59 protein-coding genes (2 of these 59 cut by a window edge) are annotated in these 53,383 nt (G+C 69.5%); 33 read left to right on the top strand and 26 right to left on the bottom strand.

Annotated elements, in window-relative coordinates:
- Window positions 1-658: the final stretch of a flavin-containing monooxygenase gene (locus tag Ahu01nite_RS03100; RefSeq protein WP_203834816.1), read on the top strand. Its footprint begins 677 nt before the window's first position; 658 of the gene's 1,335 nt are visible here — the last part of the coding sequence; its start codon lies off the left edge, out of view; the stop codon is at window positions 656-658.
- A complete protein-coding gene (locus tag Ahu01nite_RS03095) occupies window positions 655-1,419 on the top strand; it encodes an alpha/beta hydrolase (protein WP_203834815.1) in 765 nt (254 codons plus the stop codon). The genes Ahu01nite_RS03100 and Ahu01nite_RS03095 overlap by 4 nt, the downstream gene beginning before the upstream one ends.
- 9 nt (window positions 1,420-1,428) lie before the next feature.
- On the opposite strand, the gene Ahu01nite_RS03090 is transcribed toward Ahu01nite_RS03095, so the two are convergent.
- On the bottom strand, window positions 1,429-2,844 hold the full coding sequence (locus tag Ahu01nite_RS03090) for an alpha,alpha-trehalose-phosphate synthase (UDP-forming) (RefSeq protein ID WP_203834814.1): 1,416 nt from the start codon (window positions 2,842-2,844) through the stop codon (window positions 1,429-1,431).
- Between the two features lie 101 nt (window positions 2,845-2,945).
- Entirely contained in the window at window positions 2,946-3,803 is an 858-nt protein-coding gene (locus Ahu01nite_RS03085) for a DUF308 domain-containing protein (RefSeq protein ID WP_203834813.1), read from the bottom strand.
- A 149-nt stretch (window positions 3,804-3,952) separates the two neighbouring features.
- Here Ahu01nite_RS03085 and Ahu01nite_RS03080 point away from each other — a divergent pair, with 149 nt between their 5' ends.
- The 3 genes from Ahu01nite_RS03080 to Ahu01nite_RS03070 are packed head-to-tail and all read left to right on the top strand — an operon-like array spanning window position 3,953 to window position 5,912.
- On the top strand, window positions 3,953-4,642 hold the full coding sequence (locus Ahu01nite_RS03080) for a lysophospholipid acyltransferase family protein (RefSeq protein ID WP_203834812.1): 690 nt from the start codon (window positions 3,953-3,955) through the stop codon (window positions 4,640-4,642).
- Window positions 4,639-5,469, top strand: coding sequence for an oxygenase MpaB family protein (locus Ahu01nite_RS03075; protein WP_203834811.1), 831 nt, complete (start codon window positions 4,639-4,641; stop codon window positions 5,467-5,469). Before Ahu01nite_RS03080 ends, Ahu01nite_RS03075 begins: the two co-directional genes overlap by 4 nt.
- 5 nt (window positions 5,470-5,474) lie before the next feature.
- Window positions 5,475-5,912, top strand: a complete 438-nt coding sequence (locus Ahu01nite_RS03070; protein ID WP_239158599.1) for a MaoC/PaaZ C-terminal domain-containing protein — start codon at window positions 5,475-5,477, stop codon at window positions 5,910-5,912.
- Here Ahu01nite_RS03070 and Ahu01nite_RS03065 read toward each other — a convergent pair.
- From Ahu01nite_RS03065 to Ahu01nite_RS03050, 4 genes are read right to left on the bottom strand one after another with little or no spacing between them, the layout of a single operon-like run.
- On the bottom strand, window positions 5,909-6,469 hold the full coding sequence (locus tag Ahu01nite_RS03065; protein WP_203834809.1) for a DUF2087 domain-containing protein: 561 nt from the start codon (window positions 6,467-6,469) through the stop codon (window positions 5,909-5,911). The genes Ahu01nite_RS03070 and Ahu01nite_RS03065 overlap by 4 nt on opposite strands.
- Window positions 6,470-6,510: 41 nt before the next feature.
- Window positions 6,511-7,014, bottom strand: coding sequence for a hypothetical protein (locus Ahu01nite_RS03060; RefSeq protein WP_203834808.1), 504 nt, complete (start codon window positions 7,012-7,014; stop codon window positions 6,511-6,513).
- A 32-nt stretch (window positions 7,015-7,046) separates the two neighbouring features.
- On the bottom strand, window positions 7,047-7,535 hold the full coding sequence (locus tag Ahu01nite_RS03055; protein WP_203834807.1) for a polyadenylate-specific 3'-exoribonuclease AS: 489 nt from the start codon (window positions 7,533-7,535) through the stop codon (window positions 7,047-7,049).
- A 16-nt stretch (window positions 7,536-7,551) separates the two neighbouring features.
- Window positions 7,552-8,454 (bottom strand): phosphotransferase enzyme family protein, encoded by a 903-nt coding sequence (locus Ahu01nite_RS03050; RefSeq protein ID WP_203834806.1) that lies wholly within the window; start codon window positions 8,452-8,454, stop codon window positions 7,552-7,554.
- 192 nt (window positions 8,455-8,646) lie between these two features.
- On the opposite strand from Ahu01nite_RS03050, the gene Ahu01nite_RS03045 reads away from it, so the two are divergent.
- From Ahu01nite_RS03045 to proC, 4 genes are all read left to right on the top strand, one after another.
- The gene (locus Ahu01nite_RS03045) at window positions 8,647-9,339 is read left to right on the top strand and encodes a Crp/Fnr family transcriptional regulator (protein WP_203834805.1); all 693 of its coding nucleotides are present in this window, start codon (window positions 8,647-8,649) and stop codon (window positions 9,337-9,339) included.
- A gap of 62 nt (window positions 9,340-9,401) precedes the next feature.
- Entirely contained in the window at window positions 9,402-9,905 is a 504-nt protein-coding gene (locus Ahu01nite_RS03040; protein WP_203834804.1) for a pyridoxamine 5'-phosphate oxidase family protein, read from the top strand.
- 73 nt (window positions 9,906-9,978) lie between these two features.
- A complete protein-coding gene (locus Ahu01nite_RS03035; protein WP_203834803.1) occupies window positions 9,979-11,007 on the top strand; it encodes a 6-phosphofructokinase in 1,029 nt (342 codons plus the stop codon).
- A gap of 63 nt (window positions 11,008-11,070) precedes the next feature.
- Window positions 11,071-11,877, top strand: a complete 807-nt coding sequence (proC, locus tag Ahu01nite_RS03030; protein WP_203834802.1) for a pyrroline-5-carboxylate reductase — start codon at window positions 11,071-11,073, stop codon at window positions 11,875-11,877.
- Between the two features lie 55 nt (window positions 11,878-11,932).
- On the opposite strand, the gene Ahu01nite_RS03025 is transcribed toward proC, so the two are convergent.
- Both Ahu01nite_RS03025 and Ahu01nite_RS03020 read right to left on the bottom strand, forming a co-directional pair.
- Window positions 11,933-12,610: a DUF429 domain-containing protein gene (locus Ahu01nite_RS03025; RefSeq protein ID WP_203834801.1), complete on the bottom strand. Its 678-nt coding sequence runs from the start codon at window positions 12,608-12,610 to the stop codon at window positions 11,933-11,935.
- 10 nt (window positions 12,611-12,620) lie between these two features.
- Complete coding sequence (locus Ahu01nite_RS03020; RefSeq protein WP_203834800.1) at window positions 12,621-13,091, bottom strand: glutathione peroxidase; 471 nt, start codon at window positions 13,089-13,091, stop codon at window positions 12,621-12,623.
- A 198-nt stretch (window positions 13,092-13,289) separates the two neighbouring features.
- Here Ahu01nite_RS03020 and Ahu01nite_RS03015 point away from each other — a divergent pair, with 198 nt between their 5' ends.
- From Ahu01nite_RS03015 to Ahu01nite_RS03005, 3 genes are all read left to right on the top strand, one after another.
- Window positions 13,290-14,777, top strand: coding sequence for a glycosyl hydrolase family 18 protein (locus tag Ahu01nite_RS03015; protein ID WP_203834799.1), 1,488 nt, complete (start codon window positions 13,290-13,292; stop codon window positions 14,775-14,777).
- 113 nt (window positions 14,778-14,890) lie between these two features.
- The gene (locus tag Ahu01nite_RS03010) at window positions 14,891-16,297 is read left to right on the top strand and encodes a class II 3-deoxy-7-phosphoheptulonate synthase (protein WP_203834798.1); all 1,407 of its coding nucleotides are present in this window, start codon (window positions 14,891-14,893) and stop codon (window positions 16,295-16,297) included.
- On the top strand, window positions 16,290-17,306 hold the full coding sequence (locus Ahu01nite_RS03005) for a threonine aldolase family protein (protein ID WP_203834797.1): 1,017 nt from the start codon (window positions 16,290-16,292) through the stop codon (window positions 17,304-17,306). Before Ahu01nite_RS03010 ends, Ahu01nite_RS03005 begins: the two co-directional genes overlap by 8 nt.
- Here the strand turns inward: Ahu01nite_RS03005 and Ahu01nite_RS03000 are convergent.
- A complete protein-coding gene (locus Ahu01nite_RS03000) occupies window positions 17,303-17,926 on the bottom strand; it encodes a hypothetical protein (RefSeq protein ID WP_203834796.1) in 624 nt (207 codons plus the stop codon). The two genes, Ahu01nite_RS03005 and Ahu01nite_RS03000, sit on opposite strands and share 4 nt — an antisense overlap.
- Window positions 17,927-17,959: 33 nt before the next feature.
- Complete coding sequence (locus Ahu01nite_RS02995) at window positions 17,960-18,625, bottom strand: Panacea domain-containing protein (RefSeq protein ID WP_203834795.1); 666 nt, start codon at window positions 18,623-18,625, stop codon at window positions 17,960-17,962.
- A gap of 202 nt (window positions 18,626-18,827) precedes the next feature.
- Between Ahu01nite_RS02995 and Ahu01nite_RS02990 the strand changes: the two genes are divergently transcribed.
- From Ahu01nite_RS02990 to Ahu01nite_RS02980, 3 genes are read left to right on the top strand one after another with little or no spacing between them, the layout of a single operon-like run.
- Entirely contained in the window at window positions 18,828-19,424 is a 597-nt protein-coding gene (locus Ahu01nite_RS02990) for a hypothetical protein (RefSeq protein ID WP_203834794.1), read from the top strand.
- Window positions 19,417-19,965 carry a TetR/AcrR family transcriptional regulator gene (locus tag Ahu01nite_RS02985; RefSeq protein WP_203834793.1) on the top strand — a complete coding sequence of 183 codons (549 nt, stop codon included), beginning with the start codon at window positions 19,417-19,419 and terminating at the stop codon, window positions 19,963-19,965. The genes Ahu01nite_RS02990 and Ahu01nite_RS02985 overlap by 8 nt, the downstream gene beginning before the upstream one ends.
- Window positions 19,966-19,986: 21 nt before the next feature.
- Window positions 19,987-20,379, top strand: a complete 393-nt coding sequence (locus Ahu01nite_RS02980) for a DUF3224 domain-containing protein (RefSeq protein ID WP_203834792.1) — start codon at window positions 19,987-19,989, stop codon at window positions 20,377-20,379.
- Here the strand turns inward: Ahu01nite_RS02980 and Ahu01nite_RS02975 are convergent.
- Window positions 20,355-21,041, bottom strand: coding sequence for a nucleoside/nucleotide kinase family protein (locus Ahu01nite_RS02975; protein WP_203834791.1), 687 nt, complete (start codon window positions 21,039-21,041; stop codon window positions 20,355-20,357). The two genes, Ahu01nite_RS02980 and Ahu01nite_RS02975, sit on opposite strands and share 25 nt — an antisense overlap.
- A 56-nt stretch (window positions 21,042-21,097) precedes the next feature.
- Between Ahu01nite_RS02975 and Ahu01nite_RS02970 the strand changes: the two genes are divergently transcribed.
- Entirely contained in the window at window positions 21,098-22,306 is a 1,209-nt protein-coding gene (locus tag Ahu01nite_RS02970; RefSeq protein WP_203834790.1) for an NAD(P)H-binding protein, read from the top strand.
- Between the two features lie 189 nt (window positions 22,307-22,495).
- Here the strand turns inward: Ahu01nite_RS02970 and Ahu01nite_RS02965 are convergent, their stop codons facing one another.
- From Ahu01nite_RS02965 to Ahu01nite_RS02955, 3 genes are all read right to left on the bottom strand, one after another.
- The gene (locus Ahu01nite_RS02965) at window positions 22,496-23,356 is read right to left on the bottom strand and encodes a deoxyribonuclease IV (RefSeq protein WP_203834789.1); all 861 of its coding nucleotides are present in this window, start codon (window positions 23,354-23,356) and stop codon (window positions 22,496-22,498) included.
- The gene (gene pknB / locus Ahu01nite_RS02960) at window positions 23,347-25,329 is read right to left on the bottom strand and encodes a Stk1 family PASTA domain-containing Ser/Thr kinase (RefSeq protein WP_203834788.1); all 1,983 of its coding nucleotides are present in this window, start codon (window positions 25,327-25,329) and stop codon (window positions 23,347-23,349) included. The genes Ahu01nite_RS02965 and pknB overlap by 10 nt, the downstream gene beginning before the upstream one ends.
- Before the next feature lie 154 nt (window positions 25,330-25,483).
- The gene (locus tag Ahu01nite_RS02955) at window positions 25,484-26,125 is read right to left on the bottom strand and encodes a hypothetical protein (RefSeq protein ID WP_203834787.1); all 642 of its coding nucleotides are present in this window, start codon (window positions 26,123-26,125) and stop codon (window positions 25,484-25,486) included.
- A gap of 72 nt (window positions 26,126-26,197) precedes the next feature.
- On the opposite strand from Ahu01nite_RS02955, the gene Ahu01nite_RS02950 reads away from it, so the two are divergent.
- The 3 genes from Ahu01nite_RS02950 to Ahu01nite_RS02940 are packed head-to-tail and all read left to right on the top strand — an operon-like array spanning window position 26,198 to window position 27,184.
- Window positions 26,198-26,563, top strand: coding sequence for an Rv2175c family DNA-binding protein (locus Ahu01nite_RS02950; RefSeq protein WP_203834786.1), 366 nt, complete (start codon window positions 26,198-26,200; stop codon window positions 26,561-26,563).
- 7 nt (window positions 26,564-26,570) lie between these two features.
- Window positions 26,571-26,882: a lycopene cyclase domain-containing protein gene (locus Ahu01nite_RS02945; RefSeq protein WP_203834785.1), complete on the top strand. Its 312-nt coding sequence runs from the start codon at window positions 26,571-26,573 to the stop codon at window positions 26,880-26,882.
- A complete protein-coding gene (locus Ahu01nite_RS02940; RefSeq protein ID WP_203834784.1) occupies window positions 26,879-27,184 on the top strand; it encodes a lycopene cyclase domain-containing protein in 306 nt (101 codons plus the stop codon). Before Ahu01nite_RS02945 ends, Ahu01nite_RS02940 begins: the two co-directional genes overlap by 4 nt.
- Here Ahu01nite_RS02940 and Ahu01nite_RS02935 read toward each other — a convergent pair.
- Window positions 27,165-28,220 (bottom strand): polyprenyl synthetase family protein, encoded by a 1,056-nt coding sequence (locus tag Ahu01nite_RS02935; protein ID WP_203834944.1) that lies wholly within the window; start codon window positions 28,218-28,220, stop codon window positions 27,165-27,167. The two genes, Ahu01nite_RS02940 and Ahu01nite_RS02935, sit on opposite strands and share 20 nt — an antisense overlap.
- Window positions 28,221-28,270: 50 nt before the next feature.
- On the opposite strand from Ahu01nite_RS02935, the gene metF reads away from it, so the two are divergent.
- The 9 genes from metF to Ahu01nite_RS02890 all read left to right on the top strand — a co-directional run bounded on the left by metF (window position 28,271) and on the right by Ahu01nite_RS02890 (window position 37,287).
- Window positions 28,271-29,191, top strand: a complete 921-nt coding sequence (gene metF, locus Ahu01nite_RS02930) for a methylenetetrahydrofolate reductase [NAD(P)H] (RefSeq protein ID WP_203834783.1) — start codon at window positions 28,271-28,273, stop codon at window positions 29,189-29,191.
- A 9-nt stretch (window positions 29,192-29,200) separates the two neighbouring features.
- Window positions 29,201-29,839, top strand: coding sequence for a CDP-alcohol phosphatidyltransferase family protein (locus Ahu01nite_RS02925; protein WP_203834782.1), 639 nt, complete (start codon window positions 29,201-29,203; stop codon window positions 29,837-29,839).
- 980 nt (window positions 29,840-30,819) lie between these two features.
- Window positions 30,820-31,263, top strand: a complete 444-nt coding sequence (locus tag Ahu01nite_RS02920) for an HNH endonuclease (RefSeq protein WP_203834781.1) — start codon at window positions 30,820-30,822, stop codon at window positions 31,261-31,263.
- A gap of 247 nt (window positions 31,264-31,510) precedes the next feature.
- Window positions 31,511-31,981, top strand: a complete 471-nt coding sequence (locus tag Ahu01nite_RS02915; RefSeq protein WP_203834780.1) for a MarR family winged helix-turn-helix transcriptional regulator — start codon at window positions 31,511-31,513, stop codon at window positions 31,979-31,981.
- 48 nt (window positions 31,982-32,029) lie between these two features.
- The gene (locus tag Ahu01nite_RS02910) at window positions 32,030-33,457 is read left to right on the top strand and encodes an MFS transporter (RefSeq protein ID WP_203834779.1); all 1,428 of its coding nucleotides are present in this window, start codon (window positions 32,030-32,032) and stop codon (window positions 33,455-33,457) included.
- A gap of 146 nt (window positions 33,458-33,603) precedes the next feature.
- Window positions 33,604-34,206 (top strand): hypothetical protein, encoded by a 603-nt coding sequence (locus Ahu01nite_RS02905; RefSeq protein ID WP_239158580.1) that lies wholly within the window; start codon window positions 33,604-33,606, stop codon window positions 34,204-34,206.
- A gap of 45 nt (window positions 34,207-34,251) precedes the next feature.
- Entirely contained in the window at window positions 34,252-34,998 is a 747-nt protein-coding gene (locus Ahu01nite_RS02900) for a hypothetical protein (RefSeq protein ID WP_203834778.1), read from the top strand.
- A gap of 614 nt (window positions 34,999-35,612) precedes the next feature.
- Entirely contained in the window at window positions 35,613-36,083 is a 471-nt protein-coding gene (locus Ahu01nite_RS02895; protein ID WP_203834777.1) for a hypothetical protein, read from the top strand.
- 91 nt (window positions 36,084-36,174) lie between these two features.
- Window positions 36,175-37,287, top strand: coding sequence for an MFS transporter (locus Ahu01nite_RS02890; RefSeq protein ID WP_307794508.1), 1,113 nt, complete (start codon window positions 36,175-36,177; stop codon window positions 37,285-37,287).
- 129 nt (window positions 37,288-37,416) lie between these two features.
- Here Ahu01nite_RS02890 and Ahu01nite_RS02885 read toward each other — a convergent pair whose 3' ends face one another.
- Window positions 37,417-38,796, bottom strand: coding sequence for an FAD-dependent monooxygenase (locus Ahu01nite_RS02885; RefSeq protein ID WP_203834775.1), 1,380 nt, complete (start codon window positions 38,794-38,796; stop codon window positions 37,417-37,419).
- A gap of 105 nt (window positions 38,797-38,901) precedes the next feature.
- Between Ahu01nite_RS02885 and Ahu01nite_RS02880 the strand changes: the two genes are divergently transcribed.
- Both Ahu01nite_RS02880 and Ahu01nite_RS02875 read left to right on the top strand, forming a co-directional pair.
- Window positions 38,902-39,525 carry a TetR/AcrR family transcriptional regulator gene (locus Ahu01nite_RS02880; protein WP_203834774.1) on the top strand — a complete coding sequence of 208 codons (624 nt, stop codon included), beginning with the start codon at window positions 38,902-38,904 and terminating at the stop codon, window positions 39,523-39,525.
- 48 nt (window positions 39,526-39,573) lie between these two features.
- Window positions 39,574-40,323: a class I SAM-dependent methyltransferase gene (locus tag Ahu01nite_RS02875; RefSeq protein ID WP_203834773.1), complete on the top strand. Its 750-nt coding sequence runs from the start codon at window positions 39,574-39,576 to the stop codon at window positions 40,321-40,323.
- Here Ahu01nite_RS02875 and Ahu01nite_RS02870 read toward each other — a convergent pair.
- Together Ahu01nite_RS02870 and Ahu01nite_RS02865 are read right to left on the bottom strand one after the other, a co-directional pair.
- Window positions 40,266-40,853, bottom strand: coding sequence for a nucleoside/nucleotide kinase family protein (locus tag Ahu01nite_RS02870; protein ID WP_203834772.1), 588 nt, complete (start codon window positions 40,851-40,853; stop codon window positions 40,266-40,268). The genes Ahu01nite_RS02875 and Ahu01nite_RS02870 overlap by 58 nt on opposite strands.
- Window positions 40,843-42,087 (bottom strand): MFS transporter, encoded by a 1,245-nt coding sequence (locus tag Ahu01nite_RS02865; RefSeq protein WP_203834771.1) that lies wholly within the window; start codon window positions 42,085-42,087, stop codon window positions 40,843-40,845. Before Ahu01nite_RS02865 ends, Ahu01nite_RS02870 begins: the two co-directional genes overlap by 11 nt.
- Before the next feature lie 79 nt (window positions 42,088-42,166).
- On the opposite strand from Ahu01nite_RS02865, the gene Ahu01nite_RS02860 reads away from it, so the two are divergent.
- Window positions 42,167-43,057 carry a LysR family transcriptional regulator gene (locus tag Ahu01nite_RS02860; protein ID WP_203834770.1) on the top strand — a complete coding sequence of 297 codons (891 nt, stop codon included), beginning with the start codon at window positions 42,167-42,169 and terminating at the stop codon, window positions 43,055-43,057.
- Here the strand turns inward: Ahu01nite_RS02860 and Ahu01nite_RS02855 are convergent.
- From Ahu01nite_RS02855 to Ahu01nite_RS02840, 4 genes are all read right to left on the bottom strand, one after another.
- Entirely contained in the window at window positions 43,035-43,928 is an 894-nt protein-coding gene (locus Ahu01nite_RS02855; protein WP_203834769.1) for an alpha/beta fold hydrolase, read from the bottom strand. The genes Ahu01nite_RS02860 and Ahu01nite_RS02855 overlap by 23 nt on opposite strands.
- Window positions 43,929-44,171: 243 nt before the next feature.
- A complete protein-coding gene (locus tag Ahu01nite_RS02850; protein ID WP_203834768.1) occupies window positions 44,172-44,915 on the bottom strand; it encodes a succinate dehydrogenase/fumarate reductase iron-sulfur subunit in 744 nt (247 codons plus the stop codon).
- Window positions 44,915-46,852, bottom strand: coding sequence for a fumarate reductase/succinate dehydrogenase flavoprotein subunit (locus Ahu01nite_RS02845; protein WP_203834767.1), 1,938 nt, complete (start codon window positions 46,850-46,852; stop codon window positions 44,915-44,917). Before Ahu01nite_RS02845 ends, Ahu01nite_RS02850 begins: the two co-directional genes overlap by 1 nt.
- A gap of 1 nt (window position 46,853) precedes the next feature.
- Complete coding sequence (locus tag Ahu01nite_RS02840) at window positions 46,854-47,516, bottom strand: succinate dehydrogenase cytochrome b subunit (protein WP_275411697.1); 663 nt, start codon at window positions 47,514-47,516, stop codon at window positions 46,854-46,856.
- A 161-nt stretch (window positions 47,517-47,677) separates the two neighbouring features.
- On the opposite strand from Ahu01nite_RS02840, the gene Ahu01nite_RS02835 reads away from it, so the two are divergent.
- The gene (locus Ahu01nite_RS02835) at window positions 47,678-48,601 is read left to right on the top strand and encodes a LysR family transcriptional regulator (RefSeq protein ID WP_203834766.1); all 924 of its coding nucleotides are present in this window, start codon (window positions 47,678-47,680) and stop codon (window positions 48,599-48,601) included.
- Here the strand turns inward: Ahu01nite_RS02835 and Ahu01nite_RS02830 are convergent.
- Together Ahu01nite_RS02830 and Ahu01nite_RS02825 are read right to left on the bottom strand one after the other, a co-directional pair.
- Window positions 48,575-49,699, bottom strand: coding sequence for an erythromycin esterase family protein (locus Ahu01nite_RS02830; RefSeq protein ID WP_203834765.1), 1,125 nt, complete (start codon window positions 49,697-49,699; stop codon window positions 48,575-48,577). The genes Ahu01nite_RS02835 and Ahu01nite_RS02830 overlap by 27 nt on opposite strands.
- Window positions 49,700-49,813: 114 nt before the next feature.
- Window positions 49,814-50,500, bottom strand: a complete 687-nt coding sequence (locus Ahu01nite_RS02825) for a DJ-1/PfpI family protein (RefSeq protein WP_203834764.1) — start codon at window positions 50,498-50,500, stop codon at window positions 49,814-49,816.
- Window positions 50,501-50,570: 70 nt separating this feature from the next.
- On the opposite strand from Ahu01nite_RS02825, the gene Ahu01nite_RS02820 reads away from it, so the two are divergent.
- Window positions 50,571-51,566 (top strand): GlxA family transcriptional regulator, encoded by a 996-nt coding sequence (locus tag Ahu01nite_RS02820; protein WP_203834763.1) that lies wholly within the window; start codon window positions 50,571-50,573, stop codon window positions 51,564-51,566.
- Between the two features lie 63 nt (window positions 51,567-51,629).
- On the opposite strand, the gene Ahu01nite_RS02815 is transcribed toward Ahu01nite_RS02820, so the two are convergent.
- Window positions 51,630-53,072, bottom strand: a complete 1,443-nt coding sequence (locus Ahu01nite_RS02815; protein ID WP_203834762.1) for a phytoene desaturase family protein — start codon at window positions 53,070-53,072, stop codon at window positions 51,630-51,632.
- 37 nt (window positions 53,073-53,109) lie between these two features.
- Window positions 53,110-53,383: the 3' portion of a glycosyltransferase family 2 protein gene (locus Ahu01nite_RS02810; RefSeq protein ID WP_203834761.1), read on the bottom strand. The gene runs 821 nt beyond the window's last position; the window shows 274 of its 1,095 coding nt (coding positions 822-1,095); its start codon lies beyond the right edge, outside the window — the gene reads right to left on this strand; it ends in the stop codon at window positions 53,110-53,112.

The raw sequence follows: 53,383 nt of genomic DNA, 5'->3' as shown, positions 1-53,383 counted from the left end.
CGGCCGCCCGGCCGATCAGATGCTCCCGCCGCGACTTCCCCTGCGCTTCAGGCAGAAGCTCTACCGATGGATGGTACGGCTGACAGCCGGCGATCTGACCCGTTACGGACTCCCCGCACCCGACCACCGCCCGTACGAGAGCCACCCGGTCGTCAACAGCCAGCTCGCCTACTACCTGGGCCACGGCCGGATCACCGCCGTGGGCGACGTCGCGAGCATGGAGGGTTCCACGGTGGAGCTCAGCGACGGCAAGCGCATCGAGCCCGACCTGGTCATCACCGCGACCGGCTACCTGCCGCGCTTCGAGTTCCTGGCTCCGGAGCTGCTCGACGTCGACGAGGACGGCCGTCCCGATCTGCACCTGCACGCGTTCGCCCGGCGGCACCCGACGCTCGCCGTGATCGGGTTGCTGCAGCCCGACGCCGGGCTCCTCCCGCTGGCCCACTGGCAGAGCGTCGCCGTAGCCCGCTGGCTGCGGCTGCGTATCGACGACCCGGCGAAGGCCGCCGCGGTGCAGCAGAAGGAGTCGGTGCGGCCGGTGCGCAGCTGGAGCCGGCTGCAGGTGGTGCCGTCGTCGCGGCACTGGTTCGAGGTCGGTCACACCGACTACCTGCGTGCGGTCGAGGACCTGCTCAAGCACATGGAGCCCGCGTCATGAGTTCGCAGCTGTTGCGGTTCGAGGACTGGACCGCGCCGGTCCCGCCGGTGCGCCGCGAGGTGCTGAGCGCGCTACCCCATCCCGACGAGAAGAACCCGCCGCTGCTCTTTGTGCCGGGCCTCGGTCACGGTGCGTGGGCCTTCCGCGAGCACTGGCTCGGCCACGCGGCCTCCCGGGGATTCTCCGCGTACGCCCTGAGCCCTCGCGCCGCCGGATCGTTACGGGCGTACGTGCATGACGTCGTCCAGGTCGCCGCCGGTCTCCCGCGGCAGACCGTCCTCATCGGTCACGGGGTCGGCGCACTCGTCGTCTCGCATGCCCTCGCCCGCTACCCCGCGAAGGCGGCGGTCCTTGCCGCCCCGGTGCTGGACGGCTGGCCGGCGCTCGGCGCGGCCCTGCGTACCAATCCGTTCGGCACCCTGCCCGCGTTCTTCGGCGGCGGTCTCGGGCTGAGCCGTAAGCAGCTCTACAGCCCCGGCTGCACGTACGAACGGAAACTCACCCGCGAGCCGACGGCCGTCTACCGCTCGGTGCTGACCGCCTCCCGCCCGGCAGCCCCGGTGGGCTCGCCTCCGGTGCTGGTGGTGGGCAGCCCCGACGACAAGATCGTCACCCGCAAGGCCCTGGACCGTACGGCGGCCCGCTTCGGCGGCGCGCCGCTGCTGTTCCCGGGGATGGGCCACGACCTGATGCTCGACACCGAGTGGCAGGAGCCGATCGACGCCATCATCGACTGGCTGGAGAAGGAGCTGCTCGCCTAGGCGCAGCCGTTATTTTCTCAGCCCCGCGGCTACCCGGCCGGTGCGGTCCAGCGTCGTGAGGTAGGCGCGGGCCCACGCGACGATGTCGTGGCCGACGAGATGCGTGCGCATGGCGGTCATCCGGCGTTCCAGGTCTGCCGGGTCGGCCTCCATGGCGCGCAGCAGCGTCTCCTTGAGCCCGTCGACGTCGTGCGGATTGACCAGGAACGCGTCCTCGAGCTCGTCGGCCGCCCCGGCGAACTCGCTGAGCACGAGCGCGCCCGAGGCGTCGGCCCGCGCGGCGACGTACTCCTTGGCCACCAGGTTCATCCCGTCCCGCAGCGGGGTGACCACCATGACGTCCGCGGTCTGGTAGAGCGCGGCCAGCTCGGCGCGGTCGAACGGCTGGATCAGGTAGTGGATGGCGGGTTCGCCGACCCGGCCGTGCTCGCCGTTGATCCGCCCGACCTCGCCCTCGATGCGGTGCCGCAGCGCCCGGTAGCTGTCCACGCGCTCCCGGCTCGGGACCGCGACCTGCACCATCACGGTGTCGCGGACCTTGACCCGGCCGTCGCGCAGCAGCTCGCTGTACGCGGTCAGCCGGTGCTCGATCCCCTTGATGTAGTCGAGCCGGTCGACGCTGAGCAGCACCCGCCGCGGCCGGCCCAGGTCGGAGCGGAGCTGCGCGGCCCGCTCCCGGACGTCTCGGCGAGCGGCGAGCGCCTGCATCTCGGCGACGTCGATCGACATCGGGAACGCGCCGGTGCGGATGGCCCGCCCGTCGAGGGTGATCTGGTCGTCGCCGGTGACCCGCGCGCCGAGCAGCTTCACCGCGAGCTGCGCGATGTTGTGCGCGGCCTGCGGGCGCTGGAACCCGACCAGGTCCGCGCCGAGCATCCCGCGCAGCAGGTCGAGCCGTCGCGGCAGCTGCATGAACAGCTCCGGCGGCGGAAAGGGCACATGCAGGAAGAAGCCGATGAGTACGTCGGGCCGCAGCTCCCGGATCATCTGGGGCACCAGTTGCAGGTGGTAGTCCTGCACCCAGACCGTGCCGCCGGGCTCGACCGCCTCGGCCGCCGCGTGGGCGAAGCGCTGGTTCACCGCCTTGTACGTCTCCCACCAGCCCCGGTCGAACACGGGTGGCAGGACGGCATCGTGGTAGAGCGGCCACAGCGTCGAGTTGGCGAACCCCTCGTAGTAGCCGCGGTGCTCCTCGCTCGTCAGCCCCATCGGTCGCATCCGCAGGCTGCCGATGTCGGGCAGGGCGGGCGCGTCCCCGACCTTCCCGCCCCAGCCGACCCAGGTGGCCGGGGTCCGGTCGAGGATCGCGTGCAGGGCGCCGGCCAGCCCGCCGGGGCTGCGCCGCCATTCGCACGCGCCGTCGGGAGCGACACTGTCGTCGATCGGGAGGCGGTTGGACACGACCACGAGCGAGCTCTGGCGCATTCACGAGAGGTTATCGGATGGCTACCCAGAGGTACAGGTCTATGTTTCTAGACCGACTTCTTCAGACCGCAGCCCGGCTTCTCAGACCACGGCCCGGCTTCTCAGACGACGGCACCGTCGTCGAAGTCGTCGTCATCGTCGCCCGAGCGTAGCCGCCAGACCAGTGTCACCGCGCCGGCCACGATCGCGGTGAAGCCGATCAGGGTCACGAAGTTGCGCTGGATCGGCAGCAGCCAGGGGAAGAGGAAGAGCACGAAGCCCAGCACCACGCCGAGCACGCCGGCGACCGCGTATTTCGAGATGTGCGGCAGCGGCGGCGGGGGCGGCGGCACATACCGGTCCTCGTCCTCGTCGTCCGGCAGCCCGGCGCCGAACGTGTCGAGCCCGTCGAGCATCGAGGGCTCGTCGGCGGGGCCGGCGGGCTCCGGGCGGTCGGTGCGGCGCCGGTTGTGCTGGACCGGATCGTCCGTGGGCAGCGTCACCGGGCCCGGCTGCGGGTTGCTGTTGGGGTCGAGCCCTTCGGCCTTGGGCCACGGCTCGGCGAGCGGGTCGACGGCGGTGTGGAAGCCCGCGACGATCTTGGCCCACTCGGCGTCGACGTCGCTCTGGGCAGCCGAGCTCTGGGCGGCCGGGCTCTGCGCGGCCGGGGCCGGGGCCTCCGTCTTGGCCGGGACCGGTGTGGGGCCGAGACCGCCGGTCAGCTTCTGCAGGTGCTCCTTGGCGGTGTCGAGGTGCTCGCGGTCGACGAAGAGCCGGTCCGTCGGGCGGGCCGGCAGCGTCGTGGCCCGCAGGACCGGATTGAGGTCGGCGGAAGGTTGCAGGTAGGCGGCTATGCCACCGGCCGCCAGCACGTCGAGCAGGTGCTCGCCCACGCGTGGATCCACGTCGCCCGCAGCCGCATAGTCGGCCGCGTCGAGCCCGTTGTCCCGCCGCCCTCGACGGGCGCCACCCGCAGACACCCTTTTACACTCCTCGCCCCCGCGCTCCTCGCGCGCGTGCCTTGAATGGTGACACGCCAGGTGCCGCTTGCGGGAGTGCGTTGTGGCGTGCCGCTCCCGCTTCGTACTCTTTTCCTGCCCCCGGCCCGGGTGCGTGGGAAAGGACACCGGTGTTCTACTGGCTACTGAAGTACGTGTTTCTAGGACCTGTCCTGAAATGCCTCTTCCGCCCCGATGTGCGGGGTCTGGACCATATTCCGGAGACAGGTCCGGTGATTATCGCCTGTAATCACCTGTCCTTCTCCGATTCGATCTTCACACCCCTGGTGCTGAAACGCAGGGTGACGTTCGTCGCCAAAGCGGAGTACTTCACCGGGAAGGGGGTCAAAGGCTGGCTCATGCGCCAGTTCTTCGTCGGCACCGGGACGATCCCGGTCGACCGTTCCGGTGGCAAGGCCGCCCGGGCGGCCCTCGACACCCAGCTGCGCGTCCTCAACTCGGGAAACGTCGCCGGCATCTACCCGGAGGGCACCCGTTCCCCGGACGGCCGGCTCTACCGCGGCAAGACGGGCGTGGCCCGGCTGGCCCTGGAGAGCGGCGCGGTCGTCGTCCCGGTCGCCCTGCTCAACACCGACGAGATCCAGCCGACCGGCACTCTCATCCCGGCGATCAAGCGCGTCCGGATGCGCATCGGCCGCCCCCTGGACTTCTCCCGCTACGAGATCGCCGGCACCCCCGCCACCGGCGACCGTTTCGTCGAACGAGCGGTCACCGACGAGATCATGTACGAGCTCATGACCCTCTCCGGCCGCGAATACGTCGACGTCTACGCCGCCAGCCTCAAGAACCCCGCCCCATGACCCGCTCCCGCTACGACCGCCTCGCCGAGCTCCGCGAGCTCGACCCGGTCGCCGATGCCCACCGGATCTACCGCACGACCGCGGCGTACGAGTTCCCCCTCGACATGCGCCTGGGGCTGGTGCTGGCGTTCTGGCGTACGTTCGCGGTCCCGTCGATCGCCGGGCTGCTGCTCTCGACGGGAGAGACCACCCAGCGCACCGAGCGCCGCACCGACGACACCGGCATCCTGATGTACACGCTGATCGCCCACGGCCTGGACAGCCCCGAGGGCCGGACGGCCACCCGCCGGCTCAACCAGCTCCACCGCCGCTTCGCGATCAGCAACGACGACTACCTCTACGTCCTCGGCACCTTCGTCCTCTCGCCCGCCCGCTGGATCGACGCCCACGGCTGGCGCGAGCTCTGCTGCCACGAACGCACCGCGATGCTGACCTTCTACTCCACGCTCGGGCGCCGCATGAACATCACGGGCATCCCGGCGACCTGGGAGAGCTTCGAACAGTTCTATGACGCGTACGAGGCGGAGCACTTCGCGTACACCCCGGCAGCGGAACAGCTGATGACCGCGACCCGGGGTCTCCTCCCGCTCGACCCCCGCCTCACCGCCGCCCTCCTCGACCGCCCGCTCCGGGAGGCCACCGGCATCGCGGAACCCCCGTGGTGGGCCCGCACGCTCCTGAGCACGACCCTCACCACCCGCAACCTCTGGCTGCGCCACGCCGCCCGGCCACGCACCCACACCTGGCTGGAGAAGGGCGTCCCCGGCCGCACCTACCCCGACGGCTACGACCTCGCCAAGATCGGCCCTGAGAAGGTGGGTCAGTGACGACGATGTGGTTCGAGGACTTCCAGCCCGGTCAGATCTTCCGTACGCAGGGCCGCACGATCACCGAGGCCGACGTGACCGCCTTCGCGAACCTGACGTGGGACACCAACCCGGTGCACACCGACGCGGAGTTCGGGGCTGGTGGGCGGTTCGGGCAGCGGATCGCGCACGGCATGCTCGGGGCATCCTTCGCCCTCGGCCTGGCGAGCCGGCTCGGGGTCTTCGAGGGCAGCTCGATCGCCCTGCTCGGCGTCACGGACTGGCGCTTCCTCGCCCCGGTCCTGATCGGCGACACCCTCACCTGCCAGGTCGAGATCCGCGCCACCCGGCTCACCAGCAAGGGCACCAGCGGCATCCTCGACCGCTGGTTCACCCTGACCAACCAGCACGGCACGGTCGTCCAGGAGGGCCGCATGGACCTGATGGTCGCGCTCAGACCCTAGGCGACGGGCAGGGGCCGCCCGGGACCGTACGTGGTGCCGGCGCGGTCGCGTTCCAGCCAGCCCGACTCGACCAGCAGGCGGCGGGCGCCGGCGACGTCGTCGGTCACCACGGCGAGCCGGCGGTTGACGGTGTCCTCGTCGCAGAGCTCGTCGAGGGCCAGGTAGCGGGCCAGTAGCTCACCCATCAGCGAGTAGCGGTCGCTCAGCGTCGGCGGGAGACTGGTCACGCGACCGTGCGAAAAACAAGATCGAAGCTTGGGGTACGCCGTGAGCAGCGCACTGATCGGCTGCAGCGCATCGACGGCGGCGGCTGCGTCGCGCAGCTGGCCCGGATGGGCTCGGTAGACGCCGTTACCCGTGCCCGTGACGATCCCGGCCGCCACCAGGCGTGCGCAGGCGTCGCCGACCTCGGGGATCGACAGATCGAGGGGGTACGCCAGCTCGGCCATCGTGGCGCCTTCCGTGCCCCGGCGGACGAGGTCGGCGAAGACCCGCAGCCGGACGGGGACGGCGAGCTGGGTCAGGATCTCGGCAGCCTGGGCGGCGTCAGCGGACATCCCGACACCGTAGGTCCCGCGCCGCCGTCACTGCATCCGGTTTACCAGCGGTAGTAGGCCCATGCCCAGGTGCCGGCGATCGCCAAGGCCAGGACGACGTTGACCCACCGGATCCGCCTGGTGACGAGCCCGTCGTCGGGGCGCGGGCCGATCTCGCTGAGCGTGTCGATGAGCCACCGCGGGCCGCCTGCCAGGGCAGCCATCCCGAAGCTGAGCCCGGACGGCTCGAAGGCGGAGATGCTGATCGGCCGCCGGCCCCGCACGGTCAGTTCGTCCTTCGACCAGGAGTTCGCATCCGGGTACGTGATCAAGCTGCGAGCGACGTGCCAGCTGTGGAAAGTATTGCGGACGACGAGCTTGTCCGGGGTGACCACGATGCTCGTGCACGGCCCCATCAGGTAGACGAAGACCACCACCGGGGCGAAACCGACGCTGCCGGGGAAGGGGGAGAACCAGGCCAGGAAGACCTCGCAGGCGACGGTGAGCACCAGGAGGGCTCGGGCCTGCAGGTCGTTCTGATGGTGCACCCGCCGGTCCCGTGCCATGGGGGCAGGGTAGCGACGGGTGTCCACAAGGGTCAGCCGCCCATAGCCTTCCAGCGGGCCAGGTTGTGCTTCGCGTCGACCAGGGCGTCGTGGCGGCCCTGGGCGGTCGGCAGGGGTGGTTTGCCCTTGTCGTCCCAGAGCTGGCGCAGGTCCTTGGTGAAGCGGGGGATCTCGCGGGGCAGCGCCGGCATGGCACCCCAGAGCTGGGCGAGGGCGACGTGGTCGTACGCCGCATACCAGGCCCAGAGCTCGATCTGCTCGTCGCGGCCCTTGACCGGCTCCGTGAGGAACGCGTGCAGGTCGTCACGGATGCGTTCCCGTGAGCGCCATGCCGGGTCGGCGGGGGACGGCAGTTTGTCGAGCACGTTGCGGCGGACCCAGGGGATCGCCTTCGACTCGTCGAACTGGGTGGAAACGGCGTAGAACTCGCGCCCGAACTCGTCGACCATGCCGATGGACACCAGGTCGACCGTCAGGCCGTCCTCGATGAACTCGCAGTCGTAGAAATAGCGGTAAACCATCGCGGACCATCCTTGCCTACTCCTCCGAAGGATGTTCGCTCAGGGCCTCCCGGGCGTGGCGCAGCGCGTCGGGGTCGCCGCGCCGGGCCGCCCAGTCCGCCTGCACGGCCCACCGGAAGCGCAGCATCACCGGCAGTGCGGCGTGCAGTTCGTCCTCGGTGACCGGGGCGGCGGCGAGGTATCCGTCGAGCAGTTCCGCGGAGGTCTCCTCGCCGCCCGCGTAGACGACGGCGGCTGCCACGTCGTAGAGCAGCGGGCCGGTGCCGCTGGCGCCGCAGTCGAGCAGCCCCGCCCGGCCCGTGGCGGGGTCGACCAGGAAGATCTCCGGCGCCGGGTCGCCGTGCAGGACGCCGTAGGTGAGCCGGTCGGTGACGGTGAGCCGGGTCATCGCGGTGATCGCCCCGGTCACCGCCGCCCGCAGCCACGGCTCGACGGCCAGGTGAGGGGCGTCGGGGTCGAGCTGGTTCCAGCGGGCCAGCCCCGGGTGGTGGAAGCGTTGCAGGGCGCGGTGCACGGCGCCGAGCCGGTCACCCCAGAACTGCTGGTCGATGGGGTCGCGGCCGTCGAGCGTACGGCCGGGGGCGCGGCGCAGCACCGCCATGGGCCCGCAGCGCGTCTCGGCGGTGAGCGCGCCGCCGAGCGTACGGACAGGTTGTCCGGCTTCTATGCCTGTGGTCCGCAGATGCTCGGCCGCGGCGAGACCGGCCTCGACCGGCTGGCGTGCGGCAGGGGCGGCGAGACGGGCCACAAAGCGTTCGCCGCCCGCGGTCACGTCCCAGCCGTACGAGAGCAGGCCTCCGGGCAGCGCCGAGATCTCGGCGGGCAGCAGGTGCCACTGGTCGCGCAGCGTCGATCGAAGGAGGTCGTCATCCGGCACGGCGGCGATTATCTCGGTACTGAGGGTGACGACAACGGACACCGTGGGCGACAGTCACAGGGGGCGATTGGAGGGTTTACAGAAAGCAACATCCGCGAAATGATCGAACGGCATGCGCGGGAGGTATCAAATGGCGTTGATGACGCTCTTCATGCTAAGAGTGATCGTTCGCGTCGAGGGGCCGACGCCGGACAGCAGTGTCGACGGTGGTCCCGACCGGGGGAAGGACTGACCGTGGATCATCGGCTGCCGGAGCCGGGTGACGCGCTGACAGGTGTGGAAATGTTCGCTGGGCTGGAGCCTGACGTGCGCCAACGTGTCATCGCCGCGGCGGTGCCCCGCACCTACCGCAAGGGCCAGATTCTGTTCGTGGAGCATGACCCCGGGGATTCCCTCATCGTGCTGCGCCGCGGTGCCATCGCGGTCTTCCGCACCGCACCGACGGGTGAACGTGCGGTCCTCACCGTCGTCCGCCCGCCCGACGTTCTGGGCGAAGTGTCCCTCCTGGACGCTTCCACCCGATCGGCGAGCGCCGAGGCGATCGAGGACTGTCAGGCATTGGCGCTGTCCCGGGTGGCCTTCATGGACCTCGTGCACTCCAACCCGCGCATTCTCGACGCGGTGATGCGCTCGGTCGGCGGTCTCATCCGCCGCCTCACCGAGCAGAACGCCGACCACGTCTTCCTCGATCTGCCGGGCCGGGTCGCCAAGACCCTCGTGCGGCTCGCGGGTGACAGCCAGGCGCCGATGATCACCATCGAGCTGAACCAGAGCCAGCTCGCGGAGATGGCCGGCGGTTCCCGGCAGAGCGTCAACCAGGCCATCGGCTCGTTCGCCACCCGGGGCTGGCTGCGCACCGAGGGCCGTCGCATAGTCGTCACCGACGTGGGAGCGCTCCGCCGCCGGGCGGGCATGGCTGATCGCTGAAGGCTGTTTCGTCGGTGGTTTCCCGGGAAGTCGAAGGGGAACCACCGACGAAAGGAACTGCCATGGCTGAGCAGAAGACCGAGCAGGAGAAGCGCGAGACGCTCAAGGAGCTGGTCAAGGCCGCGCGGATCGGGATGCTGACCACGATGACGGTGGACGGCCGGCACGTGAGCCGCCCGATGGGGCTGCAGGAGGTCGAGTTCGACGGCGACCTCTGGTTCTTCACCTACTCCGACGCCGACCTGGTCGCCCAGATCAAGGTCAACCCGCAGGTGAACGTCTCGTTCAGCGATGACAAGCAGCACTCATGGACCTCGGTTTCCGGCACCGCCGTGCAGGTCGACGACCGGGCCAAGGCGGAGCAGCTGTGGAACCCGATGCTCAAGGCGTGGTTCCCGGAGGGGCTAGAGACGCCCACCCTCACCCTGGTCAAGGTGAACGCCGAGACGGCCGAGTACTGGGAGGCCGCGCGCAGCTCCAAGGTGGTCACGCTGCTCGGGGCCGTGAAGGCCGCTGTAACGGGAAAGACGCCGGACGCGGGGGAGAACGAAACCGTCGTGTTGTAGCGAGGCGAGCTGGTCCGTCCGCTGTGGGACGACTACAGTGCGCAGCGAAACCCGACAGGGAGGACGAGCAAATATGCGTATCGGCGTGCTCACCGGCGGCGGCGACTGCCCCGGACTGAACGCGGTGATCCGGGCGGTGGTCCGCAAGGGCGTAGCCACCTACGGACACGAGTTCGTCGGGTTCCGCGACGGCTGGAAGGGCCCCCTGGAGGGTCTGACGAAGCCGCTCGGTATCGCCGAGGTCCGGGGGATCCTGCCGCGGGGCGGCACCATCCTCGGCTCGTCCCGCACCAACCCGTTCAAGATCGACGGTGGTGTCGAGCGGATCAAGGCGAACCTCGCCGAGCAGGGCGTCGACGCGCTGGTCGCGATCGGCGGCGAGGACACCCTCGGCGTCGCCACCCAGCTCACCGATCTCGGCGTGAAGGTCGTCGGCGTGCCGAAGACGATCGACAACGATCTCAACGCCACCGACTACACATTCGGCTTCGACACCGCGGTCAACATCGCGATGGAGGCCATCGACCGGCTGCACACCACCGCCGAGTCGCACCACCGCACCCTGGTCGTCGAGGTCATGGGCCGCCACGCCGGCTGGATCGCGCTGCACGCCGGGCTCGCCGGCGGCGCCAACGTCATCCTGCTGCCCGAGCGTAAATTCGACGTGGAGCAGGTCGCCACGTACGTCACCAAGCGCTTCCAGGTCGAGTACGCCCCGATCGTGGTCGTCGCCGAGGGTGCCGAGCCCCTGGAGGGCCAGATGGTCACCCAGAACAAGGAGCTCGACGCGTTCGGCCACGTCCGCCTCGGCGGCATCGGCCAGTGGCTCGCCGAGACCCTCGAGGAGAAGACCGGCAAGGAGGCCCGCACGGTCGTCCTCGGTCACATCCAGCGCGGCGGCACCCCCACGGCGTTCGACCGTGTCCTGGCCACCCGGTTCGGGCTGCAGGCCATCGACGCCGTCAACGAGGGCGACTTCGGCAAGATGATGGCGCTGCGGGGGACCGACATCGTGCGCGTCCCGCTGGCCGACGGAACGGCCGAGCTCAAGACCGTACCCCTCGAGCGTTATGAAGAGGCTGAAGTCTTCTTCGGCAGCTGAGACGATTAACGTCAGGGTGGGTGATGAACCCACCCTGACGTTTGTCTAGAACCGGGAGTGCGCATGTCCGTCGTCGCCGTCATCGGCACCGGCAAGATCGGTGAACTGGTCGTCTCCGGACTGCTGCGCGCGGGCCGCCCGGCCGGCCAGATCCTCGTGACGGCCCGCCGCCCGGAACGCGGCGCGGAGCTGGCGGAGCGCTACGGCGTCCGCTCGGTCGACAACATCACCGCGGTCAACGAGGCGGACATCCTGGCGATCGCGGTCAAGCCGCAGGACGCCGGCACGCTGCTCGACGAGATCCGCGCGAAGGTCCCGGCCGACAAGCTGATCGTCTCGCTCTGCGCGGGCCTGCCCACGAGCTTCTTCGCGGCCCGGCTGCCCGAGGGCACCCCGGTGATCCGGGTCATGACGAACACCCCGGCACTGGTCGACGAGGCCATGACCGCCATCTCCGCCGGCCCGCACGCGACGGGCGAGCACCTGGCGATCGCCGAGGAGATGTTCAAGCCGCTCGGCTCGACGATCCGGGTCCCCGAGTCGCAACAGGACGCGGTCACGGCACTGTCCGGCTCGGGTCCCGCGTACTTCTACCTGCTCGTCGAGGCGATGATCGACGCGGGCATCCTGCTCGGCCTGCCCCGCCAGGTCGCCCACGAGCTGATCGTGCAGACGGCCATCGGCTCAGCGGTCATGCTCCGCGACTCCGGCGAACACCCGGTCAAACTCCGCGAAGCCGTCACCAGCCCGGCCGGCACCACCATCTCCGCGATCCGCGAGCTAGAGAACCACGGCGTACGAGCAGCACTGCTCGCCGCCCTCGAAGCCGCCCGCGACAGAGCCCGCGAGATCGCCGCCCAGAGCGCCTGATTCTGCCTGGTCTTTCGCCGCGGACAGGCTCAGCTTTCGCCGCGGACAGGCTCAGTTAGTACCAGATGGCGATGGCGGCGCCCTCGTTCTCCTCCGGGGGGCTGGGGTGGCTGTGGGCGGTGCCCGTGGCCATGCGGTGGGCGCTCCAGGCGACCGCTGCGGCGTCGAGGATGTCGTCGGGTGGGGCCTGGCCGGCGGGGCCGAGGTGGTCGGGCAGGACGATGCCGTGCTTGGCGAGGAGTTCGCGGCGGCGGGCCTGGCCGGTCCAGGTCTTTTTCGCGTACGCGAGGGGCTCGCCGGACATCTCCCGGAACGACACCTCGGGGTGGGCCTCGAAGAGCAGGCCGGGGTGGCGTTCCCAGATGGCGTTGGCCTCGAGGAGTTTCGGGCGCAGCGCCCAGGACTGGCGGCTGAGGCCGGCGCCGGTGAGTTCGCGGCAGACCCGGTTGGCCGCGGTGAAGTCGGCCTCCTGCCAGACCGCGCGGGGCGGCACCCGGAAGACGCTGCTGCGCCGCGGGCCGAGCTGATCGGCGGCGAGGGAGTCGGCGGCCCGCCAGCGGTCGGGGAGCATGCCGAGTGGGATGTCGACGCCGATGACGGCGGCGCCGGAGCTGCCGGCGACGATCTCGTAGAGGGTGGACGCGAGCATCGCCCGCCCGAACTGCCCGTCGCGCAGCTCGACGCCCACCCAGCCGAGGGCGTACGCGTCGACGCCGATCACATGGATGCTCATCGCCGTCGGCTCAGCGTGGCAGCAGCTTCTCGATGGTGGCGACGACCTGTTCGTCCTGCGGCTCGGTCCGGGGGCTGAACCGTGCCTGCACGGCGCCGCCCGGCGCGACGATGAACTTCTCGAAGTTCCACTGGATGTCCTCGCCGTCGCCGATGAGTTCACGGTAGAGCGGGTGCCGTCCGGGACCGTTGACGTCGGCCTTCGCCGTGATGGGGAAAGTGACGCCATAGTTGACCTGGCAGAACTCCTCGATCTCGGCGGCCGTTCCCGGTTCCTGACCGGCGAACTGGTTGCACGGGACACCGAGGACGACGAGGCCGCGGTCGGCGTACTTGCCGTAGAGCGCTTCCAGGCCTTCGTACTGGGGGGTCAGGCCACATTTGGAGGCCACATTGACCACCAGGACGACGTTGTCGCGGTAGCGCGCCAGGTCGGCGGAACCGCCGGTAAGGGTGTCGATGTCGACGTCGTAGATGGTCATGACGGCAGACTACGCGCTGTGCGTAGTTGAGTGCACGCCGTGGCGCCGACTCTGGACAAGTTACAACCCTGGGTAAACCGGCGTGACTTTCTTGACTCACCTTCATTGATGTGACTACGGTCTCCACAACTTCCCTTTGGAAAGTTTCCTAACTATCCCCCCCTGTATTGGTCCTCTTTCCCCCGTTGAGGAGCCTGCGTGAAGAAATCCCTCCGCCGCGTCCTGTGGGCCGGGGCGATCGTCGCGGTCACCACCGCGTCGCTGCCCGTGGTCCAGGCGTCCGCCGCCGCCGCGTGTGCGTCCCCGTGGAGCGCCACGGCGGTCTACACCGGTGGCATGTCGGCGTCGCAGTCCGGTCACAACTACAACGCCAAGTGGTGGACCCAGAACGAGAGCCCGGCGACCCACAGCGGTCAATGGGACGTCTGGGCCGACCAGGGTGCCTGTGACGGTGGCGGCACGACCCCGCCGACCACCGCCCCGCCGACGACGACCCCGCCGACCACGACACCCCCCACCACCACGCCGCCGACCACGACCCCGCCGACCACCACGCCCCCCGGCACCGGTGGCAAGAACGTCGTCGGTTACTTCGCGGAGTGGGGCGTCTACGGCCGCAACTACCACGTCAAGAACCTCGTGACGAGCGGCTCGGCCAGCAAGCTCACCCACATCCTGTACGCGTTCGGCAACACCTCGAACGGGCAGTGCTCGATCGGTGACGCGTACGCCGACTACGACCGCGCGTACACCGCCGCCGAGAGCGTGGACGGCGTCGCCGACACCTGGGACACCGGCGCGCTGCGCGGCTCGTTCAACCAGCTGCGCAAGCTCAAGAAGCAGTACCCGAACCTCAAGGTGATCTGGTCGTTCGGCGGCTGGACCTGGTCCGGTGGCTTCACCCAGGCCGCCGCGAACCCGACCGCGTTCGCCGACTCCTGCTACAACCTGGTCAAGGACTCCCGCTGGTCGGACGTGTTCGACGGCATCGACGTCGACTGGGAGTACCCGAACGCCTGTGGCCTGTCCTGCGACGCGAGCGGACCGGCCTCGTACAACAACGTCATCACCGCGCTGCGCAACAAGTTCGGCTCGAGCTTCCTGGTCACCTCGGCGATCTCGGCCGACGGCTCCAACGGCGGCAAGCTGGACGCCGCTGACTACGCGTCGGGCATCTCGAAGCTGAACCTGGTCTTCCCGATGACGTACGACTACTACGGCGCCTTCGCCGCACAGGGCCCGACGGCTCCGCACTCGCCGCTCACGTCGTACGACGGCATCCCGACCCAGGGGTTCTGGTCCGACGCGGCGATCCAGAAGCTGAAGAGCAAGGGCGTACCGGCCAGCAAGATGCTGCTCGGCATCGGCTTCTACGGCCGCGGCTGGACCGGCGTCACGCAGACCGCACCGGGTGGCAGCGCGACCGGCGCGGCGCCCGGCACGTACGAGGCGGGCATCGAGGACTACAAGGTCCTCAAGAACAGCTGCCCGGCCACCGGCACCGTCGGCGGCACCGCGTACGCCAAGTGCGGCAACAACTGGTGGGGTTACGACACCCCCGCCACGATCGGCACGAAGATGACGTACGCCAAGAACCAGGGTCTCGGCGGCGCCTTCTTCTGGGAGTTCTCCGGTGACACCAGCAACGGCGAACTGATCACGGCCATCAAGAACGGCCTCGGCTGATCTGAGTTTTCCCGCGGCGGAAAACAAAATGTAACTTCGTTTTGCGTCCCACAGATCGGGGCGCCGGGGATCCTCCCGGCGCCCCTTTCGTGACTCTGGATAGGCTTCCTGTCATGCAGCGTGAGTGGCATCAGCTCAGTCATCCCGGTCTCGGCGCAACGGCACTGCAGACCTCCCGCCCGTCCACCGACTCCGCCGAGGACTCGGCGCTCGGCCTGGACCGCTGGCGCGAGCTGGCCCGGGTGCAGATGCCGCCGTGGGAGGACATGGGCGAGGTCGCCGAGGTCTGCAAGGTGCTCGACGTCGTGCCGTCGATCGTGGCGCCGTACGAGGTCGACCAGCTGCGGCACCGGCTCGCCGAGGTGTGCGAGGGCCGGGCGTTCCTGCTGCAGGGCGGCGACTGTGCCGAGACGTTCGCCGACAACACCGAGAGCCACCTGCTCGCCAACGCGCGGACACTGCTGCAGATGGCGGTCGTGCTCACGTACGGCGCGTCGATGCCGGTGGTCAAGGTCGCCCGGGTCGCCGGTCAGTACACGAAGCCACGGTCGTCGGCGAAGGACTCGCTGGGGCTCCCCGCGTACCGTGGCGATCTGATCAATTCTCTTGAGCCCAACGAGGCCGCGCGGGTGGCGGACCCGCAGCGCATGATCCGGGCGTACGCGAACAGTGCGGCCGCGATGAACATGCTCCGCGCGTACCTGGCGGGTGGTCTTGCCGATCTTTCCGGTCTGCACACGTGGAACAAGGACTTCGTGCGCACCTCGCCCGCGGGGGAGCGTTACGAGGCCATCGCCCGCGAGATCGACCGGGCCCTCGACTTCATCCGCGCGTGCGGGATGACCGATGACGAGGCGCTGCGTACGGTCAGCCTGTACTGCTCGCACGAGGCGCTGGCGCTGGAGTACGACCGCGCGCTGACCCGGGTGTCGGACGGCAAGGCGTACGGGCTCTCCGGCCACTTCCTCTGGATCGGCGAGCGCACCCGCCAGCTCGACCACGCGCACATCGACTTCATCAGCCGCATCGCCAACCCGATCGGCGTCAAGCTCGGCCCCGGCACCTCCCCGGAGACCGCGATCGAGCTGTGCGAGAAGCTCAACCCGGACAACATCCCCGGCCGGCTCACCCTCATCAGCAGGATGGGCAATGGGAAGGTACGCGACGCGCTGCCGGCCATCGTCGAGAAGGTCACCGCCGCCGGCGCCAAGGTCGTGTGGCAGTGCGACCCGATGCACGGCAACACCCACGAGTCGTCCAACGGCTACAAGACCCGCCACTTCGACCGCATCGTCGACGAGGTCCTCGGCTACTTCGAGGTGCACCGCGGGCTCGGCACCCACCCGGGCGGCATCCACATCGAGCTCACCGGCGAGGACGTCACCGAGTGCCTCGGCGGCGCGCAGGGCATCGAGGACCTCGACCTCCCTGGCCGCTACGAGACCGCCTGCGACCCGCGTCTCAACACCCAGCAGAGCCTCGAACTCGCCTTCCTCGTAGCGGAGATGCTCCGTGGCTGACCTGCGTTCCGACACCGTCACCAAGCCCACCCCCGGGATGCGCGAGGCGATGGCCTCCGCCGAGGTGGGCGACGACGTCTTCGGTGACGATCCCACGGTCAACGCCCTCGAAGCCCACGTCGCGGAGCTCTTCGGGCACGAGGCGGCGCTGTTCTGCCCCTCCGGCACGATGGCAAACCAGATCGCCCTGCAGCTCGTGGTCCCGCCCGGCGGCGAACTCCTGGCCGGTTCGGACGCACACGTCGTCACGTACGAGCTGGGCGCAGCCGCCGCACTCGGCGGCATCTCCACCCGCACCTGGCCGTCCTGGGGCGCGGCGCTGGACACCGACGCGATCCTCGCCATGATCCGCCCGCCCGGCTACCCGTCGGTCCCGACCAGGGCGATCGCCGTCGAGCAGACCCACAACCTGGGCGGCGGCGGCGTGATCCCGCTCGCGGCCCTGCACCGCCTGCGCGAGGCGACCTTCGCGGACCTCGCCCTGCACTGCGACGGCGCCCGCATCTGGCACGCCCACGTCGCCGACGGCGTGCCGCTGTTCACCTACGGGCAGCTCTTCGACACCCTCTCGGTCTGCCTCTCCAAGGGCCTCGGCGCCCCGGTCGGCTCGCTGGTCGTGGGCTCCCGCGACCGCATCGCCCAGGCCCGGATCATCCGCAAACGCCTCGGCGGAGGCATGCGCCAGGCCGGCATCCTCGCCGCCGCCGGCCGCTACGCCCTCGACCACCACGTCAAACGCCTCTCCCAGGACCACACCCGAGCCCGCCGCCTCGCCGAGGCCCTGGAACCGTTCGGCGTCGTCGAAGTGGGCGCCGTCCGGACGAACCTCGTCCCGCTGGACCTGAGCAAATCCCGCCTCGACGCACCCTCCCTGGCCGCGGCGGCCAAGGAACACGGCGTGCTCATCTCGGCAATGCTGCCCCGCACCGCCCGCCTGGTCACCCACCTCGACCTCACCGACGACGACATCGACCAGACCATCACCGTCCTCCGCAGCCTCCTCAGCTAACCGCGCGGCTTGGGAATCCTTTTGAGCGCATTTATCCTCAATGCCTTCATGCCTGACTCCGTAAACTTTCCAGGCGTCATTACGCGGCTATGACCATCTAGCATGCCCTTCTCGTAGGCTGCTAGGAATCCGCGATCGCGCGTGACGCAATAAACGTTTGCCAACGGGTCGTCGCCGGCCAGAACCCGACACGCCCCGTAGATCATTCCGTCCTCATGGTCGAGCGGTGGGTTTCCGTCGGGACGGTACCCTTCAACGATTCCACCACCAGATTCGAAGACCAGTTCATGAATGAGGTTGTGGACGATTCCCTCCGCCGCTGGGCTGCTCCATCCGAGGCCGGAAAAGTCGCCGGGTTGGTCGGGGATCGCGGCTTGTGCTGCCATGCTACGAACGGTCTTGTCGATGTGAGTGGAGGTCCAGACCTCGAGTTCGTTGGCGCCGAAATTTCCAAAACGCGCATAGTCAATGGCTTGCAGGGAGTCGAGGGCGGGATTGCGCGGATGAGGAAATTTTCCATGCGCGAGGTCCGCTAGAACAGCTTGGACTTTGCTCCAGGCAAAGGGCTCGTCGAAAAGCCGTGCCGCATCGAGGTAGATGTTGCAGTCGAACACAATCACATTCCGGATATTCTCACCGTAAGTATTCAACGGTCAGGCTCCGGCATCAGTCGGGCGACGGTCCTCTTCTCTGTCTTCTGGACTGTATAAGTCGCCGTTGAAATCGAGGTTGGCGCTGGGCCACCGGTCGTCACCCGGGTCATCGAACTCAGGGCCGAGTGATGCGAGGATAGCGTCGACATCCACGGGCTCCGGGTTGTAGGAAGCCTGAGCGTAAATCCCGACTACCCTCATTTCGTCTGCCGTATGGCCCTGGATTTTGCGGTGCTTGCGGAAGAAATCGGCCATCGATTCTTCGCTGATCAGAGCGGTGCTCCGGGCGTACTCGGGGAGGTTGCCGCGGGCTTCGCGCCAGGGCATCTCGACCCGGGTGAGGGCGGTCAGTTCGTCGTCACCGAGGGAGCCGTAGGTGCGGATCACCAGCTCGATGAGGCTGACGATTTCGTCGTCGAGGTCGATCTGGGCGGCTTCGCGGCGGACTGGGCGGCGGGCCACTCGGGGCTGGCGGGCGTGGAGGACCTCGGGGAGGACCGGGCCCTCGGGCCAGGCCTCGAAGTGTCCCTCGAAGAGCGGCTTGCCCTTGATGGCCAGGTGCCAGGCCTGCACGTAGTACAGGAACTTCTGCAGGGTCATCGCGTCGAGCCAGGGGCGGCCCAATCGGGAGCTGATCACCGCGGCCACGTCGTTGGCCTTCGGCATGTGATCACCTCTTACGGCTGGACGAACGAGCTCAACGAGCATCCCATACTCCCCAGTTAGACAGGGCTGCCGACGATCGGCGGCGCCGTACTCACTAGGCAAGATGTTAGTAGTCATCTTGCGCTATGACTATCCAGGCGGTGTGCCAACTTCGCAGGGGGCTACCGTTGCGGGTTTTGCAATACGATCGTATTTTAAAGCGATGGGACTGCTCCGGACCGAGGGCCTCATGTGGCGCAGCCTCTACCGCTGGCTGCGGCGCAGGCCGCTCGTGCTTGCTGAGGGGGACACGGCGTTCGGGTATCTGGGGGTGGTGAAGCCGATCCTTGGGGTGTTCATCGGGCTGTCGGTGGTGGAGACGCCGATCTTCGACCTGATCGTGCGCAAGGTGGTGCCGTGGGAGCCGGCTCGGTGGATCATGCTGGTGCTGAGTGTGTGGGGGGTGCTGTGGATGATCGGGTTCGCGGCGGGGCTCAGTCAGAATCCGCATGTGGTGGGTCGCGCGGGCATTCGCGTACGCATGGGATCGGGTCTTGACTTCACCGTGCCGTGGGAAAACGTCGAGTGCGTGAGCAAGCGCTACCGTTCCATGCCGAGCTCCAGGTCGGTGCAGGTCGAAGAGGAGGACGGGCGGCGTGTGCTGCACGTCGTGGTCGGCAGCCAGACCAGCATCGACATCCGGCTCTGCGCGCCGATGTCCTTCGAGGTGCCCAAGGGCCGCACGGAACCGGTCGACGAGGTGCGCGTCTATGCCGACGACGCCGATGGAATGCGTAAGGAGGCCAGGTCGTATGCCTAAGCAGGTCGACGTCCGGGAACGGCGCACGCTCATCGCCGACGCGCTCATGCGGGTCGCCGCGGCGCAGGGGCTGGAGGCCGTCAGCGTCCGGCACGTTGCCGCCGCGGCCGGGGTTTCGGTGGGGATGGTGCAGCACTACTTCCGTACCAAGGACGAGATGATGGTCTTCGCGCTGGACGTCGTGCGCGACCGCAACCAGACCCGGGTCACGGCCGCGCTGTCCGCGCTGGGCCCCGACCCGCAGCCGCGCGTGATGCTGCGGACGCTGCTCGTCACGATCCTGCCCCTCGACGAGCAGTCCCGCGCTGACGGGCTGGTGGCGCTGGCATTCCTCGCGTACACAGCGGTGCGGCCTGCTGGTGTGAAGAGCGACGACACCGCGCAGATGCTCGGTTTCATCGCGAGCCTGCTGCCGGACCCGGACGCTGCCGTCGGCGTGCTGGCCCTCATGGAAGGCCTCGGCATGTACGTTCTGGGTGGCCAGTACACCGCCGAACAGGCGCTGACGGCCCTCGACGCCCAGCTCGACCTGCTTTTCTGAACGCTTCACGGGGAGTTCCACATGGGCCAGCGCGCCACCGGCACGTTCACCACCACGTTCGAGCCGCTCGACTCCGGCGACCCGGTGCTCGGCCGGATGCTCGTCGAGAAGACCATCGCAGGCGACCTGACCGGAACGGGCCACGCCCAGATGCTCTCGGTCGGCACACCGGTCGACGGCTCCGCGGGGTACGTCGCGATCGACCGGATCACCGGGACGCTGCACGGGCGGCGGGGCAGCTTCGTCCTGCAGCACTCCGGCCTGATGGACCGCGGGTCGGGCACGCTCGTCGTCCAGGTCGTGCCGGACTCGGGCACCGACGAACTGCTCGGGCTCAGTGGCACGTTCCAGATCGACAACACCGGTGGCGACCACACGTACGTCTTCGACTACGAGCTCGCCGGGGCGTCCTGACCGTCCCAGGCCGGCCGCTGCGGGTCGTCGTTGTGCACGACGATGTCGGCGTGGCCGGCCGGGTGGACCGTCGCCCGATACAGCTCCTGCGAAGGACCGTAGCGCTCGCGGAACCGCTGCTCGACCTCGGTGACGGAGCCGTACACCGTCCGGTCCCGGATCCGGGCGCGTGAAAGCGTCTCCTCGAACGACGCGGTCACGAGGATGAGCAGGTCCCACCGGTCGACCAGCTCGGGGCGCATGAGGAACACGCCGTCGAAGAGCAGCACGGCGTCGGCGGAGGCGGCGATGACCGGCGGGGTCAGCTCGGCGTCCGTGAGGCGGTCCCGGACTGCCTGCTGGACCTTGCGGTCGCCACCCGGCCCCAGCGGATCGAGCAGCACCCTGAACAGCGCGTCGAAGTCGAAACTGTCGTGATAGTTGGCCTCGGCCGAGAATTTGCCGCGCCGGTAGCGTTCCGATTGCGGACGCAGGAAGTCGTCGACGCAGGCGCGGATGACCTCGCGGCCCCGCGCGCGCAGGATGGCGGCGAGCTCGTCGGCCAGCGTGGTCTTGCCCACGGCGGGTGCTCCGTCGATGGCCACGCGCACCGGGTGCGGGACCGTGACGCCCTCGACAGCCCTGGTCAGATGGCCGAGCAGCTCGCTGCGGGTGCCGTTCATGGCCCGCAGTTTACGGTGCTTGACCTCAGGTGCGGTTGAGGTTCCAGCATGGACGGATGAGCGACATCAAGCAGGCCCTGGTGATCGGCGCGACCGGGAACATCGGTGCGCACGTGGTGACGATGCTGGGGGAGCGGGGTGTCTCGGTGCGGGCACTGGCCCGCAACCCGGTGGGCCTTCCGGAGGGTGTCACGGCCGTCCGCGCCGACGTGCGTGATCTCGACGCGTTGCGGGCGGCGGTTGACGGGACCGAGGCCGTCTTCCTGGTCTGGCCGTTCATGAGCGCCGACGGGATCGAGGACGTCGCTGCGATCCTGGGCTCGGAGCAGGGGCGGCGGGTGGTGTACGTGTCCGCGATGAGCGTCCGCGATGACAGGCCGGCGGTGCAGAACGGGGTGTGGGGGCAGGTCGAGGACGCCGTCCGGCGCAGCGGGGCGTCGTGGACGTTCCTGCGGGCGAGCGGGTTCGCCACCAACACGCTCGCGTGGGCCGCGGCGATCGCGGCGGGGCGGCCGGTCCGGATCCCCTATCCCGAGGCGGCGCGATCACTGATCCACGAGCGGGACATCGCCGCGGTCGCGGTCCGAGCGCTGACAGAGCCAGGTCATGAGGGTACGTCGTACGCGCTGACCGGCCCCGCCGCCATCACCCAGCGCGAGCAGATCCACCTCATCGGAGCGGCCGCGGGGGCGCCGGTCCGCATCGAGGAAGCATCCCGCGACGAGGCCCGCGCAGAGATGCTCCAATGGGCCGACCCCGCGTTCGCCGACGGCGCCCTCGACTACTGGGCCTCCCTCGTCGACACCCCCGAACCCGTGACACGGACCGTCGCCGAGCTCACGGGCGGGTCGGCGCGTTCGTTCGCCCAGTGGGCCCAGGACCACGCCGCCGACTTCCGCCCGTCGTCCACGGCGGCGGTCGCCGAGCGGTTCGTGCGCGCCTTCCGGGCCGGAAGGATGGATCTTGCCTATCAGCTGGCCGCTCCCGGCCTGGTCCGGGTGGCGCCGATCGAGGGCACGGAACTGCACGGGCTCGCCGAGATCATGGCGAACGGCGAGCGGCTGACCCGCGATCTGCGGATCCACGACGTTGCGGTGCAGGGCCCGCTGATCGGCGACGAACACCAGTTCGCGGTCCGGTTCGTGTTCGACCAGACCCACCTCCCGACCGGCCGCCGCGCCACCACCGCGAAGATCAGCCTCTACACGGTGACCGGCGGCGAGATCGTCCGGGAAGAGGTGCACTACTTCGATCCCCCGCTGTGAGGGTTGGCCTTTGATCGGGCAGGCCGGGGTGACCACGCACGCAGAATGAAGGGGGCGGGGAGCCGTTCAGGAGCCGCTGGGCGACTGGCTCCCCGCGCCCGGCCTCGACGGGAGTTGCGGTCAGCACCACGCAGCTAGGTGCGACATCAGCCTTTGACCCTTGATCTTCCGGGCTTTGATCTTCCGGCTTTACGGGCGCAGGCTCTTCAAGAGCGCGATATCCGCGGCGTGGCCTTCGTGTTCCTTGCTCGGCGTTTCGACGATGATCGGGATGCCGGCGGTGGCGGGGTGGGCCATGAGTTCCGCGAAGGGTGCGGTGCCGATCGTGCCCGCGCCGATTGTCTCGTGGCGGTCGCGGGTGGAGCCGCAGGCGTCCTTGGAGTCGTTGGCGTGGATGAGCTGCAGGCGGCCGGGGCCGATCGTGGCGATCAGGGAATCCAGGGTGGCCGTCATGCCGCCGGGGGTGGCGAGGTCGTGGCCTGCGGCCCAGGCGTGGCAGGTGTCGAAGCAGACGCCCATCCAGGGGTGATTTTCCACGGCCTGGAGGTAGGGGCCCAGGTCCTCGACCTTGGAGGCCAGGCTGCGGCCGCCGCCCGCGCTCGGTTCGACCAGGAGTTTCGGGAGGTCCTCGGCGGCGGCCAGGTCGAGGAGGGGGAGCAGGGCCTCGTGGAGCTGGTGGAAGGCCTTGTCGTCGTGGGCCGGGTCGACCGAGCTGCCCGCGTGGTAGACCACCGCGGACGCGCCGATGGCCTTGCCGCGGCGCAGGGCGTGGGTGAGCGTGTCCACCGAGCGTTCGACGGTCAGCTCGGTCGGAGAACCCAGATTCACCAGCAGTGAAGCATGGATGTACGCCGGGAGCCCGCGTTCCCCGCACCCGTCGCGGAACAGCGTGTCCTGCTTGGGGTCGCCGGGAGGAAGCGCCCAGCCGCGGGAGTTGGAGACGTAGACCTGCACAGCCTCCGAGCCGGCCGCGTCGGCGTAGGGGAGCGCCGCCTTGGCCAGGCCGCCGGAGGTCTTGGTGTGGGATCCGACGGGGCGGGTCACAGACAATTCAGCGTTACCTCGGTCTGGGCCGGGACCTGGGTGCCGCCGCCGGGGCTCTGCTGGCGGACCAGGCCGTTCGGGTTGAACTGGATCTTGGCGCGCAGGTTCATGCCCTGCAGCGTCTGCTGGGCCTGCTGGCACGGCTGGTTGCTGAGGTCCGGGACGCTGATCAGCGGCGGGCCCTGGCTCACCTCGAGCTTGATCTCGGCGTCCTTCTCCACGCCGACACCGGCCTTGGGGGTCTGGCCGAGGATCGTGCCGGCCGGCTGGTCGCTCTCCTTGAGCTGCTCGACGACCTGCAGGCCGAGGCCCTGGAGCTGACCGCGGGCGTCGTTGATGTTCTGACCGACGACGTTCGGGACGCTGATCGGTGCCTCGCCCTTGCTCAGGATGACGGTGACGGTCTCGCCGGGTTTGAGCGACTCGTCGGCCTTGGGGTCGCTGGAGATGACCACACCCTCGGCGACGTCGTCGCTGTACTGGGCGGTGCCTTCCTTGTAGACGAGGTGGTTCTGCTCGAGCAGGCCCTTCGCCGCGGCCTTCTCCTGGTTGACCAGGTCGGGCACCGTGACGCGCTCGGGGCCGAGTGACAGGGTCAGCGTCAGCGTGCCGTCCTTGGCCACCTTCTTGCCGGCGGGCGGGTCCTGGGAGATGACCACGCCCTTGGGGACGCTCTCGTCGTAGCGGCCCGCGTCGAAGCGCACCTCGAAGCCGCGGGTCCTGCCCTCCTGCTCCGCGATCTGCTGGGTGGAATTGACCAGCTGGGGCGCGTTGGTGTAGCGGCCTAGCGTCAGGTAGTAGGTGGTGCCCGCGACGAGCAGGACGACCACGGCCACCGCGGCGAGGATGATCAGGCGTCGGCGGTCGTTCGGGTGGTGGGCGTGGTCATCTGCCTGAGCGCCGCGGCGGCGCTGACCACCGCTGCCACCGCCGTAGGTGCGCGGGCCCTGGTCGGGCAGGCGCGCCCAGCCGGGGCGGTTGGGGCCTGCGGGTCCACCACTTGAGGGGAACGTGGAGGTGATCGCCGGGACGATCGTGGTCGCGTCGGCGGCCGGCGGGCGGGCGGGGACCTGGCGCAGCAGCGCGGTCTCGACGTTGGCCGCGCCCAGGTCGTCACGGACCACCTGCACCTCGGCCAGCAGCGCGCCGGCATCGGTGGGGCGGGCGCCGGGGTCGCGGCGGGTGGCGCGGGCGACCAGGTCGTCGAGGGCCTTCGGCAGGCCCTTGACGATGCTGGACGGCGGGGGCACGTCGTTGTCCACGTGCCGCCAGGCGATCTCGACCGGCTCGCCGCCGTCGTAGGGGACCCGGCCGGTGAGCATCTCGAACAGCACGATGCCGGCGGAATAGACGTCGGAGCGGGCGTCCGAGCGCCCGTCGGTGACCAGCTCCGGCGCCACGTAGGCGACGGTGGCCATGAGCTGCCCGGAGTCGTCGGAGGAGCTGGCCTCGACGGCGCGGGCCAGGCCGAAGTCGGCCACCTTGACCACGCTGTCGACCAGGTTGGCGATGCCGCCGCTGGGCGCCTCGGCCACCAGGACGTTCTCGGGCTTGACGTCGCGGTGCACCAGGCCGGCGCGGTGCGCGGCGGCGATCGCGGCGAGCATCTGCTCCAGGATGGCCAGTGCCTCGACCGGGTTGACCCGGCGGCGCTGGGTGAGCAGGTCGCGCAGGGTGCGGCCCTGGACGTACTCCATGATCAGGTAGGGCAGGCCCTGGTGGCGGCCCTGGTCGTAGACGGCGACCACGTTGGGGTGGGTCAGCCGGGCGATCGTCTTGGCCTCGTCGGTGAACCGGTCGACGAAGTGCACGTTCGTCGCCTGCGACGGGTGGATGATCTTCAATGCGACAGTGCGCTCGAGCCGGTCGTCCACGGCGGTGTATACGGTCGCCATGCCACCACGGGCCACGCGACCGGTGATCCGGTAGCGCCCGTCAATCGTCGTGCCGATCAACGTGTCGGCGACAGTCGTGTCCATCGGCGTGAAGTGTATGTGGCCTTTCCAGTGCGGTGGACCAGGATGTGACACCTGAGACCGAACGGGTACAGCACAACGTGCTCACCTGCGCATTTGGAAGAAATCGGCCCGCGGCGCCGGAGCGTCGCGGGCCGTCTTCTCGCCATAAGCCGGATCAGCGCGGCAAAAACGGATTTGTCGTATCTGTCGAATCGGTGGGGGTCGGCGCGGGCATCGTCGGCGCGGGGATGGGCGGCGGGGTGATCCCCGGGGTCGGCTCGGCGCTCGGTCCGGGGTCCAGGGACGGGCTCGGTTCGGGCTCGGCCGGCTCCTCCCAGCCGCCCTCGCTGGGGCTCTCGCTGGGGGTCGGCGCCGTCGGTGTCGGTACCGGCGGGGTCTGCAGCGGGGGCTGGGTCTCGGTCTGGCAGTCGCACGGCACCGGGGCCGGCTCCGATGTGGGCTGCGCCGTTGCTGCGGGTGGTGGTGTGGTCGCTGTCGGCAGCACCAGGATCTGGGTCTGCACGGCGGCGGGCTGGGGGATGGGCACGCGGCCCAGCCCCTCCCGGGGATCGCCCGGGGCCACCGCCAGCGGGTACGGCTCAGCGCCCGCCTCGTCACCGGCCAGCGCGCCGGTCCCGTTGGCCACCGCCAGGTAGCTGCCCGCGGCACCGGCCACGGCCAGCGTGCCCAGCGCGGTGGCCGTGACGAAGCGCCGCGGCGGCGGGGGACGGCGGTGCCGGCCGGGCACGCCCAGGTCGTACTGCAGTGAGCGCCACGCGCCGGCCACTTCGTTGCGGGTGCTCCGCCACAGGGTCATCGCGACATCTCTCCTTCTTCGTGAAGGCTCCGCGTTTTTGGGATGAGGAGCCGGGCATGGCACGCTGGTCAGGTGACCGAATCCGTAACTGCCGGCCAGACTTCTGCCGGCCCCACCGAGTGGGCCAACCTGCCTGATATCGCTGAGCAGCTCGGGGTGTCGATCAGCAAGGTGCACCAGATGATCCGCGACGGGCAGTTGCTCGCGGTTCGTCGCGACGGCGTCCGCCTGGTGCCCGCTGAGCTGGTCGCCAACGACATTGCGCTCAAGCACCTCCCCGGCATCCTCACGTTGCTGCGTGACGCCGGGTACAACGACGAAGAAGCGATCAAGTGGCTCTACGAGCCCGACGAGAGCCTGGGTGGCAACGCCGCGAAAGCGCTCGGCGGCGACTGGGCGCGCGAGGTCAAACGGCGCGCGCAGGCGCTCGGGTTCTGATCCGCCGATGCGGCACCTCACGTACGTTGCGGTGCTCGCCGGCTGTCTGATCGGCGCCCTGTGGCTGGAGCCGTTCCTCAAGGTCGCAGTGCTGCGCCGGTGGCGGCGGCTGCTGCTCACGCTGGTGCCGGTGCTCGTGGTCTTCGTGCTCTGGGATCTCGCGGCGATCGCGGCGGGGCACTGGACCTTCGACCCCGCGCAGACGACCGGGATCGTCTTCCCCGGCGGGCTGCCGCTGGACGAGGTGCTGTTCTTCCTCGTGGTGCCGATCTGCGCGGTGCTGGGGTTCGAGGCGGTCCGCAAGGTGCTGAAGAAATGAGCTACACGGCGGCGGCGCTGCTCGGCGTGCTCGGGGCGGTGCTGGTGGACCTGTTCGTCCTGCGTACCAGGCTGATCCTGCGGGTGGTGTTCTGGGCCACCTACCCGATCATCATCTTCTTCCAGCTGCTCAGCAACGGCATCCTCACCGGGCGCCGGATCGTGATCTACGACCCGGCCGCCATCCTCGGCCTGCGAATCGTCTACGCGCCGGTCGAGGACCTCTTCTTCGGGTTCGCGATGGTGCTGCTGACGCTCTCCGTCTGGGTGTGGCTCGGCAGGTTCAGACGGCTCGACGGGTAGCCGCGTCGGCCAGCTCCTCGAGCACCGTGCGGGCCTCGTCCGCGACGTCGCCCTTCTCCAGCGCCGTCAGCGCCGCCTCGTAGAGCGCCTTGATGTGCGCCTCCGTGCGGTCCAGCGCGCCGGTCTCCACGATGATGTCCCGCAGCCGCTGCACGGCCGGTTCGTCCAGCTCAGGATCGCCCAGACCCCGGTCCAGCTCGGCGCGGTCGGTCGCGCCCGCCTTTTCGTACGCCGCCGCGATCAGATACGTACGCTTGCCCTCGCGCAGGTCGTCGCCGGCGGGTTTACCGGTCTGCCCCGGATCGCCGAAGACACCCAGCACGTCGTCGCGGAACTGGAACGCCTCGCCGAGCGGGAGCCCGTACCCGGAGTAGACGCTTCTGACCTCGTCCGATGCCCCCGCGAGGGCCGCGCCGAGCAGCAGCGGCCGTTCGATCGTGTATTTGGCCGCCTTGTAACGGGCAACCTTCGCGGCCCGCTCCAGCGACGTGTCCCGGGTCACCGGCGTCAGCACGTCGAGGTACTGCCCGACCGTCACCTCGGTGCGCATCTCGTCGAAAACCGTCCGCGCCCGGGCCAGCGCCGCCAGCCCCGCACCCGAGCCGTGCAGCATCTCGTCGGACCAGACCAGAGCCAGATCTCCGAGGAGTACGGCGGCATTGTCGCCGAAGTGATCACCGTCACCGTGCCAGCCCGCCGCCTTGTGCTTGCCGGCGAATCTGCGGTGCACCGACGGCTCCCCGCGGCGGGTGTCGGACCGGTCCATCAGGTCGTCATGGATCAGCGCGGCCGCCTGCACCCACTCCAGCGCCGCCACCGCCGTCACGACCTGCTCCGAGTCGGCGCCGCCCGCGCCCCGGAAGCCCCAGTAGGCGAACGCCGGCCGCAGCCGTTTACCACCGCGCAGCACGAACGCCTCGAGCGCGTCAGCCACGTCGGCGAGCGCATCGTCGATGCTCAGCAGCCGGGCACGCTGCCCGGCGAGGAAGACGGAAAGAGCCTGATCGACGCGGGGCCGCAGGCCGGCCCGGTCCAGCGGGGAGGTCACGGGCCCCAACCTAGCGGGCGAGCCGGTACGATCGTCGTGTGGCTCTCGGACTTCCCTCTCGTCTCCCGGCAATCCCCGCGATCGGCTCGCTGATCAAGCGGGACCGGCCGACGTTCTCGTTCGAGTTCATGCCGCCCAAGAACCGCGAGGCCGAGCAGCTGCTCTGGAAGACGATCCGCGAGCTCGAGCCCCTGCGCCCCGACTTCGTCTCCATCACCTACGGCGCCGGCGGCAGCTCCCGCGACACCACCGTCTCGGTCACCGAACGGGTCGCCACGGAGACCACCCTGCTGCCCATGGCCCACCTCACCGCGGTCAACCACTCGGTCGCCGAGCTGCGCAACGTCATCGGCCGCCTCGCCGGAGCAGGCGTCCGCAACGTCCTCGCCGTCCGCGGCGACCCGCCCGGCGACCCCAACGGCGAATGGGTCCGCCACCCCGACGGCGTCCTCTACGCCGAAGACCTCGTCCGCCTCCTGCGCGAGGCCGGCGACTTCAGCGTCGGCGTCGCCGCGTTCCCCTACAAGCACCCGCGCTCCGCCGACATCGAGGGCGATACGCGCAACTTCATCCGCAAGTGCCGCGCCGGCGCCGACTTCGCCATCACCCAGATGTTCTTCCAAGCGGACGAATACCTGCGCCTGCGCGACCGGGTCGCCGCAGCCGGCTGCGACACCCCCATCGTCCCCGGCGTCATGCCCGTCCTGCGCATGGCAACGATCGCCCGCTCGGCCCAGCTCTCCGGCGCCCCGTTCCCACCCGAGCTCCTCGCCCGCTTCGAGCGCGTCCAGGACGACGACACCGCAGTCCGCCAGCTCGGCATCGACCTCTGCAGCGAGATGTGCCAGCGCCTCCTCGACGAGGGCGTCCCCGGCATCCACTTCATCACCATGAACCGCTCCACGGCGACGCGCGAGGTCTGGCAGAACCTCGCCGCCACCCCCGCCATCGCCGCCTGACGGCTCACTTTGACCTGGGACGCTTACGTCACGGCCTGGTCGGCCCTGCACGGCGGCTTCGACCCGCGCGAGGCCTCCCCGGTAGTCCGCGGCTGGATCCGCCTGGCCTGGCGCGCCGGCACCCTCCTCGCCCGCCTCGGCATCGGCCCGTCCACAGTCACCACCGCCGGCCTTCTGCTGTGCCTCGCCGTCCCCTTTGTTCCACTCTGGGCCGGGGCACTACTGGTCCTCCTGGCCGCTTTCGCCGACGCCTTCGACGGCGCGGTTGCCGTGGTGACCGGTCGCGTCTCCCGCATCGGCTACGTCTACGACTCGGTGGCCGACCGGCTCGGGGAGCTGGCCTGGCTGGCCGCCTTCTGGGCCGCCGGAGCCCCCGGCTGGCTGGTCGTCGCCGGCCTCGCCGTGAGCTGGCTCCACGAATACCTACGAGCCCGCGCCGCCGCCACCGGCATGACCGAGATCGGCGCCGTCACCGTAGGCGAACGCCCCACCCGAGTCTCCGTCGCAATCAGCGGCCTCATCATCGCCGCCGTCCTCTTCCCCTGGTCCTCCCTGGTCGTCACCGCCGCCGTCATCGTCTGGCTGGTCCTCGGCCTGATCGGATTCGTCCAACTCGCCCTCGCCGTCCGATCCGCCCTAACGGATTAGACCCACGCCGTCCCAGGCCCGTTGTCGTCTCAGGCCCGTTGTAGTCCAAGGCCCGTTGTAGTCCCAGGCCCGTTGTCGTCCCAGGCCCGTTGTCGTCCCAGGCCCGTTGTCGTCCCAGGCCCGTTGTCGTCCCAGGCCCGTTGTCGTCCCAGGCCCGTGCCGTGCCAGGCCTGTTGTCGTCTCAGGCCTGTTGTCGTCTCAGGCCTGTGTCGTGTCGTGCCGTGCCGTGCCAGGCCCGTGCTCTTCTGGCGCGCGCTGTTCTGGCACACGCTGCCCTCCCTGCTGGGCCGCGATCCCCAGCCCGCGACGGCCGCTTCGTAAAGCCGGCCCCGGTTGGTGGCTGACGGGCATACGTTGCCCTCGCAGTGTCGTCCTGTCCGCGCCGTCCTAGCCGCGTCGGCCTGGCGTGTGCCGTCGACTGGGCCCATGTCTACTTGGCGCGTGCCGGCCTTGGTGCACGGCCACGTCGGTCCTGACCCGTGCCGACCTGGTGCGTATCGGCGCCGGCACCGCCAGTATCGATACCCCGAGACCGGGCTTGACCCGGGCCCAGCGTCCCGGGCGGGGCCATACCGCACGGCCACGTCGGTCCTGACCTGTGTCGGTCCTGACCTGTGTCGGCCTGACCTGTGTCGGCCTGACCTGTGTCGGTTTGGCACACGGCCACATCCTTCGATGCCGCGTCGCTTGGCCCGCGCTTGGCCGCGCTTGGCCGCGCTTGGCCGCGCTTGGCCCGCGCCTGGCCCGCGTTGCTTGGCCCGCGTTGCTTGGCCCGCGTTGCTTGGCCCGCGTCGGCTGGTGGATGTCGGTCAGGCGTGCGCTGATCGATTAATTGCGTTGTCTCCTTTTCGCGATCGTCCTACCTTTTCTGCAACGAGTGGCCCGGATCGCCGGGCCCGACAAGGAGTTCTGATGCCCTAGCTCTCGCTGCCTCTCCGTGGGCGGCCGCATGGGCTGAGACCGCAGGGAGGTGACCCGCGATGAGTGTGGTCCTTGTTCTCAACGCCGACTTCGGGCCGCTGCACCGGGTCAGCGTCCGGCACGCCATTCGCATGCTCTTCCGCCAGGTCGCGGTGGTCGAAGAGGCCCACCCGGACGCGCACATAGGTGTCTTCCCGATACCGACCGTGGTGCGCCTGGTCAGCTATGTCGTCACGCGCTGGCGCCAGAGCCGCGGCCCGGGCTGGTCCCGTGCCGGGGTCCTGAACCGCGACAGCCGGCGCTGCGCCTACTGCGGCGGCGCTGCCTCGACCATCGACCACGTCCTGCCGCGCTCCCGGGGCGGCCTCAACACCTGGCTCAACACCGTCGCCGCGTGCGGCCGCTGCAACCAGCGCAAGGGGGACCGCACGCCCGCCGAGGCCCGCATGCCCCTCAACTGGACGCCCACAGCGCCCACCTGGGTCTCCGCTGCTTCGCTCTGAGCCGGTTCTCTCTCTGAACTGGCCGTCCTTGGGCCGGTTCGTCCTCGGACTGGTTCGTCCTCGAGCCGGTTCTTCCTGAGTTTGTTCTTCCTCGAGCTGGTTTCTCCTGGGCCAGTTCTTCCGGGGTCGGTACTTCCCTGGGTCGGTTCTCTTCTGATCCGGGCGGCCGGCGGGTGCACACGGGGGCCCGCCGGTCGTCCCTCCCCGGAACATCCGCTTGTGGATGATCCCGCGTTAGCATGAATGCATGGTCGAACGCACCGTCCGTGACCTCACCGGAATGCTCAACTCCGCCGGGCACACCATGTCGAACCGTCTCGCCGGCGCGCTCGCCGAAGTCGGGCTGACCCAGCGGATGCAATGCGTCTTGATGCACGCCCTCGAGCGGGAGCGCACCCAGATCGAGATCGCCGCGCTGGCCGACCTCGACAAGACGACGATGGTCAGCACCGTCGACGAGCTGGAACGCAGGGGCTTCGCCGAGCGCCGCCCGTCTGCCGCCGACCGCCGGGCCAGGATCATCTCGGTCACCGAGGATGGCCGTAAAGCGGCTGAGCGGGGGCAGCGGATCGTCGACATCGTCCATGGCGAGGCGCTGGACGCTCTTCCGCCTGCTGTGCGCGACGCCTTCGTGTCGGCGCTGGCGAATCTGGTCGACGGTGGTCATGGATCCCCCTCTGCGAAACCGGTGCGCCGTGCTCGGCAATCCCTGAAATAAGTTACCACGGAATCATCCGCATCCGGATCATCTGCTACGGTCGGATGCATGAATGATTCCTCGCACCCTTCTGCGAGCCGTCCCGCCGCGCTGGCTGTCCTGTGCGCAGCCGCACTCATGATCGTTCTGGACAGCACGATCGTGGCCGTTGCCGTCCCCGTCATCCAGTCCGACCTCGGCTTCTCGCCCACCGGAGTGGCCTGGATCGTCAATGGCTACCTGATCGGATTCGCCGGCCTGCTGCTGCTGGCCGGCCGGCTCGGCGACCTCATCGGCGCCCGTGCGGTCTTCCTCACCGGGCTGATCACGTTCACCGCGGCGAGCTTGCTCTGCGGCCTCGCCCCGACCGCCGGGCTGCTCGTGGCGGGTCGCTTCGTTCAGGGCCTCGGCGGCGCCCTCGCCTCGGCGGTCATCTTCGGCCTGATCGTCCGCCTCTACCCGGAGCCGGCCCCGCAGGCCCGGGCGATCGGTGTCTACAGCTTCACCCAGGCCTCCGGCGCGGCGATCGGCTTCGTCGCGGGCGGCCTGCTCACGGACGCCGTCGGCTGGCCCTGGATCTTCCTGGTCAACCTTCCGATCGGTCTCGCCGCCCTGCTCCTGGCCCTGCGGGTGATCCCCCGTGAGCAAGGCCTCGGCCTGCGGGCCGGCGCCGACATTCCTGGCGCCGCTCTGATCACGGTCGGCCTCTCCGCGGGCGTCTACTCCATCGTGGACGGCAACCTCGTGTTCGGCGTCCTCGCGGTCCTGCTGGTCCTCGGCTTCCTGCTGCGGCAGAGCCGGGCCACGCGCCCCCTCGTGCCCACCCGCATCCTGCGCAGCCCCCGCCTGCTGATCACCAGCGCTGCCATGATCCTGATCTTCGCCACGGGCATGGGCTTCCAATTCATCAACGCCCTGTTCCTGCAGCGCGTCCTCGGATACGACGCCATCGCCACCGGCCTGGCGTTCGTCCCCACCCCGATCGTCATCGGCCTGATGTCATTGTTCGTCGCTCCCCGCGTGACGGCCCGGTTCGGCACCCGCCCGGTCCTGCTCGCCGGCCTCGCCCTCCTGGCAGCCGGCCTGCTCCTGCTCACCCGGATGCCCACCGACGCCCACTACGCCCTCGAAGTCCTCCCCGCCCTGATCATCATGGGCCTGGGCATCGGCGTGGTGATCCCGGCGATCATCATGCTGGTGATGGATGGCGCAGCCCCCGAAGACACCGGCCTCATCTCTGGCCTGGCCAACACAGCCCAACAGGCCGGCGCCGCCCTCGGCCTGTCCGTCCTGGCCGTCGTAGCAGCCCACACCACCTCAGCCCACCTCGCCACAGGCACCGAAGCCCTGCAATCCCTGCGAGACGGCTACACCCGCGCCTACCTGGTCGCCGCGGCCTTCGTCCTCGCCGCCATGGTCCTCACCGCCCTCATCCCCGCCCGCACCTCCACTGCCCGGAACGAACCTCAGTTGTCCCAGAGCCCGACCGGCCCATGACGCTCCAGTCGCCGCATTCCGGACGCGTTTCGCCAGGGTCGCTTGCTGTTGTGGCTGGTCAGGCCGCGGTGGGATCGGTGACCACCGCTGGGCTCAGGAGCATGCGCCTGTTGCCAGATTCATGGGGGCGCAGGCACGATCGGTGCGTGGATGATCTTGCCGGGTTGGTGGAGTTGCTGGGGCTGCCGGCGTCGGATGCGGCGCGTTGGCGGTCGTCGGACTGGGGTGCCGTTGAGACGGTGATGGGGGCTGAGCTTCCGGGGGACTACAAGCGCTTTGTTGACGCGTACGGGCCGGGTGCCGTCGATGACCATCTGCTTGTCTGCGCCCCGGATGCGGCCATCGGCTGGACTGACCTGCTGGACCATAACGAGACGGCGCAGGAGACGTGCAGGATCTGGTTCGGTGGTGGTGACGACGACGTCTTCGGGGGACGGCCTTGGCCGCTGGGTGACTCGTCCCGGTGGGAGGGGGACGACGTTCCTGACTGGTTCCAGCCCGGCGACGACCTGATCTCCTGGGGCGGAACGCCCAACGGGGACTTCCTCTTCTGGCATGTCAAGCCCGGCGTTGCGCCCGCTGACCATCCCGTGGTGCTCCGCGAACGAGGGCCCTACTTTGAACGTTTTGAGAGCGGTGGATTCGCCGCAGTGCTCACGGGTCTGCTCACCGGCACCGTCCGTTCCAGATATCTGAGCCGAGGGTTGCAAGCCTCGCACTCGTACGCGCCAGCGGGCCGCGGAGATTGACGGCAACCGGGCACGGCGTGCCGATCTGCGGGCGATCATTGCCAGGTGATCGCACCGTTGCCCGTCGAGGCGGTAGTACGCGTCGCGCGGGAAAGAGTCATGCGGCAAGTCGCCGTCGCGGAGGACTTCCATGGTCTGGACGTCGTTTCTGACGGCAGTCACCTGGTCATCACGTTTCGCTGGAAAAGCAATCCCACTTCCTTCGGCGTACGTATCCCGCTGCCTGAGGATCCGCCGGAGAGCCCGTGGACCGGTCTGCCGATCGATTCGCTGGACGAGTTTGTTTCGGACCTGGTCGGTCTGCTCGGTGAGGAGCTGGGGACCGGGATCGTGTACCGGGCGGAGCGTGTCCCGCGTGACGGCTATGTCGAGTTGGTGCACCCGGTGCCGTGGCAGCCGGACAGGTCGGAGTTCTATCTCAAGCCGGTGGACCCCCGTGAGGTGCCGTGGTCCTGGGCGGAACTCAAAGGGCGGCTGAGGTCGCGGGCCGATGGGCTGCTCATCTCGTGGACCTGCGCGGTGACGAACGACGAGCACACCCGGTTTCTGGGTCAGGCACGCCTGTCGTGGGATGCGTCCCGGCCGTTGGTCGCGCGGCTTGGAGCAGTCGAGGTCGAGGACGGCGTACCCTCCGCTGTTCTCACTGCCTTGGCCCGCGGTGCGGTCCATGACGCGGCCGATGCAGGTGCGTCATTGGTCGTGACCACCCAGCGTCATTCGGCTCTTCTCGGCATCGGCTTCCGGCCGGTACCTGGGGGCGACGAGTGGGCGATCGCCGCAGTGGACGCCTGACCGAAAGCCTCGTGAGGGCCTGAAATCGCGATGGCGGGGGAACAGTCGGATGAGCCGGGGGAGGCGCCGGTCGAGGGCGTCGGCGATGCTGTCCTCCTCGCCAGTGGCGTGGTCGTGGACGTTGGCGGCTACGGTGGCGAGGTCTTCCCAGTGGGGCCAGTCGGCGTCCGGCCAGCCACGCGGTCCTTCGTGCCGGGTTCGTTTCGGCCTCGCCGGACCGTTCCAGGAACTGCCAGAAGTCTGCTTCATCCACGACTCGGACCTTAGGCAATCACATTCTGTTGCCCGCCCCAGCCTGGAGCGGGCGAGGTCCACGAAGGAGGGTGATCTGGGCGGGGTGCCAGTTCGTCAGGCGCTGGATCGCTGCCGCGGGGGCGTGGAGCCAGGCCGGCGGGTCTTTGGTGGGGACCAGGGTGTCGAGGTCGTAGGGGAAGGCGGGCGATGTCAGCGGGAAGTTGTCCAGTTCCGCTTCGTAGGAGATTTCCCAGTCGAGGTTCGGGGTCCGCGTCGCCGAAAGCGAAGTGCTGGTCGACGAGCAGGGTCCAGGTGGCGTTGGCCGATTCGGCCTGCCCACGTGATGACGCATGAGGGCTATGTCAACGTACTGTTGACGGGTGGGTGATCTGGAGGATCTCGCGGAGATCGGGCCGGCTCGGGCTCGGTTGGAGGAGCGGGAGCTGGAGCTGATCGACCGGGCCCGGCAGGGTGGGGCGACCTGGGGGCAGGTGGCGGGGGCGCTCGGGTTGGGGAGTCGGCAGGCCGCGGAGCAGCGGCGGCAGCGGCTGGTTGCCGCGGCTCGGGGGCGTCGGGACGATCATGACTTTAGGTACGCGCACAGCATCGTGGTTCTTCGTGCCGCCATCACTGAGCTGCACCGGAGCATCGCGGCGGATCGGCGTTGGGGTTCGAGGTTCGCGCGGGCGGAGCTGGTGCGGGTGACTGTGGAGACCGCGCTGGACGCGGCTCCGGGTGGGCTGTTCGCGCTTGCTGTTCAGGCTGTCGACGACCTGCGCGGGGTCAGGGTCCCGGGGTATGTGGGGATCGCCGTTCGCAAGGTGAGAGGGGCCTTGTCAACGGATGGTTGACGGGAGTGGTGTGCGTTGCGCGTACCCGAGGATGGTCTTCAGGATCTGAGTCATGGAGGCTCAAGGTCATAGGCGCAATGCCGTGTTGTTTGTGGCGATCTCCGTGCTGGCCGGGTTCGGGAGCAGCGCGATGTCGCTGGTGGCGGGGATCTGGATTCTGGATCTGACCGGGTCGCCGAGTCTGGCGGGGCTGGCGGGGCTCTGTGTCTACGCGCCGACGCTGGCCGGGCCGTGGCTGGGCGGGGTGGTTGATCGGGTGCCGCGGCGGTTGCTGCTCATCGGCACCAATCTTGTGCTCGCTGGGTCGCTTCTGATCTTGGTCGTCGTCGCCGATCCGGGACTTATCTATTTTGTCTCCTTTGTGTACGGGCTCAGCTATGTGCTGCTCGACGCGGGCGAGTCCGCCGTGCTGCCGTCCGCCCTGTCCCGCGATGAGCTGGGCGACGTCAACGGGTGGCGGGCCAGTGCGCAGGAGGGCATGAAGCTGATCTCTCCGGCCGCCGGCGCCGGACTGTACGCGTGGCACGGCGGCCCGTCCGTTGCCCTGCTCAGCGCCGTGTTGCCGCTGATCGGGGCCGTTCTCTACGGAATGCTGCGGCTGACCAGAACCGAGAAACCGGAAAAGTCCGGAAAATGGCCTGGCTTCGGAGTGGTTGCGGGCGTCGCGAGGACGACTGTCGGCGTGGCTGCGGTGGCGATCGGGATGTCGGCATTTGCCACAGCGCCGCAGTACGCCGTGGTGGTCGACGATCTCGTCCTGCCGAGCACGTTCCTCGGGGTGCTGCTCAGCGCCCAGGGTGCCGGCTCGATCGTCGCCGGCCTTGTCGCGGGGCGGATGATCGCGTGGCGTGGCGTGGTGTTCACCGCGGCGGCGGGGGCGGTGCTGTTCACGGCGAGCCTGCTGGTGAAGTGTCTGCCGTGGTGGCCGGCGCTGGTGGTGGGTGCGGTCGTCGGGGGGATCGGTCTGCCGTGGACGCTGATCGCGGCGGTGACGGCGGTGCAGACCCACACTCCGGATCACCTGCTCGGGCGGGTCTCCGCCACCGCCAACACGGTCATGTTCGGGCCGATCGCCGTGCTCAACCCGCTCGGCTCGGCCGCCGTCCACCTCGGCGCCCGCCCGGCCCTGGCCCTCGCCGCAACCTGCTGCCTGGCCGCCGCCGCGAGCGCTGCCAGAACACGGCGTCCAGTTCTCCAGCAATAGAGGCCCGCGGCCTGCCGCCAACGGCTGTGCAGAGCGCGCACACCTCAGACCCCACCAACGCCCGTCCCAGAGCGCGCCGGCCCAGAGCGCGCCGGCCCAGAGCCGCCAGCCCCTGACGCAGGGGAGGTGTCAGCTCAGGAAGGGGAACCCCAGGAGGTCGGCGGGGTTGGACGTGACGGCGGCGATGTAGTTGTCCGGGCGTACGAGGATGAGGGTGGGTTCTTGGATGTCGTAGGAGAGGTGGGCGTGACCGTCGGGGTCCTCCACCTGCACCACGTGCACGCCCGGCGGCATGGCGGGGGCCGGTGCGTCGAAGGCCAGCAGCGTCCAATGTGGCCCGCGGAGCAGATCGAAGATGTGCACGCCCTCGCCGAGGGGAGCGTCCGGCGCGCGGTCGCCGGCCTGCACAGCTCCCGGCGACGGGCGGTGGTCAATCGCCAGGGGGCCGCCACGGTAGTTCAGGGACAGCTGTCGCAGCGCGGGGTCGTCGCGGCGCATGGCTTGCTCGGCGGCCTCTTTGCCCTGCTTGTTGTGCAGCCTGGTGCTGATGCCGAGGACCGCGGCGGCGACGGGCAACCGTTCCGACTCGTACGTGTCGAGCAGGGCGTCGTTGCCGGTGGCGAGTTTCCAGCCGAGGTTGTAGGCGTCCTGGATGCCGGTGTTGAGGCCCTGGCCGCCGGCGGGGGAGTGCACGTGCGCGGCATCGCCGGCGAGGAAGACGTTGCCCACGCGGTAGTGGTCGACCATGCGCATGTTGGCGCGGAACTGCGACGTCCAGCCGACGTCGGTCAGCGTCACCTGCGGTGCCACTTCCGCGACGATCTTCTCGGGTGACTGCTCGGCCGGGGCGGTGAGTTGCCACAGGTCCGTGCCGGGCAAAGGGCACAGGCCGAGCAGTGGGGTACGCCCATCGGGCCCCGGCCACATGTGCCAGACGTCGCGGCTGAGACCGGTCAGACGTACGTCGGCGATCAGCATGGTCTGAGTCTCGAACGTCTCTCCCTCGAAGCCGACGCCGATCGCGCGCCGGATGGTGCTCCGGCCACCGTCCGCGCCGACGACGTACCGTGCGGTCACAGTCTCGCCCGTGCTCAGGGTGGCGGTGGTGCCGTCGAGCGCTGTGACGCCGACGCCGTACTCGATTTTTCCGCCAAGTTCCTCGAGGCGGGCGGCGAGCAGTTCGCCGGTGCGCCACTGCGGGACCATCCACGAGTTCGGATGCGGCACGTCCGGGGTCGGATCGCGTCGTTCGGCCATCGACCAGTCGAGTTCCTGGCCGTCGGGGCGGTGGATGCGCAGCATCGGGTAGTCGGCGCCGCCGGCCAGGAAGCGGTCGAGCACGCCGAGGTCGTCGAGCACCTCCAGGGTCCGCGGCTGGAGACCCTTGCCCCGCGAGCCCTGGAACGGCTCCGGCGCTGCCTCGACGATGCGGTGCGTCACCCCGCGGCGCTGCAGCTCGATGGCGAGCGTCAGGCCGGTCGGTCCGGCTCCTGCGATGAGTACGTCCATGGTGATCCCCTTCGGTTTCGGTGAATTAGTATTCACTGAATCTGGGTTCACCGTAGAGCGGACTGATAATCTGCGTCAAGGGTGGAGAAGCGGAAGAGGGCGGAAATGACGGCGGCAGGGGTGCGGCGGCAGCAGGCCGCGCAGACCGGGGCGGAGCTCAAGGCCGCAGCGGTACGGGTGTTCGCGCGGCTCGGCTACCTGAACACGAAGATCACCGACATCACCGCGGAGGCGGGCCGGGCAGCGGGCTCGTTCTACACGCACTTCGCCAACAAGGAAGCGCTGCTCGAGTCGCTGCTCAGCGACCTGCTCGCCCAGGGTGACGCGTCGACGCTCACCGAGGGGCACAGCCACGACTTCAGCGACCGGGACGCCGTGCGCTGGCACGTCGCGTCGTACTGGAACTTCTATCGTGATCACCGGGTCGTGATGGACGCGTTGCAGCAGGCCGCGATCGTCGACCCGGAGTTCGCCCGCCGCTCCCGTGAACTGTCCGAACCGGACCTGCACCACATGGCCGACCACCTGATCCGCGCCCGCGACGCCGGGTTCGTGCTGCCGGGTGATCCGCTCGTGCTGGCCGCCGCATATACAGCCCTGCTCTCCGGCTTCGCGTCGATGTGGCAGGGGGGCGTGGGGTCGGACCTGGGCCGCGCCCTCAGTGACGACGAGGCGATCGAGACGCTGACCTCATTCATCTACGCGGGCATCGGCGGCCCGCGTGCCTGAGGACGCGGCCGGCGGCCCGCATGCCTGAGGACGCGGCCGGCGGACCGCGTGCCTGACCCCATTTTCGTGGAGCCGCGACTGGCCGCCGTTTATGACGCGTTCGACGGCGAGCGCGGCGACCTGCCGCACTACCTCGCCATCGCCGACGAGTTCGGCGCGAAGAGCGTGCTCGATGTCGGGTGCGGGACGGGAAATCTGGCGGTGCTGCTGGCGGGCGGTGGGCGTACGGTGACGGGAATTGACCCGGCGGCGGCTTCCCTGGAGATCGCCAGGTCGAGGGCCGGTGGCGAGCGGGTCACGTGGATCCACGGCGACGCGGCGTCGGTGCCGGCGATCGGGGCGGACCTGGCGATCATGACCGGAAACGTCGCGCAGGTCTTTCTGACCGCCGCCGACTGGGCCGCGACCCTACGAGGTATCCGGGGCGCGCTACGTCCGGGCGGCCGCTTCGTCTTCGAGACCCGCCGCCCCGAACGCCGCGCCTGGGAGGAGTGGGTCGCCCGCACCGAGACCCGCGACGGCGTGGAGCGCCGCTTCGAGTTGCTCGACGTGACCCCGCCGTACGTGTCGTTCCGCTACACCTTCCGCTTCGCGTCCGACGGCGCCGTCCTCACCTCCGACTCGACCCTGCGGTTCCGCGACCGCGCCGAGATCGAGGCGAGCCTGACGGCCGACGGTTTCGATGTGCTGGACGTGCGGGAGGCCCCGGACCGGCCCGGCCGCGAATTCGTGTTCGTCGCTCAGGTCGCGTCGACCACCACGGACGCGCGCTCCCACGGGCGGCAGGCCGCGAAGTAGAGCCGCTGCCCCTCGACATATCGGGCCTGCGAGGGATGGTCCGGGTCCGGGTGCGAGCCGTCGCGCGCCGCCATCCGCGGCACGGTCACCTCGAACGGCGCGGAGAGGAAGACCGAAAAATCCCAGTAGCCCCGCAGCTCGTCGCGGTGCAGGAACAGGCCGTCCATCACCAGGATCGTGTCCGGTGCGGCCTGCTGCCAGGGCAGATCCAGAACCTGATCGGTACGCACATCGTGCACCGCCGGCCGGTAACGCCGGTCGCCGCCGGGGCCGAAGGGGTCGAGGACGTTAGTGATCAGCGCCGGGTAGTCGTACGAGTCGAGCCAGAAGCCTTCCGGGGAGTCCCTGCCCCGGCGGTGCCTGATCGCCCTCGGGTGGTGGAAGCCGTCGACGCTGATCTGCACGGCGGGGCGGCCGGCGGCGTTGAGGTCGGCGGCGAGCCGGGTGGCGTACGTCGTCTTGCCCACACCGTCGACGCCGTCCACGGCGATGCGCTGTGGACGGCGTACGGAGAGAAGGTCAGGCAGCATTTCGGCCCAGCGCGGCGATCAGCGGGAGCGCTGCGATCAGGGCGATCGCGATGATGATGACGGCAAAGCCGACCAGGGCGGCCGCGAGGCTGACCGAGAGGGTGGCTACGCCGATGCCGACCACCGGGACGGTCAGGCCGATGTAGCCGATCAGGAAGATACCCGCGAGCACCTCGCCGCGGTTCTCCGCCGGGGCGAGCGTCGCGGCCACCGCGAGCGCCGCCTTGAAGAGCGTGCCCGCACCCGCGCCGCTGATGATGCCGCCCAGCACGAAGAAGTAGATGCTGCCGACGCTTACCACGACCGTCGCCAGCGTGGCGATCCCGGCGACCAGCAGGACCGTGCCGAGGATGACCTGGGTGCGCACGCTCAGCGACCGCACGGCGATCTGGGACAACGCGGCCGCGGCGAACGTGAGGAAGACGACGAACCCGGCCGTGGCACGTGACGTGATGTGGAGCTGGCCGGAGACGAAGACCGGCGCGAGCGAGGTGAACAGGCCGAGCACCGAGAAGGCCGCGAACGCCGTACCGCCGGCCAGGAAGAAGCGGGCGCGGGCGTCCCGCGGGACCCTGACGCGCTGCGGCCGGTAGGCGGGGCGGACCTGCGGGCGGGTCGCGGTCTCGGGGATCAGCGCGATGCCGGCGAAAGCGAGGATCAACAGCACGAGGAAGACTTCGTACGGCGTGACGAGCGGCCCGCTCACCCACCGCGCGAGCACCCCGGAGATGAGCGCGCCGATCCCGAAGCCGCCGAGGTTTGCCGCGCCCGACACGATCTGGCCGCGTGCGGGGCTCGCTCCGGGCCGCGACTTGAGGTGCAGGTCGAGGATGTGCGCCGTCACGGTCGCCGTGAGCATGCCGATGCCGAGCCCCGAGATCACCCGCGCCACGATCAGGCCGGGCAGTTCCGGCCAGACGATGAACAGGATCGCGGACACGACCTCGAGGCCGATGGCGGGCAGCAGGATCCGGCGGCGGCCCAGCGAGTCGCCCAGGTGACCGGCGAGGAAGAGGCTGATCACGACGCCCACGGCGTACGCGGCGAAGGCGACCGTGACAGCGAACGTCGAGAAACCGTCCCGTCGCTGGTAGAGCGACCACAGCGGGGTCGGCACCGTGCTGTACGCCATGACCACCAGGAACGCGGCCGCGGCGATCCAGAACCCGGTGCCGTGACCGATCCCGCCTTTCGTCTCGACGGCCGGGCGGGGTGCGGCTTGCAGCGTTGTCATGTGCTCCAGTCTGCGAGCCTTGATCCATCGAGTCCAACGCTGATCTATGATGCGATTGATCGCGGGAGGAGATTAATATATGGATAACAGGCAACTGGAGGTCTTCGCCACGGTGGCCCGCGAGGGCAGCTTCACCCGTGCCGCCGCACACCTGCACCTCGTGCAGTCCGCGGTCTCCGCCACCGTCGCCGCCCTCGAATCCGACCTGGGTGAGCGCCTTTTCGACCGCACCACCCGCCGCGTCGTCCCGACCGCGGCCGGCCAGGCCCTCCTGCCGCACGCCACCCTGATCCTCGACGCCTTCCGGGCCGCCCGCGACGCCGTCGAGGCGGTCAGTGGTGGCCTCTCCGGCGCCATCCGCATCGGCTACATGACCAACGTCACGCTCTTCGACATCCCCGAACTGCTCGGCCGGTTCAGCCACGACCACCCCGACGTCACGATGCACCTCGCACCCGCCGCGACCGGCACGGCGGGCCTGGCCGAGCAACTCCGCCGCGGCGACATCGACCTGGCATTCCTCTCGGCCACCCCCGACGACTACCCGGGCCTGCAGATCGACGAGCTCGCCAGCTCGCCGCTCGGCCTCGCCGTGCCGGTGGGCCACCCGCTGGCGGGCCGCCGCCGCATCCTGCTCGCCGACACGGCGCCCCTGCGGTTTGTCGACTACCGCGAGGGCTTCGCGAGCCGCACCCTGCTCGACATCGAGTTCCGCCGCCGGGGCCTGCACCGCGATGTCCAGCTGGAAACCTCTGACACCAACGATTTCGCGGCGCTGGTGGCGAACGGCCTCGGCGTGGGCTTCCTGCCGCAATACCTCGCCGAGGCCGATGAGCGGCTGCATTGGATCACCCTCCAGGACGTCGACCTGAGCATGCGCGTCAGCGTCGGCACATCCCGCGACCGGCTGCTCAGCGCGGCGGCCTCCCGCCTCACCGCGCTGGCCCTCAGCGGGCGGCCATCTGCTTGATCTCGTCGAGCACCAGCTCCGGCCGGTCCAGCGGCACGTCATGCGAACTCCTCTCAGCGGTGACCGCTTTGCCGGGCTCAGCAAACGTCGCGGCCGCAGCACGCCACCGCTGCGCATCCTCCGGAGACCCGTCAAAAGGCGTCTTCTCCGACACGATGACGGTCTTCGGCACATCCGCAGGCCACGACATCTTGTGGTACGCCTTGTGCACCGGCCCGAAGTTCTCCGCCGTAGCGATCAGCTGCCTGTTCTCCCTGGTCGACGGCTGCTGCTTCAACGCCTCGATCTGCGGCCCGTTGACCGCCACGATCCGGTCGACCTCCGCATCGGTGAAGAACGGCGGCAGGTTCGCATCCACGAGCACCGCCCCGTCCACCCACCCCGGGTTCTCCCGCACGAAATACGTCGCCACCTCCCCGGCCTGCGAATGCGACACCAGAACAACGTCATCCGTCACCCCGAGCTGGGTCAGCCCCGCCTTGAGATCACCGGCCGCCCGAACCGGATCCCACGCCCCCGGCACCTCGTCACTGTCACCCATCCCGGCCCGGTCGTAGGTGATGACCTCGGACCCGGTCGCCTGCGAGATCTGCGGCACCAACCCCTTCCAATAGGAGGAGTCCTCGCCACCGCCGGCATCCAGCACGATCGCGGGCAACTTCCCCGGCGTCACATGAAACGCCAGCCGCCGCCCGTCCCGGCTGACCATGCGCACCGTCGGATCCCCCGGCGCACTGGACGTAACGGGCACGCTCGAAGCGGCAGGCGCGGGGAGAGCAGCCTCCGGGGTCTCGCTGCATGCGGCCAGGCCGCAGGCGAGGACCGCCGGCAACGCAAGAGTCAGGGGAGCCCAGCGGCGTTTCACGGTCATGGCATTTCCTTGGGGGAACGCGGCACCCGAGCGGTGCCGAACAACCACCAGTCTCGATCTCCGCACCCGCCCGATCGACCCTGCTGACCCCAGACTTCCGCCCCCGGCCAGCACCAAGATCGTCCGGGGGGTTATCCCCACCAAGGTTCGCGGCGTTGCCGTCACCCTCGTCGCCGGGGCGTACCGGCAAAGCAGGAAGCGGCGGCCCGGAAAGGTCTGGGCCGCCGCTTGCTGGAGAAACGATCAGTTGCCGCGGACGCTCTTGCGGTAGTCGGCGTTGAGGCGGCCGATCAGGGTGAGAGGGATGCCCTTGGGGCAGACCGTGGTGCACTCGCCCATGTTGGTGCAGCCGCCGAAGCCGGCGTCGTCCTGGGCCTCCAGCATGTCGATGACGCGGGTCGCGCGCTCGGGCTGGCCCTGCGGCATGAGGCCGAGGTGGGCGACCTTCGCCGCGGTGAACAGCATCGAGGAGCCGTTGGGGCAGGCCGCGACGCAGGCGCCGCAGCCGATGCAGGTGGCCGCTTCGAAGGCGAGGTCCGCGTCGGGCTTGGGGACCGGGGTGGAGTGCGCCTCGGGGGCCGTACCCGTCGGGGCCGTGATGTAGCCGCCGGCCTGGATGATGCGGTCGAAGGCACCGCGGTTGACCACGAGGTCCTTGATCACCGGGAACGGAGCCGCGCGCCACGGCTCGACATCGATCGTGTCGCCGTCGTTGAAGTGGCGCATGTGGAGCTGGCAGGTGGTGGTGGCCTTTTCCGGGCCGTGGGCCACGCCGTTGATCATCATGCCGCAGGCGCCGCAGATGCCTTCGCGGCAGTCGTGGTCGAACGCGACCGGTTCGTCGCCGCTGAGGATCAGGTTCTCGTTGAGGACGTCCAGCATCTCGAGGAAACTGGCGTCGGGCGAGATGTCCTTCACGTCATAGGTCACCATCTTGCCCTTGTCGGAAGGGCCGGCCTGGCGCCACACGCGTACCTGGATGTCCATTACTTGTAGCTCCGCGTGCTCGGGTGGACGTATTCGAATTCGAGCTGCTCCTTGTGCAGCGTCGGCGCCTGGCCGGTGCCGGTGAATTCCCACGCGCCCACGTAGCTGAACTCGTCGTCGTGGCGCAGCGCCTCGCCGTCGGGGGTCTGGCTCTCGGCCCGGAAATGGCCGCCCGCCGACTCGCCGCGGTGCAGCGCGTCGATGCACATGAGCTCGCCCAGCTCGAAGAAGTCGGCGACGCGGCCGGCCTTCTCCAGGTTCTGGTTGAGCTGCTCGCCGGTGCCCGGGACCTTCACCCGGGTCCAGAACTCCTCGCGCAGGCCGCGGATGAGCTCGATGGCCTTGGTCAGGCCCTCCTCCGTACGCTCCATGCCGCAGTACTCCCACATGATGTGGCCTAGTTCGCGGTGGAACGAGTCGACGGTACGGTCGCCGTTGATGCTGAGCAGCTTCTCGAGCCGCTCCTCGACCTGGCGGCGGGCCGCGACGACCTGCTCGTGGTCCGCCGGGATCGTGTCGTGAGAGCTGGACGCGAGATAGTTGGCGAGCGTGTACGGCAGCACGAAGTAGCCGTCCGCCAGCCCCTGCATCAGCGCCGAGGCACCGAGCCGGTTCGCGCCGTGGTCGGAGAAGTTGGCCTCACCGACGACGAACAGGCCGGGGATCGTCGACTGCAGGTCGTAGTCGACCCAGAGGCCGCCCATCGTGTAGTGCACGGCGGGATAGATGCGCATCGGGGTCTCGTACGGGTCATCGCCGGTGATCCGCTGGTACATCTCGAAGAGGTTGCCGTACTTGGCCTCGACGGCGGGCTGGCCGAGCCGCTCGATCGCGTCGGCGAAGTCGAGGTAGACGCCGAGCCCACCGGGCCCGACACCGCGACCCTCGTCGCAGACGTTCTTCGCCGCGCGCGACGCGATGTCCCGCGGGACCAGGTTGCCGAACGACGGGTAGATCCGCTCGAGGTAGTAGTCGCGCTCGTCCTCGGGGATGTCGCCCGGAGTGCGTTTGTCATTGCCGACCTTAGGAACCCAGACCCGCCCGTCGTTACGCAGCGACTCGCTCATCAGCGTGAGCTTGCTCTGGTGCGAACCGGACTCGGGGATGCACGTCGGGTGGATCTGCGTGTAGCAGGGGTTCGCGAACAACGCGCCCTTGCGGTGCGCCCGCCAGCTCGCCGTGACGTTGCAGCCCTTGGCGTTGGTGGACAGGAAGAACACGTTGCCGTAGCCACCCGAGGCGAGCACGACGGCGTCGGCCAGGTCGGTGGAGATCTCGCCGGTGACCAGGTCGCGTACGACGACGCCCCGCGCCTTGCCGTCCACGATGACCAGCTCGAGCATCTCGTGGCGGGTGAACATCTCGATGTTGCCGAGCCCGATCTGGCGTTCCATCGCCTGGTACGCGCCGAGCAGCAGCTGCTGACCCGTCTGCCCGCGGGCGTAGAACGTGCGCGACACCTGCGTGCCGCCGAACGAGCGGTTGTCGAGCAGGCCGCCGTACTCGCGGGCGAACGGGACGCCCTGCGCGACGCACTGGTCGATGATGTTCGCGCTGACCTCGGCCAGGCGGTAGACGTTCGACTCGCGGGCGCGGAAGTCGCCGCCCTTGACCGTGTCGTAGAACAGCCGGTAGGTGGAGTCGCCGTCGTTGCGGTAGTTCTTCGCGGCGTTGATGCCACCCTGCGCGGCGATCGAGTGCGCGCGGCGCGGGCTGTCCTGGTAGCAGTACGAGCGGACCTTGTAACCGGCCTCGGCGAGGGTCGCCGCCGCCGACCCGCCGGCCAGGCCGGTGCCGATCACGATGACGCTGATCTTGCGTCGGTTGGCCGGGTTGACCAGCTTGGCCGAGAACTTGCGGCGCTCCCAGCGGGTCTCGATGGGCCCGTCCGGCGCGGCCTCGTCGGCGATCGCGTCGCCTTCGTTCCAGAGGGTCATGTCAGTCCACCAATCCGATGAGCACGGCGAACGGCACCGACAGGTAGCCGACGACCAGGACGACGGAGAGCACCAGCGCCACGGCCCGGGCGATCTTCTCGCCGTGCGGGCGCTGCTGGCCCAGGGTGCGGGCGGCGCTCCACAGCCCGTGCCGCAGGTGGAAGCCCACGGCCACGATGGAGAGCGTGTAGAAGAGCGTCACGTACCAGCGGCTCGGCGCGAAGTCGGCGGCCACGTTCGCGTACACCTCGCCGGGCTTGCCGTTGGGGTTCAGCGTGCCGGTCGTGAGGTCGAGGATGTGGTAGATGATGAAGAGCAGGACGATCACGCCGCCCCAGCGCATCGTGCGCGCCGCATAGCTGCCCTGCACCTTCGGCCGGTGCGAGTACTTCACGGGCCGGGCCTTGCTGGCACGGCGGGCCAGGATGACGGCCGCGGTGATGTGCCCGATCACGGCGAAGGTCAGCACCGCCCGCTGGATCCACAGGTACCAGTCCTGGGGCAGGAGCGGGGTGCCGATCGTGCGCAGCCAGTGCGCGTAGTGATCGAACGTCTCGGCGCCGAAGAAGATCTTCAGGTTGCCGATCATGTGCACGTACAGGAATCCGACCAGCAGCAGGCCGGTGACCGCCATGAGGATCTTCAATGCGATCGAGGACCGCACCCCACGGGGTCGCCGCTTGCCCTGGACCTTCGGCACCGTTGTCGCCGGTCCGGCTTTCGCCTTCGGGGTTGTACTGGTATCTACCGCCACACCTTGGACGGTAGAAACGCTGGGGCGATTCGTCTAATGCATGATCGGGTAGGTAATCATAGACGTAGGCTATGGTGATGCAGCTTCAGCAGCTTCGGTACTTCTTGGCGGTAGAAGAAACCCGGCATTTCACCCAAGCGGCTGACATTCTGGGCGTCTCGCAGCCCACGCTGAGTAAGCAAATTCACAGCCTGGAAAGTACGCTCGGCGCGCCGCTCTTCGAACGGGTCCGGAATGCGGTGGCTTTGACGGCCGCGGGCGAAACGCTCCTGCCGCACGCCCGCAGGATGATCGCCGATGCCGACGCCGCCCAGGACGCGGTTAAGGAGATCATCGGCCTCCGCCGCGGCCGCGTGCGAGTCGGAGCCACCCCGAGCCTCTGCTCCTCGCTGGTCCCACCCGTCCTGCGCCGCTTCCGCGCCGAACACCCCGACGTCGAACTCCTCGTCAACGAGGGCAGCTCCCAGGACATGATCGCCCACCTGCTCGCCCGCGACCTCGACCTCGCCCTGATCGTCCACCCCGAGCAGGGCGTCGACCCGTCGCTGCACGCGGCGCCGGTCCTGCGCGAAAGCCTGGTGGTCGCTTCTGTCGCCGCCGGCCCCCCACCGACCACAAACGCTCAGGTCGAACTCAACGAACTGCGCGAAACGCCACTGGTGATGTTCCGCCCCGGTTATGACCTGCGCGACGTCACGCTCGAAGCCTGCCGCCGGGCCGGCTTCACCCCGCGGTTCGCCGTCGAGGGCGGCGAGATGGACGCGGTGCTGGCCTTCGTCGAGGCCGGCCTGGGCGTCGCGCTCGTGCCGAGCATGGTGCTGGTCAACCGTCCGCTTCTGCGCGCCACCCCCCTCGCCTCGCCAGGAATGCGCAGAACGGTCGCCCTCGCCCACCGCCGCCGCGCGATCCTGCCGCACGCTGCCTCGGCCCTGCGGACCACCATCCTCGAGCACATCGCCACGGGTGAACTACCGGTCGGCGTCCACCCGCTCTGAGGGGGATAATTCGGGCACACAAACGATCATGTCGTACGCGGTGAGCACGTCAACGTCTTGAAAGCTGTCCATGACGCGTACGCACGCCGGGCCGCTCATCTTTCCCCGCGCGGGCCTGAGGTCCACGAACTGCGCCACGTCTCCGCCGGCGAACGCGGCCTCGACGCTGTCCTCCCTCGGCTCGGGCAGCTCGACGTTCACGACCGCGACCCCGCCGGGCGCATCCGGATCCCGGCGCCGCGTCGGTGTCCATCCTTTGAGCGCGGTCACGGCGATGGACAGAAAACGCTCATCCCGCAGATGGTGACCCAGTGTCGGAACGCTCAGTCCGGGCAGCGGCATGGGCACCCGCTGAAGGTGACTGTTCGCCGCTCCGATGACCGTCTTCCCGTCCGTTTGTGTCAACGCCGTCTCGGCCATGCCCAGATCGCGCGCCGCATGATTGCCCCGCAACAGCTGATCGAGCAGAACCGCAAGCCGCAGCTCGTGCCGGGTCGTCGCATCCGCGCGCCGGATCTCCAGCCGGGTCAGCAGATCGGTGAGCAGGGCCGTCGCCCGGTCGCGCTCCCGCTGTTCCATTTTTCCGTACGCCGTGTACGCGAGCAGCCCGTGCTCGCTCGCATACCGTCGCGTCAGCCCGATCAGTTCGTCCATGACGGGCAGTTCGGCGTCCTCCAATTGCGCCCGGACATGTTCGAGCGCGGGCAGGTTCGAGGTAGCCGAACCACAAACGTCCAGTCCCAGGAACCGCAGATTGTTCGCCGCGCGCATCCACTCGAGCTGCGTGCGCATCTCGGGCAGCAACCCCATCCGATACGTGAAGCCCCGCTCAACCAGCTCGTCCAGCTCGCCGCCCCCGCCGCGCACCCACTCGTCAACAGCGAGGCCCTCACTGAACCCGGACTCCATCGCCACGACCTCGAACCCGCACTGCTCAACAAGCAGCCTCGTCAGCAGCTGCCGAACCGCGTAATACTCCCCGACCCAATGCGAGCTCTCCCCGACCGCCACGATGCGCGAATCCTCGAACAGCCCGCCGTGCACCCGGTCGAGTGGCACTGCAGTTGCAGCCACAAACGTACGGAAATCCTTGAGCATCCGAGCACTTTAGACCGCGCACCCCGCTCGAAGGCGTCACGAACCAAGACCGGCTGTCAGCACCGGGCCCCACCGGCAGGGGAGCCGGACAGGTCGGCCGCGGCGGTCGCACGATCAATCGGTCCTGCGGGCCGCCTGCATCAGCGGGACGATGGTGGTGAGCGTGTGCTGACGGTTCTCCGGGCTGGTCGCCGCGACGAGGTCCACCCGTGGGTCCCACGGGTGCTCGAGGATGCCGGCCACCGCCCGGGCCGTGTCGGTGTTCTCCAGCCGGTCGATCAGGTGCAGTGCCATGTCGATGCCGGCGGTGATGCCCGCGCTGGTCACCACCGGGCCGGCGTCCACCCAGCGCCGGTCGCGGACGACCTCGACCTCCGGGTGCTGCCCGGTCAGCTCGTCCAGGACGAGCCAGTGGGAGGTGGCAGCCCGGCCGTCGAGCAGCCCGGCCGCGGCGTAGACCATCGCGCCGTTGCAGACCGAGGTCATGACCGTGCCGTGCTCGGCGAGGGCCCGCATCCGGGCCAGATGAGGCTGGTCGGCGTAGAGCGTGTCGATGCCCGCGCCGCCGGGGTGCACGATGAGATCGGGCCGGGGCTCGTCGTCGATCCCGCCGTCCGGGGTGACCGTCAACCCCAGCGCGCAGCGTACGGGCGCGCCGTCGAGGCTGGCCGTACGCACGCTCACCGGACGGGTCGCCACCGTCTGCCAGATCCGGAGCGTCTCCCACGGGCCGGTGAAGTCCAGTTCCTCGACGCCGTCGAAAAGGAGCACGGTGATGCGGTAGGGCTGTTTGTCTGTCATGCCCTCATCCTTCGCGGTCCACCACGCCGCGACGAGTAGCAGGAATGCCCCTGATCGATAAGATTCCGCCATGACCGGTTCGTCTCGGCGGCGCCATCGCGTCGCGGTGCTCGCCCTCGACGGTGTGCAGCCGATGGAGGTCGGCATGCCGTTCCAGACCTTCGGCCTCCACGACCGCCGCTACGACGTCATCCTGTGCGGGCAGTCCGCCGGGCCGGTCGAGACCCTCTACGGCTGGTCGCTCACCGCGCCCTACGGCCTCAACGAGGTGGTCACGGCGGACACGGTGATCGTGCCGGCCTACGGGGGCTCGGAGCGGGAGACCCCACCGGATGCCACCCCGGACGTGCGGGACGCGCTCCGTGAGGCGCACTCCCGGGGCGCGCGGATCGCCACCATCTGCACGGGCGCGTTCGCCCTGGCCTCCACCGGCCTGCTCGACGGCAAGCGCGCGACCACCCACTGGCTGCTCACCGACGAGCTGGCCCGCCGGTATCCGCGCATCGAGGTGGACCCCGCCGCGCTGTACGTCGACACCGGCTCCCTGATCACCTCGGCCGGGGTGGCCAGCGGCATCGACCTCTGCCTGCACCTGCTACGCCGAGACTGCGGCGCGGCCACGGCTACGTCGATCGCCCGCGGAATCGTGGCCGCGCCACACCGAGAGGGCGGCCAGGCACAGTATGTGACCCACCCGCCCGCGCCACCGAACCGCACCGAGCTGAGCGCGACCCTGGAGTGGGCCCTGCCCCGCCTCGACAGCCCATTGACCGTCGCCGACCTGGCCGCGCACGCCGCGGTCTCCGAGCGCACGTTCGCCCGGACGTTCACCGCGCAACTCGGGGTCAGCCCGATCAAATGGCTCACCGCCGCCCGGATCAGCCGCGCCCGCGAACTGCTCGAGACGACCGACGCCAGCATCGACCACATAGGCCAGGCCTGCGGCCTGGGCACCCCGGCAAACTTCCGCCACCACTTCCGGCTCGCGACAGGAACCACCCCGACCGGCTACCGCCGCACCTTTTCGTCCCGTACCCCGGCCCGCATTTTCACGCCCGGACAATGAAGGGCGAACAGACGGGGCCGCCGCGATCGGCACTCCCGGTCGGCGCACCGTCTCGAGCCCGTTCTACCGGGCGGGACCGATGGCGTCGGCGACGATTTTCGCGGAGAGGGTGACCATGGGGAGGCCGCCGCCGGGGTGGGCTGAGCCGCCGACGAGGTACAGGCCGTCGACCGGGCCTCGGTTGGAGGGGCGGAGGAGACCTCCGGCCGTACCGTAAATGGTGCCGCCCGGGGCTGCAGTGGCCGCAGCCAGGTCGGCCGGGGTTCGGGTTTCGAGGAAACGCACCCGGTCGCGGACGTCGAGACCGCGGCTGGCCAGGACTTCCAGCAGATGATCGGCGTAGGCCGGGGCGAGCCCGGGCCGCAGCCAGTCGACCGCGCCTGCAGCCGTGCCGTGCCGGGCCGCGTTGACCAGCACGAACCAGGCTTCCGCACCCTCGGGATGGACCGCGGGGTCCGGGGCCCGGGTGATGAAGATGGTCGGCTGGGAGGCGGGGCGGGCGCGGCGGCCGTGGGCGGGGTCGCCGAAGACGGCGTTGAACTCGGCGTTGTAGTTGCGGGGGAAGAAGACCGTGTGATGGGCGAGCTGGGGGGTGTGGCCGTCGACGCCGAGGAGCATGACAAAACCTGCGAGGCTGCGGTCGGCGAGCCCCGCCAGGCGTCGGGGGGTGGGCAGCAGGTCCCGGTACAGCACGGCCGCATCCACATCGGACACCACGGCGTCGGCGGCGATGTGCGCGCCTGACGCCAGTGTCACACCGGTTGCGCGGCCCGCCGTTGTCGTCACCGTGCGGACCGGGGATGACAAGTGGACATCAATGCTCAGCTGCGCGCATCGTTCTTGCAGCGCTGTCGCCAGTACGCCCAGGCCGCCGGGCAGGTACCAGCCACCGAAAGCGAGCTCCGCATAGGGGACGGCGGCCAGCGCGGCCGGAGCACGGCGGGGATCGGCGCCCGTGTAGGTCGCGTACCGGTCGAGCAGCATGCGCAGCCGCCAGTCGCGCAGATAGCGACGGCCGAGTGCGCGCAACGAACGTCCGGGTGCGATAGCGAGCAGGTCGCCGACGCGCCACGACAGCCGGGCGAGCGAAGCGGGGGAGACCTCGCGTTGCAGGACCGAGCGCCAGGACGCTGCCCAGATGCGTTCGGCGCGTTCCCAGAAGCGTGCCCAGTCGCGGGCAGCTGCTGCGCCGAACGCGTCCGCGATCCGTTCCGCGAAGACGGCGGGGTCCGACGACGAGTCGAGCACCGAACCGTCCGGGAACACGTGCCGGACCACCGGATCGAGCGGCTCCAGCTCCAGTGTCAGGCCCAGGTCGGCGAAGACCTGCGGCAGCGTGAGCAGGCTCGGCCCGGTGTCGAAGCGGAAACCGTCACGCTCGTAACGCCCGAGCTTCCCACCGATCGTCGCGGCCTGTTCGTACACGTCGACCCTGTGCCCGGCCGCCGCCAGCCGCACCGCCGCCGCCAGCCCACCGACCCCGGCCCCGATGACCACGACTCTCATACCGCCCGCCCCACCAGATCGCGCCACGGATTGCGTTTCATACCGCTCGCCCTCGCCAGGTCAGGAGCCCGGCGCGGCGGCGCGCGAACGAACGCACCACCAGCCAGGCGAAAAGCACGATCGAAATCGGCTGCGCCAGCGGATCGGGCCAGGTCCGCCCGCCTGTCGCGGCGGCGGCGATCACCCTTCCCAGCACACCTGTCAGGTACGCCGTGAGCGCCCACAAAGCAACCCCGCCCCACCCGGCTGCCAGCAGTGGAACGACGGCGACTGCCGGGAACGCGTACAGAGCAAGCAACAGGGCCACGACG

The organism is Winogradskya humida (assembly GCF_016862215.1).
In the GTDB taxonomy this organism is placed as follows: Bacteria; Actinomycetota; Actinomycetes; order Mycobacteriales; family Micromonosporaceae; genus Actinoplanes; species Actinoplanes humidus.
Note: the sequence above shows the minus strand (reverse complement) of the source record. Positions and strands in the feature narration are given on the sequence as shown.

What these genes read in the sequence shown, in the direction of transcription:
- Ahu01nite_RS02980 (WP_203834792.1), top strand. Translation starts at nt 19,987, where the DNA reads ATGGGCCAGCGCGCCACCGGCACGTTCACCACCACGTTCGAGCCGCTC.
- Ahu01nite_RS02975 (WP_203834791.1), bottom strand. Translation starts at nt 21,041, where the DNA reads ATGAACGGCACCCGCAGCGAGCTGCTCGGCCATCTGACCAGGGCTGTC.
- Ahu01nite_RS03070 (WP_239158599.1), top strand. Translation starts at nt 5,475, where the DNA reads ATGTGGTTCGAGGACTTCCAGCCCGGTCAGATCTTCCGTACGCAGGGC.
- Ahu01nite_RS02870 (WP_203834772.1), bottom strand. Translation starts at nt 40,853, where the DNA reads ATGCTGCCTGACCTTCTCTCCGTACGCCGTCCACAGCGCATCGCCGTG.
- Ahu01nite_RS02825 (WP_203834764.1), bottom strand. Translation starts at nt 50,500, where the DNA reads ATGACAGACAAACAGCCCTACCGCATCACCGTGCTCCTTTTCGACGGC.
- Ahu01nite_RS03065 (WP_203834809.1), bottom strand. Translation starts at nt 6,469, where the DNA reads ATGTCCGCTGACGCCGCCCAGGCTGCCGAGATCCTGACCCAGCTCGCC.
- Ahu01nite_RS02855 (WP_203834769.1), bottom strand. Translation starts at nt 43,928, where the DNA reads ATGACCGTGAAACGCCGCTGGGCTCCCCTGACTCTTGCGTTGCCGGCG.
- Ahu01nite_RS02835 (WP_203834766.1), top strand. Translation starts at nt 47,678, where the DNA reads ATGGTGATGCAGCTTCAGCAGCTTCGGTACTTCTTGGCGGTAGAAGAA.
- proC (WP_203834802.1), top strand. Translation starts at nt 11,071, where the DNA reads ATGTCCGTCGTCGCCGTCATCGGCACCGGCAAGATCGGTGAACTGGTC.
- Ahu01nite_RS03055 (WP_203834807.1), bottom strand. Translation starts at nt 7,535, where the DNA reads ATGGTTTACCGCTATTTCTACGACTGCGAGTTCATCGAGGACGGCCTG.
- Ahu01nite_RS02910 (WP_203834779.1), top strand. Translation starts at nt 32,030, where the DNA reads ATGAATGATTCCTCGCACCCTTCTGCGAGCCGTCCCGCCGCGCTGGCT.
- Ahu01nite_RS03040 (WP_203834804.1), top strand. Translation starts at nt 9,402, where the DNA reads ATGGCTGAGCAGAAGACCGAGCAGGAGAAGCGCGAGACGCTCAAGGAG.
- Ahu01nite_RS02920 (WP_203834781.1), top strand. Translation starts at nt 30,820, where the DNA reads ATGAGTGTGGTCCTTGTTCTCAACGCCGACTTCGGGCCGCTGCACCGG.
- Ahu01nite_RS02885 (WP_203834775.1), bottom strand. Translation starts at nt 38,796, where the DNA reads ATGGACGTACTCATCGCAGGAGCCGGACCGACCGGCCTGACGCTCGCC.
- Ahu01nite_RS03090 (WP_203834814.1), bottom strand. Translation starts at nt 2,844, where the DNA reads ATGCGCCAGAGCTCGCTCGTGGTCGTGTCCAACCGCCTCCCGATCGAC.
- Ahu01nite_RS03020 (WP_203834800.1), bottom strand. Translation starts at nt 13,091, where the DNA reads ATGACCATCTACGACGTCGACATCGACACCCTTACCGGCGGTTCCGCC.
- Ahu01nite_RS03025 (WP_203834801.1), bottom strand. Translation starts at nt 12,610, where the DNA reads ATGAGCATCCATGTGATCGGCGTCGACGCGTACGCCCTCGGCTGGGTG.
- Ahu01nite_RS02915 (WP_203834780.1), top strand. Translation starts at nt 31,511, where the DNA reads ATGGTCGAACGCACCGTCCGTGACCTCACCGGAATGCTCAACTCCGCC.
- Ahu01nite_RS02865 (WP_203834771.1), bottom strand. Translation starts at nt 42,087, where the DNA reads ATGACAACGCTGCAAGCCGCACCCCGCCCGGCCGTCGAGACGAAAGGC.
- Ahu01nite_RS02880 (WP_203834774.1), top strand. Translation starts at nt 38,902, where the DNA reads ATGACGGCGGCAGGGGTGCGGCGGCAGCAGGCCGCGCAGACCGGGGCG.
- Ahu01nite_RS02815 (WP_203834762.1), bottom strand. Translation starts at nt 53,072, where the DNA reads ATGAGAGTCGTGGTCATCGGGGCCGGGGTCGGTGGGCTGGCGGCGGCG.
- Ahu01nite_RS02820 (WP_203834763.1), top strand. Translation starts at nt 50,571, where the DNA reads ATGACCGGTTCGTCTCGGCGGCGCCATCGCGTCGCGGTGCTCGCCCTC.
- Ahu01nite_RS03075 (WP_203834811.1), top strand. Translation starts at nt 4,639, where the DNA reads ATGACCCGCTCCCGCTACGACCGCCTCGCCGAGCTCCGCGAGCTCGAC.
- Ahu01nite_RS02990 (WP_203834794.1), top strand. Translation starts at nt 18,828, where the DNA reads ATGGGACTGCTCCGGACCGAGGGCCTCATGTGGCGCAGCCTCTACCGC.
- Ahu01nite_RS02860 (WP_203834770.1), top strand. Translation starts at nt 42,167, where the DNA reads ATGGATAACAGGCAACTGGAGGTCTTCGCCACGGTGGCCCGCGAGGGC.
- Ahu01nite_RS02945 (WP_203834785.1), top strand. Translation starts at nt 26,571, where the DNA reads ATGCGGCACCTCACGTACGTTGCGGTGCTCGCCGGCTGTCTGATCGGC.
- Ahu01nite_RS02830 (WP_203834765.1), bottom strand. Translation starts at nt 49,699, where the DNA reads ATGCTCAAGGATTTCCGTACGTTTGTGGCTGCAACTGCAGTGCCACTC.
- Ahu01nite_RS02955 (WP_203834787.1), bottom strand. Translation starts at nt 26,125, where the DNA reads ATGACCCTGTGGCGGAGCACCCGCAACGAAGTGGCCGGCGCGTGGCGC.
- Ahu01nite_RS03060 (WP_203834808.1), bottom strand. Translation starts at nt 7,014, where the DNA reads ATGGCACGGGACCGGCGGGTGCACCATCAGAACGACCTGCAGGCCCGA.
- Ahu01nite_RS02995 (WP_203834795.1), bottom strand. Translation starts at nt 18,625, where the DNA reads ATGCCGAAGGCCAACGACGTGGCCGCGGTGATCAGCTCCCGATTGGGC.
- Ahu01nite_RS03095 (WP_203834815.1), top strand. Translation starts at nt 655, where the DNA reads ATGAGTTCGCAGCTGTTGCGGTTCGAGGACTGGACCGCGCCGGTCCCG.
- Ahu01nite_RS03010 (WP_203834798.1), top strand. Translation starts at nt 14,891, where the DNA reads ATGCAGCGTGAGTGGCATCAGCTCAGTCATCCCGGTCTCGGCGCAACG.
- Ahu01nite_RS02970 (WP_203834790.1), top strand. Translation starts at nt 21,098, where the DNA reads ATGAGCGACATCAAGCAGGCCCTGGTGATCGGCGCGACCGGGAACATC.
- Ahu01nite_RS02985 (WP_203834793.1), top strand. Translation starts at nt 19,417, where the DNA reads ATGCCTAAGCAGGTCGACGTCCGGGAACGGCGCACGCTCATCGCCGAC.
- Ahu01nite_RS02845 (WP_203834767.1), bottom strand. Translation starts at nt 46,852, where the DNA reads ATGACCCTCTGGAACGAAGGCGACGCGATCGCCGACGAGGCCGCGCCG.
- pknB (WP_203834788.1), bottom strand. Translation starts at nt 25,329, where the DNA reads ATGGACACGACTGTCGCCGACACGTTGATCGGCACGACGATTGACGGG.
- Ahu01nite_RS03035 (WP_203834803.1), top strand. Translation starts at nt 9,979, where the DNA reads ATGCGTATCGGCGTGCTCACCGGCGGCGGCGACTGCCCCGGACTGAAC.
- Ahu01nite_RS02940 (WP_203834784.1), top strand. Translation starts at nt 26,879, where the DNA reads ATGAGCTACACGGCGGCGGCGCTGCTCGGCGTGCTCGGGGCGGTGCTG.
- Ahu01nite_RS02850 (WP_203834768.1), bottom strand. Translation starts at nt 44,915, where the DNA reads ATGGACATCCAGGTACGCGTGTGGCGCCAGGCCGGCCCTTCCGACAAG.